Source organism: Brasilonema bromeliae SPC951 (genome assembly GCF_012912135.1).
In the GTDB taxonomy this organism is placed as follows: Bacteria; Cyanobacteriota; Cyanobacteriia; order Cyanobacteriales; family Nostocaceae; genus Brasilonema; species Brasilonema bromeliae.
This window is the reverse complement of the sequence record NZ_QMEB01000019.1, coordinates 1-42,012: the sequence shown is the minus strand read 5'-3', so window position 1 is coordinate 42,012 and position 42,012 is coordinate 1. Positions and strand designations below refer to the sequence as shown.

At 42.0% G+C, this 42,012-nt stretch carries 39 protein-coding genes; 19 read left to right on the top strand and 20 right to left on the bottom strand.

The features are described 5' to 3' along the window. Positions 1–171: 171 nt before the first annotated feature. Complete coding sequence (locus tag DP116_RS04420) at positions 172–1,086, bottom strand: metallophosphoesterase family protein (RefSeq protein WP_169154015.1); 915 nt, start codon at positions 1,084–1,086, stop codon at positions 172–174. Positions 1,087–1,213: 127 nt separating this feature from the next. Here DP116_RS04420 and DP116_RS04415 point away from each other — a divergent pair, with 127 nt between their 5' ends. The 4 genes from DP116_RS04415 to DP116_RS04400 all read left to right on the top strand — a co-directional run bounded on the left by DP116_RS04415 (position 1,214) and on the right by DP116_RS04400 (position 7,501). After that, positions 1,214–2,161, top strand: coding sequence for a hypothetical protein (locus tag DP116_RS04415; protein ID WP_169154014.1), 948 nt, complete (start codon positions 1,214–1,216; stop codon positions 2,159–2,161). A 1,798-nt stretch (positions 2,162–3,959) separates the two neighbouring features. Beyond that, positions 3,960–5,408 carry a glycoside hydrolase 100 family protein gene (locus DP116_RS04410; RefSeq protein WP_169154013.1) on the top strand — a complete coding sequence of 483 codons (1,449 nt, stop codon included), beginning with the start codon at positions 3,960–3,962 and terminating at the stop codon, positions 5,406–5,408. 179 nt (positions 5,409–5,587) lie between these two features. Beyond that, on the top strand, positions 5,588–6,988 hold the full coding sequence (locus DP116_RS04405; protein ID WP_246275478.1) for a 16S rRNA (cytosine(967)-C(5))-methyltransferase: 1,401 nt from the start codon (positions 5,588–5,590) through the stop codon (positions 6,986–6,988). 90 nt (positions 6,989–7,078) lie between these two features. Further along, complete coding sequence (locus DP116_RS04400; RefSeq protein ID WP_169154012.1) at positions 7,079–7,501, top strand: tellurite resistance TerB family protein; 423 nt, start codon at positions 7,079–7,081, stop codon at positions 7,499–7,501. 178 nt (positions 7,502–7,679) lie between these two features. On the opposite strand, the gene psb35 is transcribed toward DP116_RS04400, so the two are convergent. From psb35 to DP116_RS04380, 4 genes are all read right to left on the bottom strand, one after another. Then, positions 7,680–7,907: a photosystem II assembly protein Psb35 gene (psb35, locus tag DP116_RS04395; protein ID WP_169154020.1), complete on the bottom strand. Its 228-nt coding sequence runs from the start codon at positions 7,905–7,907 to the stop codon at positions 7,680–7,682. A gap of 241 nt (positions 7,908–8,148) precedes the next feature. Then, complete coding sequence (locus DP116_RS04390; protein ID WP_169154011.1) at positions 8,149–9,861, bottom strand: diflavin flavoprotein; 1,713 nt, start codon at positions 9,859–9,861, stop codon at positions 8,149–8,151. A gap of 40 nt (positions 9,862–9,901) precedes the next feature. Continuing rightward, positions 9,902–10,657: an alpha/beta fold hydrolase gene (locus tag DP116_RS04385; protein WP_169154010.1), complete on the bottom strand. Its 756-nt coding sequence runs from the start codon at positions 10,655–10,657 to the stop codon at positions 9,902–9,904. A 96-nt stretch (positions 10,658–10,753) separates the two neighbouring features. Beyond that, positions 10,754–12,478, bottom strand: a complete 1,725-nt coding sequence (locus DP116_RS04380; RefSeq protein ID WP_169154009.1) for a diflavin flavoprotein — start codon at positions 12,476–12,478, stop codon at positions 10,754–10,756. Positions 12,479–12,625: 147 nt separating this feature from the next. Between DP116_RS04380 and DP116_RS04375 the strand changes: the two genes are divergently transcribed. Beyond that, positions 12,626–13,474 carry a pantothenate kinase gene (locus tag DP116_RS04375; RefSeq protein WP_211173070.1) on the top strand — a complete coding sequence of 283 codons (849 nt, stop codon included), beginning with the start codon at positions 12,626–12,628 and terminating at the stop codon, positions 13,472–13,474. A 149-nt stretch (positions 13,475–13,623) separates the two neighbouring features. Here the strand turns inward: DP116_RS04375 and DP116_RS04370 are convergent, their stop codons facing one another. The 3 genes from DP116_RS04370 to DP116_RS04360 form a co-directional block, all read right to left on the bottom strand. Further along, positions 13,624–14,286 (bottom strand): hypothetical protein, encoded by a 663-nt coding sequence (locus DP116_RS04370; RefSeq protein ID WP_211173069.1) that lies wholly within the window; start codon positions 14,284–14,286, stop codon positions 13,624–13,626. An 802-nt stretch (positions 14,287–15,088) separates the two neighbouring features. After that, complete coding sequence (locus tag DP116_RS04365; RefSeq protein ID WP_169154007.1) at positions 15,089–15,913, bottom strand: alpha/beta fold hydrolase; 825 nt, start codon at positions 15,911–15,913, stop codon at positions 15,089–15,091. 430 nt (positions 15,914–16,343) lie between these two features. Continuing rightward, entirely contained in the window at positions 16,344–16,838 is a 495-nt protein-coding gene (locus tag DP116_RS04360; protein ID WP_169154006.1) for an NUDIX domain-containing protein, read from the bottom strand. A 517-nt stretch (positions 16,839–17,355) separates the two neighbouring features. On the opposite strand from DP116_RS04360, the gene DP116_RS04355 reads away from it, so the two are divergent. Continuing rightward, positions 17,356–17,520 carry an Asl3888 family RNA-binding protein gene (locus tag DP116_RS04355; protein ID WP_169154005.1) on the top strand — a complete coding sequence of 55 codons (165 nt, stop codon included), beginning with the start codon at positions 17,356–17,358 and terminating at the stop codon, positions 17,518–17,520. Positions 17,521–17,594: 74 nt separating this feature from the next. On the opposite strand, the gene argH is transcribed toward DP116_RS04355, so the two are convergent. The 4 genes from argH to larB all read right to left on the bottom strand — a co-directional run bounded on the left by argH (position 17,595) and on the right by larB (position 20,650). After that, positions 17,595–18,983, bottom strand: coding sequence for an argininosuccinate lyase (gene argH / locus DP116_RS04350; RefSeq protein WP_169154004.1), 1,389 nt, complete (start codon positions 18,981–18,983; stop codon positions 17,595–17,597). A 21-nt stretch (positions 18,984–19,004) separates the two neighbouring features. After that, a complete protein-coding gene (locus DP116_RS04345) occupies positions 19,005–19,526 on the bottom strand; it encodes a GNAT family N-acetyltransferase (RefSeq protein WP_169154003.1) in 522 nt (173 codons plus the stop codon). Then, entirely contained in the window at positions 19,513–19,800 is a 288-nt protein-coding gene (locus DP116_RS04340) for a type II toxin-antitoxin system TacA family antitoxin (protein WP_169154002.1), read from the bottom strand. The genes DP116_RS04345 and DP116_RS04340 overlap by 14 nt, the downstream gene beginning before the upstream one ends. Before the next feature lie 76 nt (positions 19,801–19,876). After that, positions 19,877–20,650 (bottom strand): nickel pincer cofactor biosynthesis protein LarB, encoded by a 774-nt coding sequence (larB, locus tag DP116_RS04335; protein WP_169154001.1) that lies wholly within the window; start codon positions 20,648–20,650, stop codon positions 19,877–19,879. Between the two features lie 226 nt (positions 20,651–20,876). Between larB and DP116_RS04330 the strand changes: the two genes are divergently transcribed. The 3 genes from DP116_RS04330 to DP116_RS04315 all read left to right on the top strand — a co-directional run bounded on the left by DP116_RS04330 (position 20,877) and on the right by DP116_RS04315 (position 21,828). Then, positions 20,877–21,122 (top strand): UPF0175 family protein, encoded by a 246-nt coding sequence (locus tag DP116_RS04330; protein ID WP_169154000.1) that lies wholly within the window; start codon positions 20,877–20,879, stop codon positions 21,120–21,122. After that, positions 21,123–21,320 carry a PIN domain-containing protein gene (locus DP116_RS04325; protein ID WP_169153999.1) on the top strand — a complete coding sequence of 66 codons (198 nt, stop codon included), beginning with the start codon at positions 21,123–21,125 and terminating at the stop codon, positions 21,318–21,320. It abuts the gene before it with no gap. 364 nt (positions 21,321–21,684) lie between these two features. Next, positions 21,685–21,828, top strand: coding sequence for a hypothetical protein (locus tag DP116_RS04315; RefSeq protein ID WP_246275477.1), 144 nt, complete (start codon positions 21,685–21,687; stop codon positions 21,826–21,828). A gap of 37 nt (positions 21,829–21,865) precedes the next feature. On the opposite strand, the gene DP116_RS04310 is transcribed toward DP116_RS04315, so the two are convergent. Next, positions 21,866–23,659 (bottom strand): ABC transporter substrate-binding protein, encoded by a 1,794-nt coding sequence (locus DP116_RS04310; protein ID WP_169153997.1) that lies wholly within the window; start codon positions 23,657–23,659, stop codon positions 21,866–21,868. A gap of 394 nt (positions 23,660–24,053) precedes the next feature. Beyond that, positions 24,054–25,406 (bottom strand): 3-phosphoshikimate 1-carboxyvinyltransferase, encoded by a 1,353-nt coding sequence (gene aroA, locus DP116_RS04305; protein WP_169153996.1) that lies wholly within the window; start codon positions 25,404–25,406, stop codon positions 24,054–24,056. Positions 25,407–25,532: 126 nt separating this feature from the next. Here aroA and DP116_RS04300 point away from each other — a divergent pair, with 126 nt between their 5' ends. Further along, a complete protein-coding gene (locus DP116_RS04300) occupies positions 25,533–26,048 on the top strand; it encodes a hypothetical protein (RefSeq protein WP_169154018.1) in 516 nt (171 codons plus the stop codon). Between the two features lie 303 nt (positions 26,049–26,351). Here DP116_RS04300 and DP116_RS04295 read toward each other — a convergent pair whose 3' ends face one another. From DP116_RS04295 to DP116_RS04285, 3 genes are all read right to left on the bottom strand, one after another. Next, entirely contained in the window at positions 26,352–26,933 is a 582-nt protein-coding gene (locus DP116_RS04295; protein WP_169153995.1) for a thioredoxin family protein, read from the bottom strand. Between the two features lie 138 nt (positions 26,934–27,071). Further along, on the bottom strand, positions 27,072–27,518 hold the full coding sequence (locus tag DP116_RS04290; RefSeq protein ID WP_169153994.1) for a YidH family protein: 447 nt from the start codon (positions 27,516–27,518) through the stop codon (positions 27,072–27,074). Positions 27,519–27,681: 163 nt separating this feature from the next. Then, positions 27,682–27,897: a CAB/ELIP/HLIP family chlorophyll-binding protein gene (locus DP116_RS04285; protein WP_169153993.1), complete on the bottom strand. Its 216-nt coding sequence runs from the start codon at positions 27,895–27,897 to the stop codon at positions 27,682–27,684. A 298-nt stretch (positions 27,898–28,195) separates the two neighbouring features. Between DP116_RS04285 and DP116_RS04280 the strand changes: the two genes are divergently transcribed. Next, positions 28,196–29,704, top strand: coding sequence for a thymidylate synthase (locus DP116_RS04280; RefSeq protein WP_169153992.1), 1,509 nt, complete (start codon positions 28,196–28,198; stop codon positions 29,702–29,704). Positions 29,705–30,000: 296 nt separating this feature from the next. Here DP116_RS04280 and DP116_RS04275 read toward each other — a convergent pair whose 3' ends face one another. After that, on the bottom strand, positions 30,001–30,450 hold the full coding sequence (locus DP116_RS04275) for a hypothetical protein (protein WP_169153991.1): 450 nt from the start codon (positions 30,448–30,450) through the stop codon (positions 30,001–30,003). Positions 30,451–30,892: 442 nt separating this feature from the next. Here DP116_RS04275 and DP116_RS04265 point away from each other — a divergent pair, with 442 nt between their 5' ends. The 4 genes from DP116_RS04265 to DP116_RS04250 all read left to right on the top strand — a co-directional run bounded on the left by DP116_RS04265 (position 30,893) and on the right by DP116_RS04250 (position 36,017). Further along, positions 30,893–31,450: a TaqI-like C-terminal specificity domain-containing protein gene (locus DP116_RS04265; protein ID WP_169154017.1), complete on the top strand. Its 558-nt coding sequence runs from the start codon at positions 30,893–30,895 to the stop codon at positions 31,448–31,450. A gap of 59 nt (positions 31,451–31,509) precedes the next feature. Beyond that, positions 31,510–32,109, top strand: coding sequence for a Uma2 family endonuclease (locus tag DP116_RS04260; RefSeq protein WP_169153989.1), 600 nt, complete (start codon positions 31,510–31,512; stop codon positions 32,107–32,109). A 13-nt stretch (positions 32,110–32,122) separates the two neighbouring features. Next, positions 32,123–32,362, top strand: a complete 240-nt coding sequence (locus DP116_RS04255; RefSeq protein WP_169153988.1) for a hypothetical protein — start codon at positions 32,123–32,125, stop codon at positions 32,360–32,362. Positions 32,363–32,648: 286 nt separating this feature from the next. Then, positions 32,649–36,017 (top strand): helicase-related protein, encoded by a 3,369-nt coding sequence (locus DP116_RS04250; RefSeq protein ID WP_169153987.1) that lies wholly within the window; start codon positions 32,649–32,651, stop codon positions 36,015–36,017. A 229-nt stretch (positions 36,018–36,246) separates the two neighbouring features. Here DP116_RS04250 and dcd read toward each other — a convergent pair whose 3' ends face one another. Together dcd and DP116_RS04235 are read right to left on the bottom strand one after the other, a co-directional pair. Continuing rightward, entirely contained in the window at positions 36,247–36,846 is a 600-nt protein-coding gene (gene dcd, locus DP116_RS04245) for a dCTP deaminase (protein ID WP_169153986.1), read from the bottom strand. A 982-nt stretch (positions 36,847–37,828) separates the two neighbouring features. Then, positions 37,829–38,365, bottom strand: coding sequence for a P-loop NTPase family protein (locus DP116_RS04235; RefSeq protein ID WP_169153985.1), 537 nt, complete (start codon positions 38,363–38,365; stop codon positions 37,829–37,831). Between the two features lie 264 nt (positions 38,366–38,629). Here DP116_RS04235 and DP116_RS30105 point away from each other — a divergent pair, with 264 nt between their 5' ends. The 4 genes from DP116_RS30105 to DP116_RS04210 form a co-directional block, all read left to right on the top strand. Next, positions 38,630–39,322, top strand: a complete 693-nt coding sequence (locus DP116_RS30105; RefSeq protein ID WP_339381611.1) for an adenylate kinase family protein — start codon at positions 38,630–38,632, stop codon at positions 39,320–39,322. A gap of 143 nt (positions 39,323–39,465) precedes the next feature. Next, complete coding sequence (gene rph, locus DP116_RS04220; RefSeq protein WP_169153984.1) at positions 39,466–40,206, top strand: ribonuclease PH; 741 nt, start codon at positions 39,466–39,468, stop codon at positions 40,204–40,206. A 445-nt stretch (positions 40,207–40,651) separates the two neighbouring features. Continuing rightward, positions 40,652–41,383 (top strand): 6-phosphogluconolactonase, encoded by a 732-nt coding sequence (gene pgl, locus DP116_RS04215; RefSeq protein ID WP_169153983.1) that lies wholly within the window; start codon positions 40,652–40,654, stop codon positions 41,381–41,383. 160 nt (positions 41,384–41,543) lie between these two features. Next, positions 41,544–42,012 (top strand): zinc ribbon domain-containing protein (locus DP116_RS04210; RefSeq protein WP_169153982.1); only part of this gene is annotated, 469 nt, incomplete at its 3' end.

The window sequence follows — 42,012 nt, the reverse complement described above, 5'->3', positions numbered from 1 at the left end:
TGATGCCTTTGGTTGGTTCAATCACTGTGGTCTATTTATCTGAAAATTGCTGTAAATTAAGGTAAGAGCTATTTTGAACCGCAGATACAAACAGATATACGCAGATAAGTGATTTGTGTATATCTGTGGTTTGATTTCCCCAAAAGATGAGTTTTATCAGAGGTTCAAAACTTAAACTGATTTAAGTTGAACAATCCCTTTATCAAAAACGCTATTATCAGTACCAATACCACTAATTTCTATTCTATCTGCATAAACTTCGTAGGCAGCAAAACTTAACTTTTCTGCCGAATATTCTGTCCATTCGGAACGACCGACAGGACGAGTTCCCGCACCACCGCCACATATTAAATAAGTAGTTCCATTAATTGAACGAGTGCGTTCATAATGATGTTCATGACCATTTATATATAGTTGAACATCGTATTTTTGAAATAACGGAGTAAAGCTTTTAATAAAAGTTGGATTGCTACCATACACACCGGATGCATAAACCGGATGATGACCATACACAATTTTCCAAGGTGTTTTAGAAGCGCTTAATTCTTGCTCCAACCATTTTAGCTGCTTTTGCCAATCAGCATTGGTGTTCGTATCTAAAACAAAAAATTGCACATGATCGCGTTGAAATGTGTAATATCGCCCCTTCATATTAAAATTGAGATATTTTAGTTGAAGGTCGCCGTTTGCGGTACGAATATCGTGATTTCCGAGAGCAGCCTGAAATTTCACACCTTGTTTTAGTAATGGTGCATAAGGACGCTCAAATACCGCACCAATTTTTTCCATTTCACCATTGGTGTAAATGTTATCACCAGCTAGAACGACTAAATCATAGGGATTTTTACTGTGATAGTTAGTCATTGCTTTAGCTACAGCGTATTGTCCTTGATCTCCAGTACCTGTATCTGCAACAGAAACAAAACGTAGTAACGAGTTGTTTTTGTCTGGATTAGGGGGTGTAGCCGCTTTTGATACAGCAATTCCAGGATTTTTGCCAGCTTGACGAGTGACACAACCTATAAATCCTAAGCCAATGGCGCTGAGGCTACTGAAAAATAAAAATTGACGACGTTTCAACTTCATAAAATTACCAAATTCAATAAATAGTAAAGTATAGCTGATGCAATGAAGTGATAAATTAAGGCTGAGGAGGCTGCACTACAAGAAGAAAGTCTCTTGTCTTTGATTCGCAGCTGTCGGTTAAAGTTCCATGTCTCAAGACAATCAGAATTCACAACCACCATTTTCCCCTGAACCGGAAGCGAACCCACCGCAACCGACGGTTGAGTCAGCATCTCAACCTCCCCAAGAACAATACCAGACAGTCCAGCCAATTTGGAAGGCAATAACTATCCGAATTCTCAGAGGGACAATTGGGGTTCTAGAAACAACGGTAGACAAATTAGAGACACAACCCTCTGCTGGGGATAAAGAAACCCCTGGTTTTTTCCAGAAACTCCAGTTTGTATGGAGTGCTGTTTTAGGTAAAATTCGCTCAAGATTACCACGAAATTTATCTAGAAAGTTGTCGGATACAGCAATAACCGGTATAGTTGCTGGAATTACAGTGATTCTTGTTTGGACAAGTTCTACGGTGTTTGCTAGTAAGCCTACTGAAGTCGCAATTCCACCAGAAGTAGAAACACCTCCATCCGCAACGATAACGACTGCGCCAGAGGTAGAAACACCTCTCACGCCACCAATAGCTGAGGAAACCCCGCCGCCAACTGAAGAAACTCCACCGCCACCAGTAGCTGAGGAAACTCCGCCGCCAGTGGAGGAAACTCCACCACCAGAACCAGAACCGGAACCAACTCCGACGCCAACCATTATTTTGACACCAGAACAAACTTTGATTGCAGCTATCGAAAATCAAGTAGCAGAGGTTAGCGATCGCTTCGCCCCCGGTTTAATACAGTCAATTCAAGCTAACTTTCGTAGCAGTAGTCTTGCTATCACAATTCAGGATGAATGGTATAATCTCAAACAATCAGAGCAAGACAAACTCTTGGCTCAAATGCTGGAACGTTCCAAAGAATTGGATTTCATCCATTTAGATATTATTGACTCACGAGGTAAGCTGGTCGCACGGAATCCTGTTGTTGGTACTGAGATGATTGTTTTTCAACGACGGATTTCACTCATTCCTCAGCAATGAAATGGCACAAATCATGCAAATCGATTAACTAAATCGCTACCTATTTAAAGTAGTTTACAACTATTTACAACTATTTTTTGAAACAGCCTTGTGAGAACTGATTTATTAAGTAAACCTTAAATTGTAGGATGTGTTAACTCCAGTAAGTAAGTTGGCGAGAAAAATTCAAGCTTTGTAAAAAATGTTAAATCACTCTCCGGGTGCGTTTTCACGCAGCGCACCTTGCACAGTCGTTGGTGCGTTAGCTAAAAGCATTTTTAAAATTGATAACAAACCAATCAGAAGGCTTTTAATCGCTTCATGTTTGGTTACAAAGTTATCCTTATTTTCACGGTTATACTTATTTATCAACGGAGAAAAAAACAAAACATACGACAGCAAATATATGTATAAATATTACAAAAAACCAGTTTGACTCTTTACATAAAATTCACAAGAAAATTCAAATAGTTTACGGATTTTTGCTGAACAAAAATCGCTTTTTCAATGTAATATGTATATACAGACACAGAATTCTTCTTCAAAATCGTTCTAGTAAAAAAAGAATGCCAAAGATTATAAAATTTTGTTAGATTGCAGTTTTGAGAGTATTAGTACATGTAACATTTTTGTCTGTCTAATATATGACACAAATACAAATGTATTGATATGTATACAATCTCATTGTATATCAAATGAGTCTTGCCCACAGTTAGAGGATTAGTTGGAATGACACACTAGGAGATTTAGAAGTGGACTTTTAAATCACAGTTTCTATTGAGTCAGCATAATAGAATAGAATTTTCGTGTAGAGGGAGTAGCTGGATTTGTACTGCCATCCTACTAACTATGGAGTATACATATGTTACTAAGACATGGCGTACTTTGACGGGCATCCATAGTTGATCGATATGTTCACTCACTGCAACCTGTTATAGTTTTGCGGACACCTAACTGCTATTTTTTTTGTCTAGTCACGAAGCAGTTACCCAAATCGTGGAGAGAAATTTCTTTCTTAGTAAATAGTAAATCATGGGGTATTCACGGATAAGTATCGAATGGCATAACACAAAAAGTGGATTTGTCTGTCGCAAAAGTGTTCCGTCATTAAACAGATTCGTAACTCGTCTAAAAAAATACAACACTTTTGTTGTTTCAAAAATTACTTTGTTTTGACTTCTGTCGCTTATGAATTTTTCGCCACTACATCGGGAAGACTTGTATTGTGTTTTTACTTTTGTGGAGATTTTCAATTGATTCTACGTTTGAGAAGCTTGTTATTCAAAGGGAATTGAGGTAATCTGGATAGTTTTGCTAATCAGTAAAAGAAAAAAATTAAAATCAGATTGCAAATTGTGAAAAATTGTTATAATTTTTGATCATATAGGCATGGTTCAATCATTTCGTTGATCGTCCAATTAATATCTAGGTCTTTTCAGTAAAATGACTTAAGTTGCTACTTTGAATTGAGCCAAATGTTACAAAGTCACTCAAGTATGTCATTGTTTGGGAAAACAAATATTTCTGGGTTGCAAACAAACAAATATTATGCTCATAAATCCTCAGAGAATAAATTTTCATTGACTGTTTGAAGTGACAAGAAATTTTTTAAAAAGAGAGAGTTAACACAAAGATAAGAACTCTCAAGAAAGCCGCAAAAGCATAAAATGCAAGATTTTTGCTGTTAGTATCGTCGAACAGTGTATATTCTCTATTTCAAAAAATATGACTGTTATGATGAAAACAACAGCTAAAACTTAAATCTTGGTGCATTTACAACCAAATCACAGTTTACGAAATAAATGGAGTTGCTCAGAAAATGCAATTAAATGACTTGGTATCCACCGACAGTGTAGAAAAAGAGGCGTGGGCAGCAATAGAGAACTCAATTCTTTACTATCGAGGTCGTCCTGTAGGGACGGTAGCAGCTTATGATGTGACAATAGAAGCGCTGAATTATGACCAATGTTTTGTTCGGGATTTTGTCTCTTCTGCTTTAATATTTCTGATCAAAGGTAGAACAGATATTGTCCGTAACTTTTTAGAAGAAACTTTAAGGTTACAGCCGAAAGAAAGACAGCTGAATGCTTATATGCCAGGTCGGGGTTTAATGCCAGCTAGCTTCAAAGTTGTATGCGAAGGTGAAGAAGAATATTTAGAACCCGATTTTGGTGAACATGCTATTGCACGAGTCACACCTGTTGATTCTTGCTTGTGGTGGGTGATTTTATTGCGTGCTTATGTGGTTGCTACGAGAGATTTTTCTCTAGCATATCAACCGGATTTTCAACACGGTCTAAGATTAATTATGGAACTGTGTTTAGCAACTCGGTTTGATATGTACCCGACGCTATTGGTTCCAGATGGTGCTTGTATGATTGATCGTCGTATGGGTATCTTTGGGCATCCATTGGAAATTCAAGCTCTATTTTTTGCTGCATTGCGTGCAGCTAGAGAATTACTGGTTTGTCAGGGTAATGAAGATATTGTTACGGCTATAGATAATCGCTTACCGCTTTTACAGGCTCATATTCGCCAGCATTATTGGATGGATCTTCATCGTTTAAATAAGATTTATCGCTTTAAAAGTGAAGAGTATGGCAAAGCCGCAGCGAACCCCTTCAACGTATATGCCGATTCACTACCTTATTATGAATTAGACAAGTGGCTGCCGAAAAAAGGCGGTTATCTAGTTGGTAATGTTGGACCTTCGCAACTAGATACTCGCTTCTTTTGTTTAGCAAACATGATCTCTATTGTCTCAGACCTTGCCAGTGAAGAGCAATCACAAGCAATTATGAATCTCATCGAAGAGCGATGGGAGGATTTGGTGGGAGATATGCCCATGAAAATTTGTTTCCCAGCTTTGGAACACGAAGAATATAAGATTGTCACTGGATGTGACCCGAAAAACATACCCTGGTCATATCATAATGGTGGAAGTTGGCCTGTTTTACTGTGGTTGTTATCAGCAGCTGCTGTGAAAACAAATAGAATGGATCTTGCACACAAGGCTATTGAAATTGCAGAAGCGCGCTTACATCTAGATGAATGGCCAGAGTATTACGATGGTAAGAAAGGACGACTCACTGGCAAACAAGCCAGAAAATATCAAACTTGGACAATTGCTGGATTCTTATTAGCAAAAGAACTATTGCGCAACCCTAGATTTTTACCTTTGGTCAGTTTTGGATCATTTAGTGTAGAACCTGCTTCTCGGGCTTGTGAGTTTGAAATGGTTGAGGCGAATACTCTATATTTTGGTTAAGCCTTGTAATATAACTTAAAGTTCATTTTCACACCAGGGTGCGTTATGCTCATGCAAGCGCACCTTATTGCTTCAACGCAGTTCACTAATATCGCCAAAATTGCCAAGATACTTGCTACCATTAGCTTGTCCAATCTTGAATTTTGTAAAGTGCGTGCCCGAAGGGCATATTTTGAATTTTGAATTTTGAATTGCTCACATCCCCCCGTCAACTAGCTTTTATTGCCTTGCGAGACGTTCACAAAGGGGCTTATGTTGATATTGCCCTAGACAAAGTGCTACAAAAAGCAAGTTTACCAGATACTGACCGACGCCTCGTCACAGAATTAGTTTATGGCTGTACCAGAAGACAGCGTACTCTTGACGCTTTTATCGACCAATTAGGGAAAAAGAAATCCCACCAACAGCCAAAAGACCTCCGCACTATTCTACATTTGGGCTTATACCAATTACAGTATCAACAACGAATTCCTGAAAGTGCTGCTGTGAATACGACTGTCCAACTCGCCAGAGAGAATGGCTTTTCTGGACTAACGGGTTTTGTGAACGGTCTATTGCGACAGTATATCCGTTTAGAAAACAAAGAAGATGCAACAACTAAGGATAAAGTCTCTGTTCAATCTTCTAACCCCATAGAACGCTTAGGTATTTTACACAGCTTTCCTGACTGGATGATTCAAGTCTGGGTGGAACAATTCGGTTTAGCGCAAACAGAACAACTTTGCTTGTGGATGAATAAAACTCCAGCTATTGATTTGCGAGTCAACGTCCTTCGTACTTCAACAGAAGAAGTGGAAGCGGCGTTGACATCTGCTGGTGTTGCGTCTCAACCGGTTCCCCACCTACCCCAAGCTTTACGATTGATGAGTCATGCGGGTCCGATTCAAAATTTACCTGGTTATAACGAGGGTTGGTGGACTGTACAAGATAGTAGCGCCCAATTGGTTAGTCATTTACTCGACCCTCAACCAGGTGAGGTGGTGATTGATGCTTGTGCTGCACCAGGGGGTAAAACAACTCACATTGCAGAGTTGATGAGGGATGAAGGTAAGATTTTTGGTTGCGATCGCCTCAAAGAGGCGGGCGCGAAGCGCCATCGCACTCCCTCTCGTCTAAAAAAACTCCAAGAAAATGCTCAACGGCTAAAGTTAAAATCTATTGAAGTTTGTACTGGTGACAGTCGTAATATGCCCCAGTTTCAAAACACTGCTCACCGTGTCCTACTAGATGCACCATGTTCTGGGTTAGGAACCTTGCACCGCCATGCTGATGCTCGTTGGCGACAGACACCAGAAACAGTGGAAGAACTCTCGCTGCTTCAAAAACAACTAATTTCACATACATCGACTTTTGTCAAGCAAGGTGGTGTCCTCGTTTATTCCACCTGTACACTGCATCCCAAAGAAAATGAAGAAGTCGTTTCGTCTTTTCTAGCTGAGAATCCAAATTGGGAAATAGAGACTCCTAGTGCTGATTCTCCCGCGAGTACATACTCCACTCCACAAGGCTGGATCAAAGTATTACCCCACCAGCAAGACATGGATGGGTTTTTTATGGTGCGCTTAAGAAAAAACAGTTAAAGTTTTGAGATTTTTCAGTTAAGAGGTATAGAGAATGGGGAAAATAAGTAAGAAGACATATTCCCAAATCTTAATACCTTAAGAAAAATCATGGTTAATAATTCCAGTATGAAAAACTTGGTAAAAATCCTGATAGGAGCTGCTTGGATTGATGGCAGAATTCAGCCAGAAGAGAGAGAATATCTTCGCAAAATCGCTCAAGAAAAGGGTATGGCTAACGAGCCAGAAATTCAGCCTTTGCTACATGAACTCGTTGCTGTACAGCCAGAAGAGTTTTACGAGTGGGTGAAGGAATATTTAGGCGATCGCCCCACTCCAGAACAATGCCAAAATCTGATTGAAGCTATCAGTGGCTTAATTTACAGTGATGGTGAAGTGGCGATAGAAGAAGCAAGACTCCTCACCAAACTACAACAATTATCAGACACAGGTGATTCAACCCAACCTCGGCATAACGCTGTTCTGAAACAAATTCAAAAGCTTTACCGTCGTTGGGTTGAAGTTCAGAATTGAAAGAGTCCACCAGTTCTGAGTAATAAGTCCTGAGTAAAACCAAACTCCGAGTCAACAACTGTCCTTGGACAATAGTCCGCACGCTTATGGACAAGTTTTGTGTAGCCCCACCTGTGCTACGGTTCAAAGGAGACACAAGAAGCGGATTTGGTATCAGCACTCACAACTTACGAACTATCTAGGACTTCGGCTCACCCAGTCCTGGAGTTGGGTCTTTGTCAACTTTAGGTACAATATCAGGACGCTCTTTGGCTTCCCAACCCACGGGACGTTTAGAATTGTACCAAGCAATTGAGCCAATGGTGACAGCAGCGATAAAGCCAATCACATACACAGCGGTGAAAGCAAAAGGAAATTGGTATGGTTCTTTGACTGCTTGCGCTGCTGCTTCCATCAAAAAATACATAAACATAACCCCCTACACTAGGCAACATTACATTAGACCGTATAGAAAGAGCGTATCATCAACATCCACCTCAGGAAAGAAGAGTAGTAGGGAAGTCAGGCAGATCGGCGTTTTTGTCGTCAGCGAAGAATTTTTGTCACGAGTGCGTAAGTCCTAATATTTAGTTTTAATTCCCTGTTCCCTGTTCCCTATTCCCTGCGATGCACTGAGCTTGTCGAAGTGTTCCCTCCTACCGAGGTCCTTAATAATGATTACCAGATTTACGATGATGCACAGCGGTAACCCCCTCACCATCTAAAACTTTGCCATTATCCACAGTTGCATAAACAAGCCAATGATCGCCTACTTCCATCCGGGTTTTTACGGAGCATTCCAAGTAAGCTAAAGCATCATTAAGAACAGGACAACCGTTCTCAACTTCTTGAGTTGCGACACTCTCAAATCGGTCTTGTCCTGGACCAAAGGGTTTGAGGAAGTGCTTCATTAAGCCGATGTGATTTCCTTCCTTTAACACATTTATGACAAATTTATTACCAGAGTGTGTCAGGGATTCCACGGCACGATCTTTAGCCACAGCAACTGTCAAACCAGGTGGATTAAAGCTTGCTTGAGATACCCAAGAGGCTAACATTGCACTGGAAATATCGCCTTGCTTTGCTGTGAGGATACACAATGAACCAACAACGCGCCCGACTGCTTGTTCAACAGTTGTCGCGGGTTGACTTGGAGTGCGTACTTTTTTGGCTTTCTTCAGTGCTTGGGCAAAGTCGGTTCCTGCTTCTTCACACATTTGCAGGGTAGCATCATTGGGTTTAAACTTCACCCTGATAGTTTCAAAACCAAATCGATAGCCAGCGTCTTTCAGTTTACCCTCGATAATATCGACTGCTTCCCCACTCCAGCCGAAAGAACCAAAGACACCAGCAAGCTTGTTGTTAGTCGCGGTGGAAAGTACAATACCCAAAGCGACTTGCACGGGAGTCGGTGCATGACCACCAAGGGTAGGAGAACCAATGATAAAGCCAGATGCTTTCTCCACAGCAGCGCGGATTTCTTCTGGGTCGGCAAATTCGCAGTTAATTGATTCTACAGCAACGCCTGCTTTTGTCATACCACGAGCGATCGCCTGAGCAAGAGTCGCGGTGTTTCCATACGCCGAAGCATAAATCAACGCGACAGATGTATCTTGCGATGCTTGCTCCTGACACCATTGGCGGTAAAATTCCGTTAGTTCAATTAAGCTGTAGCGTACCAGAGGTCCATGCCCAGTCGCATACATTCTCACGGGTAAGTCGCCAAGTTTATCCAGTGCTGTTTCGACTTGACGAGCATGGGGAGCCATCAGACAATCAAAGTAATAGCGTTTATCTTCGTTAATGATTTCCCAGCCTTCATCAAAAACTTGGTCGCCACAGATATGCGCGCCAAAAAGCTTATCTGTGTAGAGAATTTCTGTTTGCGGATCGTAGGTGCAAAGTAAGTCTGGATAGCGAGGATTGGGAGTGGGGATAAACTGTAGATGATGTCCTTTGCCCAAATCTAAAGTTTCTTCCCCACGCATCACCATCACTGGTAAATCTGGATTTTCCAATGCCCCACGCAAATTTTTTGCTCCTGGGTTAGAACACACAAATGTGATTTGCGGTGCGAGTTCTAGCAAAGCTTTGAGAGTTGCGGCGCGGTTGGGATTGATGTGACCGAGAATGACGTAATCAATTTTTTTTAAATCGAACCTTTGCTGCAACGCTTTCAGGAAAATTTCTGTAAATGTTTCTCCTGGAGGGTCAACCAGAGCAATTTTATCTCCTTTGATGATATAAGAATTTGCTGTTGTCCCTTTTGCGAGAGCGTATTCTATTTCAAATCTCAGGCGTGTCCAACTGCGGGAACGAAACACAGTTGTGTCTGTAGCTATGGGGTAAACCTGAACGTCACGGGGTTTATTTTCTGGCATAAGTCTTATTTTAATAAGATTTTATATTGAACTGTGTACCTCATGTAGAGGCCACTTTCGCTAGTATATCGGCGAGCTGAGCAGGGTGAGATAACATTGGGCAATGGCTGCTTTGAGGTAACTCAATTGCATCAACTCCAAGACGTTTGCGTGCAGCATATCGACACCATGCAGGAGAAAGCGAACGATCCTCACCACAGACGATATACGTACACTTTACATCTGGCCAAGCTTGTAGAGGACTGACCTCACTTATGTATAAAAACTGCTGATTGCGCAACTTCGGAAAAGCCCAACTCGCCACATCTGAGGCGCAGTCGTGAAAGAGAAATTCTCTCGCTACAGCCTCGTCTTGTAAAAGATTTTTCCCCAGCGCCGCCGGATTGAACATATTTGGCTCATCGCTGAACTGCTCGAATTTATCAGCTTCTGGGAGTTCGTAGCCTATTGCTTTGAGTAAGTTGGGATCTGGCTCGTCATGAGACTGGTCGAGAAGACTTACACCGATGTGCGGGATAACTCCCGCAATGAAAACAAGCTGACGCACTGGACGCTGGCTGGCAACAAGGGGGATAATTAAGCCTGCCATCGAATGACCTACCAGCACCACATCGTCTTCAAATCCTTGCAGCGCCTTGCTCACGACTTCGGCATATTGAGCAACACCAGCAGTGGGGTCTTCAATTGGGAGATCCACTGCTACCGTCTGATGACCACGTGCTTCTATCTCTGGGGTGAGTAGATCCCAACACCACGCGCCCAGATAAGCACCGTGAACTAAACACAAAAGACTCATAAGCAGTTATTAGTTATCAGTAGAGTGGACTGGTGTTGTTAAATCAGTACACAGTTAACAATTAACTGATAACTGTTAACTGTTAACTGATAACTGTTAATAATGATTACCCACTTTACGATGGTGGACTGCGGTGAGGGTTTCTGGTTTGGAAACTCGTCCGGCGTATACGGTGCTGTATACTAGCCAGTGGTCGCCACCATCCATCCTACTGATGACTTCGCACTCCATATATGCTAAAGCGTCTGTAAGAATGGGTGCACCATTTTCGGCTGGCTGGGTTCTGACTCCTTCAAAACGGTCAGCACCTGGGGCAAAACGTTTGAGGAAGTGCTTCATCAATTTTTGATAGTTACCTTCTTCCAAGACGTTTAGCACGAATTTATCGCCCACCTGCATAAGTGATTCGATCGCCCTATCTTTAGCAACAGCGATAGATATTCCTATGGGTTTGAAGCTGGCTTGAGAAACCCAAGAAGCTAACATGGCGCTGGATACATCGCCTTTTTTGGCGGTGATGATGTACAGTCCACCACTGATTCTACCTAATGCTTTATCAACGTCAGCACCTAGGGATTTCATCTGCTTGATGCTGCGATCGCGTGTCACCCACTGTCCGATATCTGTCCCCGCTTCTTCACACTGCTTGTAGGTGTTTTCTGTAGGTGTTTGTTTAATCCGAATTCCTGGAAATGCTGTTATTAAACCCAAATTCCGGAATTTACTCAGCAATGGATCAATTGGTTCGTCATCTCCACCGCCTGATTCAAAAATGCCCACCGCTTGCTTTTCATGAACTGAGCCTAAAATGGTACTCAAGGCTGCTTGGATATTGGCTGCACCAGAAGCTGGAGGCATTCCAACAACAATACCAGCACAACGGCTGACAAGTTCCCGCAATTCTTGTAAGTCAACGCCTGGACGCAAGTCTACCATTTCTGTGGCGACGCCAGTTTTGGTGATACCACTGGCAATTGCTTGAGCGAGGCGATCGCTATAACCGTAATCTGAAACATAAAAGACTGCTACACTGGTTTCTGCCTTCGCTTGTGTTTTGCTCCAATTGCGATAACGCCCAGTGAGTTCGTCAACGTTATGGGATAATAGAGGTCCATGACCTGTAGCAATCATGCTGATTTTTTCCAGTTCATCCATCCGCTTGAGGGCAGACAGAACTGAACGGGCGTTTGGAGCCATCAGGCATTCGTAGTAATATTGAAAATCTGCTTCTATTGTTTTTAAGTCTTCGTCAAAGGTGCTATCTGAGCAATAGTGCATCCCAAACGCATCACAGGTAAACAGAGTTTGGGTTTTATGGTCAAAGCTGAAGATGGTGTCGGGCCAGTGTAGATTTGGTGCGATGACAAATTCTAGTTCGTGTCCGTTGCCTAAATCGAGGCGATCGCCATTTTTAACAATTTGCCGTTTGAATGGACGATGCACTAAATTCTCCAAAAACTGGATAGCAACTTTAGAACCGACAACTGTTACATCCGGCGCAAGTTGCAAAACATCTTTCACTAAACCGCTGTGGTCTGGCTCAGTGTGGCTGATAATAAGATATTGAATATCTGCTGGATTAACGAGATCTTTAAGGGTATCTAAGTACAGCTGGCGAAACTTTTCGTGGGAAGTGTCAACCAGCGCTATTTTCTCACCGCGTATCAGGAATGAATTGTAGGTCGTACCGTTTTGTAGACCGAACTCGATATCAAAGCGATCGCGATCCCAATCCAAAGAGCGAATTGCTGTCGTCTCGGGAGCAATCTCGCCAATCTCAATGGTTAGCCTTTTTTTGGTTTTTTCGGTGAGCGCTACCATAACTAGTCTCCTTAGCAATTGAGTATTTATTACTCTGTCCCTATTGTGACATGTTTTTTTTGTAAATTTTTATTAAATTTTCTATATATTTGATAAGAGAAATGAAAAGGTTCACTATTGATAAAGAGTGTAAAGCTTAAACAGCAGATGAGAGACACTCACCAGACAATTTGGCTAGCTTTGATGATTGGAAATTCCCGACTCCATTGGGCGCACTTTACAGGCGAAACGCTTATTCATGCTTGGGATACAGATTATCTACCAGCAGATGTTATCCAGCAACTGTCTCAATCTCAAACACTGAAGGATTTATTACTAAAGATTTTCCCAAGCAATGAAGCAACTGGGAAAGCGAGACACGGGAACATGGAAGATTTTTTAAAAACACTCTCCTCATCTCCCCCCTCCCCTCCTCCACTCCTGGTAGCCTCCGTTGTTCCCAGTCAAACAGCACTGTGGCAAACTTATCCTAATGTTCGCATCCTTACATTAGACCAAGTTCCCATAAAGGGAATTTATCCCACACTGGGAATTGACCGTGCATTAGCTTTATGGGGTGCTGGGAACAATTGGGGTTTTCCTGTGCTGGTGATTGATGCGGGGACAGCACTTACCTTCACTGCTGCGGATGCTAACCAACATTTGGTTGGAGGCGCAATTCTTCCAGGACTGGGGTTGCAGCTTGCGACTCTTGCTGAAAGAACAGGACAATTACCAACAGTTGAGTTACCCCAGCAATTACCCCAGCGGTATGCTTTGAATACTCAAGAAGCAATGCAAAGTGGGGTTATTTACACTCTAGTTGCTGGAATAAAAGATTTTATTGAGGCGTGGTGGCGGGATTTTCCGCAAGGGAATGTTGTGATGACTGGGGGCGATCGCACTTTGTTAGTAAACTATCTGCAATCCCAGTTTCCTGAGATTGTAGATAGTTTGAATGTTGAAGCGAATTTGATATTTTGGGGAATGCGATCTGCTGCTTTGCTGCAGCGCTGAGTCCCAAAGGGACACGCTACGCGAACGCTATCGCTATTTTTTTAGACAGGACTTACGCAAAGAAACCCGGTTTCTACCAAAAATCGTCTGTTTCGCAACCAAATACGAACGAAGAAACCGGGTTTCTGGCAGATGGTGCGTAAGTCCTATTAGATCGTTAGCGGCTTGTTGCTGTTCTTCTTACGTTTCAGTAGTAAACCTACGCCCCCAATACCAAAAGCTAATAAACTTAAGCTAGAGTTCGACTCAGGGACAGCTTGCCTACGCACAACTTGAAAGTTGGTATACAGATCCGGGGTAAGGTTAATCTGTTCTGCGGTCTCGGGATCGAAAAATTCAATTCCAAGACTTAAGTAAGAAGCTGGGTCATCGGAAAGTTCTGAGGGGCTACCCGAGTAGAGTACACCAATAGTCACTGCACATGTGAAGTTAGTTCCTGTTGAACATCCGGCTGGATAAACAGGACCGCTAAGAACTCCCAGACCTGGAGGAAGACCAAGACCTGCAGAAGTCAAACCTGGGACAACCTCATAGTCAGCGGTGACGCCGCTCAAATTTAGTTGTGTGGATGACAAAAATAAGTTAGAAACAGCATTAGGGTATAAAATTCCTGGAGTCCCTGGAAACGCAGCTCCACCTCCAAGGGATGACTCACCAGAGGCGGGAGTGTCCGTGTCTAAGGTAAACGAACCTGTTGCACCGCTTACAGTAGTAAAGCTGAAGTCTAAGAGTTCAGCGTGAGCTGGGGATATGGCTCCACTTCCTAAAGCCATGATCACCGCTCCCGCAATAGCCATAAATAACCTTCGCATATCCTTGATATCTCCTAAAAAAAGTTCAGAGCCTAATTCTCTGGTTAGATAAGGTTTCACGAAGATGCACCGGGTTAAATGACTTTAAAAGCTGCTCCAAGCTGGCTTGGGTTTGCATGACTCTCGTTTATACACGTCTGTATCTTTCTCAACACAGATATAATGTGCTGATTACGTGTAATAAATAGAATTGTCAAAATTGTTAAGAAAAAACGACAAGTTTTACTAGGGATATTATTTAGGTGTGTAATGTCCTTGGCAGCTAAAAATCACTTTATGCGTGTATAGTATAATACTCTATAAAAGAAATATATATTTTTGAGGTGTCTTTATAAAAAAAAGTCAATTATGCAACCAAGTATTAAAAAATACTTTATGTATCCCAAAAAGAAAACTATAGCTCAGTAATTTTTCTGGAAATACATGAACAACTTATGGAATATAGCGGCTACTCTGCTGGTTCAATGTAATCATTGGGAGCCAGCAGCCTCGTTTTAGACATTCCCATGCTGAGCATAGGAACGAGAGATAGCCGTTTTCAACCGTCGTGCAATACAAGTCAATTGTAGGAGCACAGCATTGCTGTACCCTTATGGCGTCGTGGTGTATGCAACAGATAAACACTACAGTTGAGAGCAGCAATGTTTACCAGTGTACTTTTGTGGTGCGATACGCCCTTGGCGTCACGCTCCGCGTATCGCGTAACGATTGCAGTCGTAGTAAGAGACTTCTGGCGGCGTATCACCAATCGCCACCTACTGGTAAACTATCTGCAATCTCAAAAAGCTAGGATAGCAGTACATTACTTACCCTTAATAAAGTTGCGAATATCCCCAGCCACAACCGAGGCACAAGATTCTGGTAAGTTATCCTCTGCGTGAGCGATTATTTTCAACTGTGCATGAGGGATATATTGAGCGTAAGCCCGACTCATGGCTATAGCTTCTTGGTTGTCTTTTTCACCTTGTAAAATTAAGACCGGGACTGTTATAAAGGACAATTCGTCGTGTAACAATTCTGCTTGAATTTCTGGATGCTGGCGTTCAAAGAGAAGCTCACAAGCTGTGGGGTATTGCAGCATTCGCTGATGAAACTCCCAATCCTGTTCAATTTTTTGATCTAAACCAAAAATTTTCGTTATGGGACGAAATAGTCGCAACAATTGAAACAGTAGTGTTGAACGGTTTAATATCCGCTGCATCGTCTCCCAACGTTTTTTTTGCCCTTCTATTTCTACACCCTCTGGCGCTAGTAATACCAAACCATTAATTTGTTCTGGATACTTCAAAGCGTAACTAGCCGCAATCCAACCTCCAAGGGAATCTCCAATTAAATATACCCTTTTTTGCTTTAAAGCACGCTTTAAAGTATGTAGCAATTGTGCTAAACACTCCACTTGCAAATCAATTGAATAGTGAACATTAGGAAAGTCTGACTCGCCGAATCCTAATACATCTGGTGCAAAGCAATGGAAATCTTGTGCTAGCATCTCCATAACCGATATCCACTGGCTGCCATCTTTCCAAGCACTATGTAAGAAAATTATGGGAATTCCTTCTCCAATTTCACGCCAGAAAAGCATCCCTTGAGAGGTCTTTATCCGGGAGTTACGGAATATCGAATGCATACTTAAGGTTTTAATATAAGCGTTCTATTAAATATGTTTTGGATTGGGAGTTGAGATTTACTGCTAATACAAAACTCCGGAAATCAAGCAAAAATTCAAACTTAGCTAAAAGCTTGCGAGATCAGCCATATTTTTGAATTTTGAATTTTGAATTGCGAAGGCTGTACTAGATTGTTACTAGTAGTTCATTGAATTTTCTTCTAACTACTAATTATTAAATATATCTCAATACGGTTCAGTTAAAGCAAAAAACATCGAACCAATGTAGATTGAGTTTCGCTTACGTTCTACCTAGCTACTCTTAGTCTCAAAAAACACTCTTGAGGGAGCGAGAAAGTGAGAGAGATGTTTGTGTTATTGATCACGGGTTGCAATTGCTGCCCGTGGGGCTGCGTTAACTGAACCGTATGAATTCATGATGGAAGTATCATTACGCTAATGTTGTCAAGCCATTTAAATAGTCTTGCAACTGGCGATTATGATCATGAGACATCTGTCCCGGAGGTAAGGAATCGAGTGGGAAAGCCTGGATTTCCATCACTTCCAAAGTATCTTGAATTTCCATTTTTCCCTGCACTATTGCTTCAGCTACAATACAAATTGAATGAATTCTGGGATCGCGATCTGGTGCGGAGTACACACCAACTAAACGTCGAATAGATACCAGTTCTAGTCCGGTTTCTTCGATCAACTCTCGTCGGATAGCAGTATTGACATCCTCTCCCCAGTCCACCATACCTCCAGGTAATGCCCACAGACCGTTGTCGCGCCGTCGGATCAGCACAATTCGACCATCTGGTAAAATTGGAATAATGCTCGTGCCTGGAATCGGGTGACGAAAGATAATGCCCAGTACGGTTTGTCCAATGCGCCATAAGTTACGTGTGGACTGAACAGCCACTGCAAAAAAAGCAAGAATGTTCAAGTTTCAAATCTTTGGCTTGTAGTGTAGAGTTTCCCCGCCATTCACATTTTTTCAACTGATATGTTGAGTTGCTTAGTATACAACAATGTTTGTGGTTTGGGGTTTGATTCTAACGATTAACGTAGAATCAGTGTAGATTCTAGCATTTGCTCAAACTCAAAGTCGTGTCTGTGTAGAAACATAGACTTATCAATCAAGCAAATTTTCAGCTTATAGCAAAAACATTATACTTGCTCTAAGTAGAAGCCAATTCTTATTATTTTGATTTCTTCTATTCCCGTACTCGAACACATAGACTTTTGCAATACAAGGATTTTACAGTATACTCTACAACTTGTAGGCATTCTGAATTCTACAAATTGCTTGAAATTTAAACTTAGAATATGCTATACTAGCGTACCGTCTGAAATGATTTCGTGGCAAAACTAGGCTAAAGTTATATAAGTAATACCAATACTTGTTATTGCCTACAATCAGCCTAGAAGTAGCTTTTTTGTTGTTTATTAATGAGGTGAACATGGCTAAGCGCCGCAATCCGAAGAAAGAAAAGGCGCTACGGAACCAGGCGTATGCCCGAAAGTTTCGTAAACGGACTACAACGGGACGTTTCCAAAGAAGGTTCCAACAAAGACCGCCGAAGAGTGAAGAGGATGAGGGCGCAGCAACAATTGATGCTGAATAAGTTCTCTGTTCAAATTTCTTTTGCCCTATCGCTCTTTGAAGTGTCAGGGCGTACACTATGTACGCCTTTGTTGGTTATTTAGCAGTAATTTGGGCGCGGGCGGTAAGGAGTGCGCCTTTGACTTGGGCAAAGCCTGTGCCACCGTAGCTATTACGAGCCGCAACCACTTGCTGGGGCAATATTGCCTGGTAAATATCTTCTGCAAATGCTGGATGAAGTTGTTGCCACTCCTCCAAGCTCAAATCTTTGAGGAGTTTTCCGGCGGCAATACTAGTTTTTACCACTTTTCCCACAAGATTGTATGCTTCTCGGAAAGGAACACCCCGTGCAGCAAGATAGTCTGCTACATCGGTAGCATTAGAAAAGTCTTCTGCGACTGCTTCTGCCAAGCGCTGAGTACGGAATTCTAAACCTTCTCGAAGTAAAATTGTCATTGCTTCTAAACAAGCTTTGACTGTGACGACACTGTCAAATAAACCTTCTTTGTCCTCTTGCAGGTCTTTGTTGTAAGCCAAGGGTAGCCCCTTCATCATGACCAACATTGCCTGAAGATGACCAAATACGCGTCCAGTTTTCCCGCGCACCAATTCTGGTACGTCGGGGTTCTTTTTTTGGGGCATAATGCTGGAACCAGTCGCGCAGCTATCGGTGAGAGTCACAAAGCTAAATTCTTCTGATGCCCAAAGGATGACTTCTTCTGACAGACGACTGAGGTGAACCATAATCAGACTCGCAGCACAGAGAAACTCGATGGCAAAATCGCGATCGCTCACTCCATCAAGGCTATTAGCATAAACTCCCTCAAAATCCAAGAGTTTTGCAGTGTAGTGGCGATCTATAGGGAAAGTCGTTCCTGCTAAAGCACCGCAACCCAATGGTGAGATATTGACTCGGTGAGAAACATCTCCTAAACGTTCCCAGTCGCGTTGTGCCATATGAAAGTATGCCAGCAAGTGGTGAGCCAAACTCAGAGGTTGGGCGCGTTGTAGGTGGGTATATCCAGGAATCAGCGTTTCAACGTGTTTTTCGGCGATATCTAGTAAGACTTGTTGAAATTCTCGTAATTGCTCACGAATTTGTTGAATTTGATCCCGGAGGTAAAGTCTAGTATCAGTACCTACTTGGTCATTGCGGGAGCGAGCAGTGTGTAACTTTTTACCCAAATCACCAACAATTTCCACAAGACGGCGCTCAACGGCAAAGTGTACGTCTTCCGCTTCGATACCTGGGTGAAATTTGTCTTGGCGATATTCCTGGCGGATTTGCTCTAAAGCTGCGACGAGTTGTTCTCCTTCTTCTTGGGAAATGATACCAGTGTGAGCCAGCATTTTGGCATGAGCTTGAGAGCCTGTGAGGTCATACTCGATTAATTCAATGTCAAAATTAATACTTGCATTAAAGCGAGCGATCGCAGGGTGTAGTGCCGATTCAAACCGTTGACTCCAAGTTTGTTGTTTTGTCATGAGTGTGGGAAAATTGTGAAGTTAACTAAACTCTCCAATTATGGTTGCCATCGGTAGAAATAGTGAGAGTTCTTGATCTTGAAAAGGAATAAACTCATACTTGAGATAAAATTCCCTTGCCTGAAAATCAATAGCATCGACTCTGACAGCATATACCCCAATTTCTTGAGAAGCACGAACAGCACGGTAGAGAGCATCGGCTAACAATTCCCCTCCCAAACCTTGTCCTTTCACTGGATGATCTACAGCTAATCTCCCAATTAGTATCGCTGGAATTGGATAGGCAGGCATTCCACGTTGATAAGATTCCGGTAAAGATTCGTACTCAATGACACTGGCGCTGACAGTATAATATCCATCAATTTTCAAACTTCCCGATGCCGGAATTGCCACAAATGTTTTGGCAACTCCCTTATTATGATTTTGCCGCGCATATTTTTTGAGATAATCATTCAAAATCGGATAACCGCAATCAAAAGAATCTCTCTGATGTTTTTTATCAATTGGTACAAAAGTCCATCTCGCCTCCCTATGACTTGTCATACTTCTTTCTATATTTGTGGATAGCAGATTTGAGTTTTCCTTTGAGTTCTGGCGGATTTTCCATTACTGACATAAACAAATCTCTGTCACGATTAGACAGCACTAGCCTTTCATGAGTATCTATATCTTGTTTAGCGGCGGGCAAAACATGAAACAGTGTATAAGCACTCAAAGAAATTCCTTTAAGACTTGCAGCACGTTCTAATAGTTCTTTTTGTTCTTGGGTGACTCGTAAATCGATGCGACAATCTTTTGCAGATGATAGTTCTGACATGACTAATTCCTAGCTTCAGCTTAGTCTTTATTTACAGTATAGGTAATAGTGGCGGACAATGTACACACAAAACGTCCTACTTCCTTAATTTATAAGCTGTACGCACAATTTGCCCCGCCAAGACTGCTGCACCAAAACCATTATCAATATTCACTACACCCACACCAGCTGCACAAGAGTTGAGCATTGTCAAGAGTGGCGCTAAACCTCCAAAACTTGCGCCGTAACCAATGCTAGTGGGAACAGCGACAACAGGACAATCTGCTAAACCTGCAACTACACTAGGTAAAGCGCCTTCCATCCCCGCTACAACAATCAAGACTGATGCTGATTCAATAACATGGCGGTTATTTAGTAAACGATGAATTCCTGCAACTCCCACATCCCAAAGACGCTGCACATGGAAACCAGAAAGTTCTGCGGTGACAGCAGCTTCCTCAGCTACAGCTAAATCAGCAGTGCCAGCAGAAAGAATCCCAATTGTGCCAGGATACTGTGGTTCAATGGTAGGAGGAGTAATTGCACAAATTCGCGCCAAGTTGTAGTAGCGCAAACCTTGAACTTTTGTTTCCAGTGTGGCGAAAACATCTGGTTCTATGCGCGTCGCCATCACCACTGAGTTACGCTGGCGCATAGCTTCCATAATTTGAGCAATTTGATCAGGAGTTTTGCCTGGTCCCCAAATTACTTCTGGAAATCCTGTTCTCAAGGCGCGATGATGGTCAACTTTGGCAAAATCGCCTACAGGTTCATAAGCCAAGTGTTTCAGTTTTTCTAATGCTCCATCAGGTGTCACGTTACCATTGGCAACGCTTTCTAAGAGCGATCGCAAAGATTTGTCATCGGTCATTTGTCTTTTACCGTTTGTCATTTGTTAGTTGTTATTTGCTTGTTGATGGTTGTGGAACTTTGTAAAATCCAAATCTTGGTATTCAATATATACAGTAGTTTCAAGTCAACAAGAATTTCTGTTCTATCAAGAAACAGCTTAACGGTTGCGTTAAACCGCAACTGTTCTGTTTCGCTGTTTTACATACCCTAAAATTATAGAAAATACAACCCCAAACCAAATTCCTATGAGCGTCTTAATACCTGATGACATTCTCCGGGCAACAAAAATGACCGAGGATGAATTAAAGTTGGAGATTGCTATCATGCTCTACAAGCAGGAAAAAATCAGTAGTGGCAAAGCCCGTGCTTGGACTGGACTGACAGTGATTGAATTTCAACATGAACTTGCCAAGCGCGGACTGTGCATCAACTATGATGTGCAAGATTTCCAGTCAGATGTCAGAACGCTGCAATCGATGGGGTTGCTGTGATTGTTGGAGCGCGATACATCGCCTATTACGAATCTGGCAGCAATCAGCCAACTAGATCTACTCCGGCAACTTTACACTCATGTGATTATCCCAACAGCCGTTTACGACGAGATGGTAGCGGTCGATAAACCCGTTCCCGGTGCGGTGGAAGTACAAACTTTACCCTGGATTCAAACTCAGGTAATTACGGATTTTTAACAAGTGAAAGTGAAGCAGGAAAGCCAGGAAAATATTGATTTGGGTGAGGCTGAGGCAATCGTTAGTAAATAAAAAACGTGAGGATACTCTTGATTGAAGGCGTAGTTAAAAGTTTTTGGATCACCCAAAGTTGTGGTGACCCATTGGGAGACTTGCGCCGCCTGAGTTTTAAAATTGGCTGGGTTGCAGCTGGTGAAAATAAGCTGACAACTTAGCCATAGAGTTAAGATCAGGGCAATCGAAAGCCAGCGACGACGAAATGGGAAGTGGGCAAACATCATGGAACAGATTCTTGGCATATTTTCGCACTCATACACCTGATTAAACAACGCTATAAGGACGCGCTAGCTAGAGAGGAACAAGCATGACAGAAGAAGAACCTGTTTTTGAAGAAAGCAGCCCAAACGTATTCGCTGACGTCGGTTTAGAGGATGCAGACGAACTTTTTACCCCTGGTAAGATAGGGTTGTCTAGTCCTTCAGCGGTAAACAAAAATTGGTTGCTTTGATATTTTGCAGGCTGAATTTAGCTCAACTCATATACAACTAGTTTTGTGTAACTTTGATTTCATACAAGTTCCAGAATGGACCACCGAGAGCACTATATTTGATACCTTGGAAGCGATCGCGCACTGCCTGCAAATTTAACCGTTCCACCAAGTGAATAAACGGCAACTGTTCCGAGGCAATTCGCTGATATTCGTAATAAATTTCCTTGCGCTTGTTCTCATCCAATTCTTGTGCACCCTTAACATAAAGTCGGTCAATTTCCTTTTCCCAATCGGAAGCTTCCCAGCCAATGATTGGAGGTTTACCAGGTTGTGAACCTTGATTAAATGCGTGAGATGCTCCTTTAATTCTCCAGATATTGCTAGCACCGTGAGGTTCAACACCACCGCCAGCAAACCCACCAAGGTAACAATCCCAATTCTGGGACACTTTAAGTTTATCTATATAGGCGTTAAAAGTAAGGACTTGCAAATCAAGATGAATTCCAATGTTAGCCAGATCCTGTCTCATTTGCGCTGCCATATCTGCCCTCGTTTTCCTTTCCACATTGGTTAACAGCGTAAATCTGACTCGGGTACCATCAGCATCCAATAGTTGATTCTGAGAATTATATTTGAAACCTGCTTGTAATAGTAATTTCTTTGCTTTCTCTGGATCGTAATTGTAAACTTTTAATCCTTTTTCTGGTGGAAGGTAGAAGGGACTTTTGACATAAACAAAGGAATTTTGCGGTTCTCCTAGTCCGCGAAAAACATTTATTTTCATCGCTTCACGGTTAATTGCATAGGCTATAGCTTGCCTGAATTCCTTTTTATTAAACCAGCCAGACTTGATTGGATCTACAAAAGGCTGTCCTTTAGAATTTTTGCCTTTACTGAGATTGAAAGCAATAAAAGTTGTGCTTGTATCAGGTCCTCCGTTATAAATGTTGAAACGTGCCCGCTTTTCCTCTCGTTTAAGCAAACTAAACCCTTCCGGGGTCACTTCCAAATCATCTAGCTGCCCAGAGCGAAAACTGATTAACTGATTGTCAGTAGATTCAATAATTTGGTAAACAATCCGCTCAATGTAAGGTTGAGATTTGCCTTGAGTATCTTTGCGCCAGTAGTATGGGTTACGCTTGAATATCACTCGCTGACTGGGAACATAACTTTCCATCACATAAGGACCGTTCCCCACAATTTTTTTTGGATCGGTGTCTGTTCCCCAGATTGAAATAAACTTGGGATTACCATCAGAACCAGTTGTACGAATAGATTCCTGTAGAACATGAGCAGGCAGAATTGTGATACCGCCTACCCATCTTAAAAAAGGAGCAAAAGGTTCGGGTATAGTGAATTCTACCCGTCGTTCATCAAGTTTTTTTACCTTTGGTGTTGCCCCACTTTCGCCAATTTTCAGAGAGTCCTTAACAGGAGTGGGAATTTTTGGATTTAAGTAAATTTCGTTGTAAGAAAACACAACATCATCAGCAGTCATTGGCTGACCATCTGACCACTTTAGTCCTTCTCTGAGGGTAATAATAATCCGCTTACCATTGTCAAAAACTTCCCACGACTCGGCTAAAGCAGGCTCTTGCTTGTTGGTAAGAGGGTTTTCATTTATCAATGAGTCGTAGATAAAGCCAAAAACGCCATATGCCGTCTCATTCAATGCTGAGTTAAAAGTTGAAGGTGCACCCAGAGTAGCAGTGATCATTCGCGGCACTTGAGCGGCTTGGCTTTTAAACTGACTGGGATTACAACCATTGAGGGTTACTGCTACCAATAGACCCAGTAAAGCGACAATCCAACTACGTTGGAAAAGTTGTTTAAAAATACGAAACTTCATAATTCTTAATGAGTACTGTAACTTAACTTAGTTGTACTTTTTACGACTTTCAATTCGTGAAGATTCCACAGCGAGCCGTCTAAGATCGATATTCAGATACTGCTGCTTGAGTTCTAAAGTTTGCTGGATAGCAAAATACGGAGCGCGGAACGTGCGCAAAGTGCCATAGCGCTAAACAATGCAGGCAATAGTACCACCAACCATTTACGCCAGATCAAAAAAAACATAAAATTATATTTCAAATTGAGGCATAAAACTGATATTGTATCTAATTGAGGAATATTTTAATGCGGCTGTTGCATTTATTTACGCCAATAAAGCCTGCCGGAGTTTACCCTCAAGTAAAACGAAGAGCAGGCTTTTACGTAGAATTCTAGGCTATAACAGACTTTGTTTAGCGATCGCCACAAACTTGTTGTAGGGTTGTAAAAAACTCTGGGTAAGATACCGCTGCAGCTTCTGCACGCTGGATAATCGTTTGACCAGAAGCTTTGAGAGATGCGATCGCCAAACTCATCGCAATCCGATGGTCAGTATGGCTATCAACCTCAGCACCCGATAGAAAGGTACCGCCAGTAATTTCCATACCATCAGGTAATTCTGTCACCTTTGCCCCCATTTTGTTGAGTTGCTGCGCGGTGACAGCAATGCGATCGCTCTCTTTCACCCTTAACTCAGCAGCATCCCGAATAATTGTTGTCCCTTCAGCAAAAACCGCCGCCACTGCCAAAATTGGAATTTCATCAATCAATCTGGGGATAATATCACCAGAGATTGTGCAGCTTTGCAAACGACTGGAACGCACTCGTAAATCAGCGACTGGTTCTCCAGCAACCTCCCGCTGATTTTCTTGTTGAATGTTCGCTCCCATCATCGCCAGAGCTTCTAAAATGCCCGTGCGGGTGGGATTTACCCCAACATTTTCAATCACGAGTTCAGAATCTGGTACAATTGCCCCAGCGACTAACCAAAAAGCGGCTGAACTTATATCCCCTGGAACAATCACTGTTTGCCCGTAAAGTTGAGTAGGTCCAGTGATTATGACGCTGTTAGTTTCAGGGTCCGTAACTAAATCTGCCCCAAATGCCCGTAGCATCCGTTCACTGTGATCGCGTGAAAGTGATGGTTCTGTGACAGTCGTTTTTCCCTCTGTCGTCAAACCTGCAAGGAGAATGCAAGATTTCACTTGAGCAGAGGCGATGGGAGAATTGTAATGAATGGGTTTGAGGGACTTTCCTTGAACTGCTAAAGGTGCGAGTGTATTGCCTTTTCGTCCCCAAATGTCTGCCCCCATCTGTTGTAATGGTTTGATAACACGGGACATGGGACGCGATCGCAAAGAACTATCACCCGTCACAGTAAAAAAGCGCCCTGCATGAGATGCTAAAAGTCCCAGCATCAGGCGTATCGTTGTTCCAGAGTTACCAGCGTTTAAGACATCAACTGGTTCTTGTAAATTTCCTAAACCGATGCCTTTAACCCGCACTAATTCCGTATTCAGTTCCGAAATTTCTGCCCCCATCGCTTGGAAACAGCTTGCTGTGCTACAGGGGTCTTCTCCCAAAAGTAAACCTGAAATCTGGGTTTCACCTTCAGCAATAGCACCCAGCATCAAAGCTCTGTGTGAGATAGATTTATCACCAGGAACACGGATGCGACCTTGTAGAGATAGAGAACCAGGTGGCTCAATGATTAAGTTTTGAGAAGCGTTCTCCCTCTTTTCTACGGTTATAACAGAAGCTGACATTAGGATAAACTGGCGTTGACTGCGCTAGTATCGTATCGCTTTCCTTGCTCCTCCAGCTCTACTAATCTTTATCAATTTCTTCTTGTAACTCATCTCATTGATTGGCTTTTTGCCCTTACCGCTCTCATGCTTACTCACCATCGCAAGCCCGTGTGCCTATCACTTATTTCCACAGATCTGCCAGTTTGGTCTGTTGTCGAAACTGCTGCAACACTCTACCAAAAAGATCGCGACAGATTCCACCTACTTTTGTCTGCACCGCCTGTAAAACAGTCTGAAAAAGTAGACGACTCTCTGCTGACAGAGAACACCCTTTGCCAAGTCCAAGGTAGCACTCCAGTTCCCAGTGGTCCGCGAGTATTATGGCTAGAGATTTCCCCTTACAGAGTGACTATGACCATGCAAGGAAATGGTCAATTGAGTTATCGTCACTTTTGGGAACAAGGAGTTTACGGCATTACTCGCTATTGGTTACCTGTTGAGTCATTACAACCTAGCGAACCGATTCGCTTACGAAATTTCACCCGCAGCCTCAAACTCGACGGACACCCCTTACCAAAGCATCTACGAGTAGAGTACGAATTGTGGGCGGGAGAAATCCAACTAGGATGTTACATCCTTAGTTTAGAAATCAAACATTGAACCTAGCCCCTTAGAATCCTCCTTTGCGACTATTTCTCCTTTGCAAAGGAGGATTTGTGTTTTGTTATGCGGTAGATGGTGTCGATTAACATCTGAGCCAATATACACATTGTGGATGACAAAGAAGACAAAGACTCCACTATACTGGACACATTAACATCTGCCACAAATGATCCGCTTCACCATACCAAGAAAGATTAAAGCACTTTCTCTGACCATCCCAAGGTTGGAAGATTCTTTACAATACTCTGGTGCTGGTACTGAGTTTTGAGTTTCAATGTACGACTCAAAACTCGGAATCTCTTAACCAAAATAACTCGGTTCGTTGCCCGGTTTCCACTTGATATTGCAACCAATACTGGGCTTTTGGTCGGCTGTAACTGGTTGATTCGACAATACTGCATCAATAGCTGCGCGTAAATCTGTACCTGTTACAGGTTTGCCATTACCGGGGCGACTATCATCCAATTGTCCTCGATAAACGAGTTGGCGCTTGGCATTAAAGAGAAAGAAATCTGGTGTGCAAGCTGCTGTGTAAGCTTTTGCAGTTTCTTGGCTTTCGTCGTAACAAAAAGGAAACTTAAAATCAAGTTCTATCGCCATTGCCTTGAGAAATTCAGGATCATCATCTGGATAATTATGGACATCATTGGTGCTAATAGCAACAATTCCTAAACCATCATGAATATAATCTTTTCCCAACTGCGCCAATTCTGCCTTCACAAGCTTTACATACGGGCAATGCTGACAAATAAACATCACAAGTAAAGCTTTTTTATCAGCAAAAGTGGCAAGCGAAATCGTTTCTTCATGTACCACATCTGATAGATGAAAATCTGGCGCTTTAGTACCTAGCGGTAACATTGTTGAAGCAGTTAAAGCCATAATCCTGATATATTTTCTCTGAAGACTGAATCATATCGTTTTCAATATACCAATAGTTTGTGATTAATAAAACCTTTTTACAGATGACACTTGCTCTGTCTTGTTAGTATATTTTTATTCAATCAAGATTTTTTCAATTTAACGAAAATTACGTGACTGGGGCTGATTTGGGAGCGGATACGTGGAACGGGGCACATGACTTCGTAAAAGCAGCAAAGGAATACTGAGAATTCCAAAAATAATCACTACTCCAGTCATTACCCAAACAGTAAACTTACTGGGTTGATAGTTACCTTCTTCAATTTGGGAAAAAACTTGGTTATATCGCCAGACTGCTAAAAGTAAAGTCAGAATACCAAAGATTACCAAACTGATACCCAAATTTTCTGAGGTGAAAAAGGGATATGGTGATGGTTCATGTTGCTGTTGAGTCAGAGTAAAATTCAGCTGGCGTATAAATAGACCAAATCTAGCAATAGCAAAACCAAAGCCAATTAATGCTATTGAAGTGCGTAGCCAAGCGAGAAATGTCCGCTCGTTTGCTTGATGCTCCCTTTGACGGTCGATTTTGGGCACGTTGCTCATAATTACCAGCTTTAGTTCTCTTTTAGCCACAAGAGAACACTACCGCATTATGTCCCTATAGATACTCTCTCTGACGGGTAGCTTTTACAAACAAAAGACGCAAAATCTTGCGTCTTGTGTATCTACGAGCATGATAAAAATTTGTTTTTAACAGGATGTGTTTTTACAAACTTCTGAACAAACCAAAAACGCCATGTCCTGTAAACACTTCCAACGCTATCAAAGATACAAAACCAATCATTGCCAAACGACCGTTGAGAAGTTCAGCGTAGGGAGTTAAACCGGTGCGATCGCCTTGCTCATCCACATACACCTTTGGTTCTAGCGCAAAATTGTTCATTTTGCCGGCCTCGTCAATAATGGCACCTTTGTACTGCATGGAAATGTCCTAACGAAATAATTGCTGTTATGTAAAGAAGTGTAACGTTAATATTAAAAAATGTAAAGTAGATGAGCAATCAGGCGCGCCGTGTTGGTGTCAGCTGAGTTGGCAGGACTTACGCAAAGAAACCCGGTTTCTACCAAAAATCGTCTGTTTAGCAACCAAATACGAACGAAGAAACCGGGTTTCTGGCAGATGGTGCGTAAGTCCTAGTTGGTATTGTGAACAATTTGCCAGAGCAAGCGGTGGTGATATGTTAAGATAAAAGATTGTTTTGACTTTCTGGCAATCAACCATGACAGCAACGGGCAAGGCAATCAAATATAACTACAACGCACTGCACAAGCCTAAGCAGTTGATTTATGGTCAAGGTCAGACAGCAGTGATTACGGGGTGGAGTGTAAAGGGGGCGATCGCCAAACATCTACACCCCCAAGAATATGCTGTCATTGGACAGCTCTACTCGCCCACAAGGGGGATAAACTTACTGATTCGCAATTTGCTTTATAATCCCCATGTCCGCTACTTGGTTGTTCTCAACGCCACCAGAGAAGACAAAAACGCCGGTGCTGGGATTTGCTTATTAGACTTTTTCCGCAATGGCTTTGAAGAAGGATTGAGCGATACTGGACGACGTTGCTGGGTAATTCGCTCAGCTTATGCAGGATATATTGATATTGAAGTTGAAGCCAGTGCGTTAGAAAAACTGCGTCAGTCTATAGAGTTTCAAGAAGCGAAATCAATCACTGAAGCTTGTACTCTGGTGAAATCTTTTGCTCAAACAGAAGCGGTGGAACCTTGGGGTTTTCCATTAGAATTTCCCATGTCTACTTTAGTACCAACTGTTTTACCAGGACAACGCTATGGGCACAGAGTCGAGGGTAAGACGATAGCTGAAACTTGGGTAAAAATCATCCATTTAATTAAAACAACCGGAACAATTCGACCGACTGTATATGAGGGACAATGGCAAGAATTGATTGATTTAATAGCAGTTGTTACTTCAGAACCAGAAAAATTTTATTTTCCAGAACCCAATTATTTGCCAATTGACCGTAGTTTTTTGCAAGAATATATTTCGCAGATTTTAGACGATGCACCCAACCAAGAAGGAGTGAAGTATACATACGGTCAACGTTTACGTTCTTGGTTTGGACGCGACCAAATTCAGCAAGTCATTGATAAACTAGTCATTGATATTGATTCAGCTAGGGCGGTCATGTCTTTGTGGGATGTTACCAATGATGCTAATGATAGTCCGCCTTGCCTGAATCATATTTGGGTCAGAATAGTTGATAATGAACTTTCAATAACCGCGACTTTGCGCAGTAATGATATGTTTTCAGCATGGCCCGCAAATGCAATGGGATTGCGTGCTTTGCAACAACATATTCGAGATGAAATATGCAAGTTCTCAACTCATTTCTTAAAAATGGGACCATTAATTACTGTCAGTCAAAGCGCCCATATTTATGATGACTGCTGGGAAAATGCAGAAAAAGTTATTCAGTCTCAGTATACCAAAATTTGTCAGCAGCGAGATTATGCAGACCCCGTAGGCAGTTTTGTGATTGCTGTACAAGACGGCAAAATTCTTGTCGAACAGATGACTCCTGGTTCTGGAGAAGTTGTGAACTGCTTTTTAGGTAAGTCTGCAAAACAACTGTATCAACAAATAGCAGCTAGTTGTCCGGGCTTGCAAGTTGAGCATGCTATGTACTTAGGGACAGAGTTACAAAAAGCAGAATTCGTCTTGTCAATGGAACAAGAGTTGAGTTATGAGCAAGATAAATCAATCAAGTGAAGGATAAAGGATAGTAAACCAATGTTTTGCTTTCAGTGAAAACACTGGGATCTATACCGTAACAAGTAAATTAAATTGTACTTTGAAGTTTGTAGAAGAATATACATATTGTTCATATAGCTTTGAATATCAATTTCATCAGAGGTAGAGCGTTATACTACATATCATAAAGATTGCTTTTTTGGAATTGATCGCTTTACTAGACGATCTAAACCATCGAGTGCGCTTATCACTTCTTGTTAGCAGTTCGTTACATTTAGTAGTCATTGTAGTCACTGTCGCTATAGTTATTTTGACTAACGATCGTGGTCATAGTCATCATCGGTATCGTAATCGTCATACTCATTGCAAACACTATTAGTATGGGTGTTTTGGCTACGTTTTTTCTTATCCTCCACGTATAACTTGAAAACAACAATAAAAATAAAATATATCAAAAAATACATTAACAGTACGTAAATTGGATCCTTACGTGTTGCTCTTACAATGGTATCGCCGGAACACGAGAAAAATGGGAAGAGTTGTAAAATTTTGCAATACAATAAGTCAAAAACTCTATCCACTAAGCTAAAAAATACTCCGCCTAGGATCAAGAGTAGAACCAATAGCCCATGTATTAGCCAATCCCTAAACTCTGATAATTTTTCTAAGCGTTCGAGCTTGGACTGCTCTCTCAAACGCTGTTCAAGTTCGGCACTATATTTCCGAATAGTTGAACGACTCACGCGCTGACGACGGTTTTTCATAAGAGATTCCTAGATTTCGTTCAACTACAAAATAATCCCCAATGTAGAGTTTTAGCAAGCACGTTCGGCATCAAAAATCGAGGCGATTAGCAGTTGAGCTATTTCCGCCTGAGTTTTGTCCCCGTGGGTTTCCACAAAGGCTCGAAACAACTCCGTGTCGGTAATTTTGTGACCACTACCCCCATGCGCTCTGACTTTGGCATTAAAGTCACCCGTTTGCTTCCGACGTTGGAACCATGTATTGATGGTATTGCGACTGATATTGAAGAATTCACTCGCTCAAGAGCGCTTCATTCCATTGAGTTCAATCGCCTCGATCACTTTTCGTCGTAGGTCATAACTGTAAGGGTTTGCCATAGGAATCCGGAAACTAATCACTTCTTCATCTATCCTACGTCCTGACTGAGGTGGCGACTGCTATAACTATCAGGACAAATGGCTCATTTTCACAAGAAGAGGAATTGATATAAATGCTTATCCAGCTATTAAAGCACTTCTAGCACAGTGGCAAATACAGTTAGAACCAAAACCTCGTAATTGGTCTGCATCTAAAGAATGGTTAGGTCGAAAATCCGGCTCTTATAAATGGTATGAGATTCAAGATGAAGTAGCTTACTACACTGCATTTGATAAGCCTAAAATTGTCTATCCGGTTATTGCAAAAGAGTCGCGTTTTGCCTTTGATACAACAGGTGCATTCACTAACGATAAAGGTTTTATTATTCCTGTTCCTGATCTTTACCTTCTTGGAGTGCTTAACTCTTCATCTATATGGGAATACCTAAAAAATTTTTGTTCTGTACTTGGCGATGCTGATAAAGGTGGACGGTTAGAGTTAAGAGCAATCTATATTAGTAAAATTCCTATCCCCAATGCTTCAACTACAGAACGAGAAGCCATATCTAAACTAGTCCAAAAATGCCTAGACGCAAAAGGCGTTGACTGTCAAGCATGGGAGAAAGAAATAGATGAGCGAGTCGCCGCCCTTTATGGCTTGTAGGACAATAGAGAAGAGAACAAATCTCGCTCGTAGTATTAAGAATTGCTGAGGGAAAAATTATGCAATCCCCTGTAAACTTTTTCACCGTTGAAGAATACCTCAAAGCCGAAGATAAGAGCGAAATCCGCCATGAATATCTTGGCGGTCAAGTATTCGCCATGTCTGGTGGTAGCAAGGAACACAATATAATTACCCTCAATATCGCCAGCAGACTACGTTCCCATTTACGGGGTGGTTCCTGTAGTGTTTTTATGGCTGACATGAAAGTCAGGATAGAATTAGCCAGCCAAAATAAAAGTATATTTTACTATCCTGATGTCGTAGTCACCTGCGATCGCCCTTTGGGCGGCTCCCTGCTGGAGCATCGCCAAGACCAAGACCGCTTTTGCTTAAATTATCCTTGTTTAATCATAGAAGTTCTCTCACCTAGCACAGAAGTAACAGACAGACGAGAAAAACTTGTTAATTACCGAACTTTAGAAAGCTTACGGGAATATGTATTAGTTTCCCAAGATGAAATCAAAGTAGAAGTTTATCGTAAAGATAACCAAGGAAATTGGTCAGTGCAAACTTTGTTCAAGGGTGATGACCTAAAATTAGACTCGGTAGGGTTAACCCTAACAATGACAGATGTTTACGAAGATGTCTTTACTCTTTAAGGTTTTATAAATTATGCAAGCAGCTTTACGCATTACAACCAAAGTTTTACCAGGAAACAAGATAGAAATAGAACTTCCAGAAGCTGAGATTGGTGACACCGTTGATGTATTTGTTATTTTGCCGGAAAAGCCTAAAGTAAAACAGCGTTCTGTAATAGAAATTCTGGAAGAAGTTCATGCTAAACGTCCATCAAAAACTGCTGAAGAAATAGATAGACAGCTACAAGAGGAACGGGATTCATGGGACAGCTAAGACTTCCCTCTTGTGGCGTTATTTATATAGCAATACAGTTCAGTTAAGGGTTGATCCTCCCTAGCCCTCCTTAAAAAGGAGGGAACTAAGCCCCCTTTTTAAGGGGAGCCAGTGCGTTGCGGGGGTTCCCCCCGTTGTAGCACCTGGCGTGGTTGGGGGATCTTAAATACCACTAACTGAACCGTATTGATTTATATAGATACATCAGTAGTGATTTATCCACAAAGCCAACAATTTCAAGCTTGACGATCGCCTTTCTCTGCGCCTCTGGGTTAAATAAAAAACCATGCCTACCCACGATATAATAGATAATCGCAATCAAAAATTAGTAGACCAAATCAAGCGCATTCTCGACTCCTCAGAAGCGGCTCATTTTGCGGTAGGTTACTTCTTTATTTCTGGCTTCACCGCCATTGCAGAACGCCTCCCCAACATAAAAGAATTACGTCTGCTAATTGGCAATACTAGCAATCGCGAAACCATTGAACAAATAGCCCAAGGATACCGAAGACTAGAATTAATTGAAGATAAAATCGAAGCGCAAAAATATCCCAAGCGCAGTGAAGAAAAACGGATGGCGAACGTTACAGCAGCCAATATCCGTTCTAGTATCGAACTCATGGATCAGACAGATGAAGCTGAGATACTGGTAAAAAATCTCGTGCAGATGATTGAAGAAAAACGGCTTCATGTCCGGCTTTACACCAAAGGAACTTTACACGCCAAGGCTTATATTTTTGACTACGGTACTGTTTACGATCATAAAGGTAGAGCCTTAGAACGTGCTGAGAAAGGCATTGCTATAGTTGGTTCATCCAATCTTACCCTTTCTGGTATCACCCATAATACCGAACTCAATGTAGTTATTCACGGAAACGATAACCATACAGAATTAACTCACTGGTTTAATGAACTGTGGAACGAAGCGGAAGATTTTAACGAAGCCTTGATGAGAGAAATGAAACAATCTTGGGCGGGTTCTACAGTCCGTCCTTATGATGTTTATATGAAAACTCTCTATAGTTTAGTAAAAGAAAGATTAGAAGATACCGCACCAAAAGACCTAATTTTAGAAGACGCAATTACTAAACAATTAGCAGATTTTCAAAAAGTCGCTGTTAATAATGCTGTGCAAAATATCAGAGACTATGGCGGCGCTTTCGTCTCCGATGTCGTCGGACTGGGAAAAAGCTTTATTGGCGCTGCAATTGTTAAAAGATTTGAACAAACAGAACGCGCACGTCCTTTAATTATTTGTCCTGCACCACTCATAGAAATGTGGGAACGCTACAACGAAGTCTACCAGCTAAATGCTCGTGTTCTTTCAATGGGAATGCTCAAAGAAGACGAGGAAAGCGGCTTCAAAGTTTTATTAGATGATTTCAGATTTCAAGATAGAGATTTTGTACTTATAGACGAAAGCCATAACCTGCGAAATCACACGACTCAAAGATATAAAGTAGTCGAAGCTTTTTTAGGTGCTGGGAAACGTTGTTGCTTATTAACAGCAACTCCGCGAAATAAGAGTGCTTGGGATATCTACCACCAGCTAAAACTATTTCATCAAGACGACAAAACTGACCTCCCAATAGACCCTCCTGATTTAAAAGAATACTTCCAGTTAGTTGAAAAAGGCGAGAAAAAGTTACAAGAATTACTCTCTCATATCCTGATTCGTCGAACCCGCAACCATATTCTACGTTTTTACGGTTTCGACTCACAAACTCAACAAGCAGTAGATCCAGCTAACTTTCGTGAGTACCTAGACGGAACCCGACGCGCTTATGTCATCGTTGGTGGAAAGCATCGCTTTTTCCCCAAGCGAGAACTAGAAACTATTGAGTACAGCATTGAGGACACATACCAAGGACTATACGAAGAGTTACGTCAATACTTGGGTAAATCTCGCAAGCGCCAATTAGCCAAACCACCAACTAACGAACTCAGTTATGCGCGTTATGGACTGTGGAATTATGTTTTAAAACCGAAACAAAAGCAAGAACCTTATAACACATTGCAACGCGCAGGCGCTAACTTGCGAGGACTCATGCGAGTGCTGTTGTTTAAGCGCTTTGAATCCAGTGTTTACGCTTTTCAAGAATCTATCAGAAAACTCTTGATAGTGCATGAAAGGTTTTTAAAAGCACTGTCCCAAGGATTTGTCGCAGCAGGAGAAGAAGCCCAAACTCTGCTATCGGAAGATTATAACCAAGCAGAAGAACAAGATTTGATGGATGGATTGCAAAAAGTCTCTGATAAATACGACATAGCAGATTTTTATACCGAAAAATTACAACAGCATATCGAGCATGATATTAAACTGCTAAAAAATATTTTGGCATTAGTTGAACCTATCACCGCTGATAAAGATACAAAATTACAAACTCTTATAAAGTGGTTATCTAAACCTAGTCTGAAAAATAAAAAACGGTTAATATTCACTCAGTATGCAGATACTGCAAAGTATCTATATGAGAACTTAAACCCAGGCGGACAACGAGATGATTTTGATGTCATTTATAGTGGTAGCAACAAAAATAAAGCGCGTTTAGTGGGAAGATTTGCGCCTAACGCTAACAAGGAATATAAATTTAAACCAGGTGAATCAGAAATCAATACACTGATTGCTACCGATGTCTTGGCAGAAGGTTTAAATCTCCAAGACGGTGACCTGATAATAAATTATGATTTGCACTGGAATCCAGTAAAATTGATTCAGCGTTTTGGTCGTATAGACAGAATTGGTAGCGAAAAAGATGTTATTTATGGATACAACTTTTTACCTGAATTAGGCATTGAACGCAATTTAGGTTTGAAGCAAAAGCTTAAAAATAGAATTCAGGAAATTCATGATACTATCGGTGAAGATGCTGCCATTCTTGACCGAACTGAGCAACTCAACGAAGAAGCTATGTATGCCATTTACGAACAACAAGGCAAACAGTTGAGTCTTTTTGATTTTGAAGCAGAAGAGGATTTCTTGGATTTAAATGAGGCTGAAGAAATCCTGAGAAAATTACAAAAAGATAACCCCTCAGAATATGAACGAATTGCTCATTTACCGCATGGTATTCGTACAGCTAAATTCTCTATGCAGCAAAAGGGAACATATGTTTTCTGTGAAGCTTCAGACCCCAGTAAACCTGATCTAAAAGGCTACCAGCAGTTATTTTTATTGGACGACAGAGGGGAAATAATTTCTAGGGATATCCCCCGCATCTTGGGTGCAATTAAAGCTGATACCACCACTCCTACTTCAACACTTCCCCAAGAACATAATTCTACAGTTATGCGTCTCAAACGTCAATTTGCAGAAGAAGTGAAGCATCGCCAAGCGGAAAGAGAGTTTAAGGGGCGTTTGACTCAAGGTCAAAGATATATTCTGCGGGAATTGAGGATCTTTTTTAAAGCGATCGCAGATGAAGAACTCAAAAGTCAGATCAATATTTTGGAACAAAAGTTTCGCGCTTGTGTGAATCAAGCAGTTAACCGAGAGTTAAATAAATTGCGGCGTGATAGTTTCACAGGTCAAGAATTGTTCACTCAACTGGCGCAAATTTACCTTCAACATAATATGCATCAATGGCAAGATAACAGTTTACCTACATTCTCTCAACCAATACCCATGATTGTTTGTAGTGAAGCTTTGGTATGATTTCATCGAATCATATCTCGTTTCGAGAGTACCATTTTCTTTAATCTTTCAGTATTCGGCTGTTTGACTGGTATGGTATAACTCCTACTTTCAATCATATAGCAGTCCTATTTCATTTCTGAAAAAACAAAGTACATTTGCACATTCTTCTTCCCTGTTCCCTGTTCCCTGTTCCCTGTTCCCCACCTCAACGAATAATTTCACAACTCATTTAGGATTGCTATATCTATTAAACTTTAGCTAGCGTCACTTTATGAGGCTGATCTTGATATTTTCCAGCACGATCTGCATAAGTGGTTCCACATGGTTCGCCTTCCATGAACAAAGCTTGAACTACACCTTCATTGGCGAATACTCGACAATCAGCACTAGAGGAATTCGACACCTCCAGTGTCAGCCAGCCTGTCCAACCACTTTCTCCGGGAGTCAGGTTCCAGATTAACCCACAACGAGCATATGTAGATTTGCCAATAAATAAACAGGTAATATTAGCTGGGATGACAAGCCGTTCTAGTGCAACCCCTAAACCATAAGAGTGTGCAGGAATAATAAAATAATCACCATCTTCATCAGAGTGTAATGGTACAGATTCAAGATTATCAGGGTTGAATCTTTTAGGATTAACGACTGTGCCAGGAATATGACGGAATACCTTAAATTCTACAGGTGACAACCTTATATCATATCCATAAGAAGAAAGTCCATAACTCAGAACTGGACGAAGTAAACCTGTGCTATCTATCGAAACTGCACGAACCAAACTAGGTTCAAAAGGTTCAATCATACCCAATTGAGCTTGCTCAATTATCCACCTGTCATTTTTTAACATTTACTTCTCCATATTAGGGTGTTTTAGACTTCATCATTTACCTCCAATTCTGAATCTCTGATGAACGAATTGAAGCTTCTGCTTTAGTTATTTTGCTCTCAATTCATAACCTTCAAGGTAAAAATTTTTTTTGTTGTTCTTTAAATACATTCAATACGCAGAGGCTTTGCCCCTCTTTCAAGCTTCAGCAATAGTTAAGTTTTTGATTATACCGCATCTTGTAGAAGTGCTTTTACTCATGCAAATCACTGTAATATTATCATGTCGTTTCTAATCACTACTTTCCTATTTATTTAACTTTGTCGCCGTAAGTCCCCCACTATATCGGTACTCCGATTAGTGGTGCGATATAAGGCGGACAATGACGATTGCATCTGAAGGCGCTCATCTTCCCGCAGGGAAGAAAAGACAAAGATGCATGTTAGCGGAGCGGCGCGTTAGCGCGGAATTGTCAATTTAACCGTAAATTTCCGATTATGTCTGGTATAATAATATTGGTTGCGACCCACTCACTCGGCTCATAACAAACGGTCACAGTAGCGGTTCGACGCTTACCAAGTCTAAGAGCGAGAGAAAGGAGAAAAGATTCCGGTCACTGGTTCGTATGATTACGCTCTGCGGTAAAAGATAAACCACACAGGAATGTACGGAAAAACAATTACTGCCTTGGGAAGCAGGGCGGCTGCGCGGGTTCTCCCTTTGAGGAGATAAACGGTGCAAACCGAGAGACGCTGTGTAAGACTTGGATCGTCTTGAGTGACGAACATTCAGCAATGGATGTACCTAACAGAGCAACGGCGAGTGAGACGCGAAGCCCCCACCATAAACGGTACTCCGTTTTGGTGGTGGGTACTTCACACCGAATAACTAGAATAGCGCGAACTCACGCTTGTTAGAGAAGAGTCACTGAATCCGAGTGATAAGTCAGATCAACAATGAAACTCATCACTTAGGACTTAGCACTCGGTATCGATACACTGAATTACGGTTGATGACTACGACGGATTTCGGTGATTTGATCTGCTATTTCTAAAATAGATTTGGGCATTTGTGATCCTGTGAAGATGATATCGACATGGTTCGGGCGTTTGTCCAGAAATGCTAGAACTTCTGTTTCAGCAATTAAGCCAAAGTGAATGGCTAAGCTGAGCTCGTCTAATACTACCAGAGAATACTGACCTTCTAAGACTACCTTTTGTGTATGTTGCCACAACTTTTGTAGAGATTTCGTTTCGCTTTCGTCCAAGTGTGGTGTATCAATGCAACGAGGCAAATCACAGCGAATCCAATCTAACTTTTGTCCCAGTCGGATGGGGTTTTCTTGTCCTTGACGTATCCCACCCTTGAGAAACTGTACTACTAACACTGCTGTGCCTTGACCTGCGATTCTCAGTGCTTGAGACATGACGCTCGTAAAAAAGCTACGATGAGAGCTAGTGAAAACTTGTACTATACCTTCAACGGAGTATGGAAAATCGAGGGTTGAATTTAAGCTCGGGGTTTCTAACTGAGCAACCATAATAATATCTAAAATAATACAACAAAATAAAGTGCTTTTGCTGAGATTTTTTCTGGCGAACGTAGACTGTATAACCTAGTTGCTTTTGACGATACGTAATGTATTTGCGTGCGTTGCATTCTTAGTCAAACACTACATTTATCCTGAAGTCAAGAGTTATCGAAACCGAGATGATTGCCTTTTTTCGGAAAGTAGTTGTAAAAATGAAAACATATAACTGAGCAGCATAGTGAGTTCTGATCAAAAAATGAGGAGTAAATTGTTGTGAAATTAGTGATCATAGGAGGTTCAGGAGCAGGGAAAAGCACTCAAGCACAAGGGCTTTGCACATACTTTAATATTCCTCTTATTTCCAGTGATGAAATATTACGAGATGCGATCGCCCAAAGAGCGGCTTCCTGCAGGAGCATCGCCGTTTTTTGCCCAGAAGGTTTTTCTCCAGAAAATTCTCTCCCTGAAGGAAGCGCAGAACAAGATGCAGCAAACCTGTTGGGTCACCAGCGCCGCTTTGCAATCCCATCTTTTCCGTATCTCAGTCATCTTCCACAGTCATACATGGAGACAGGGGAACTCGTCACGAACGAAATGATCATTGAATCCATTCAGATTGAGCTAAAAAAGCCTGATTTTAAGGATGGTTGGGTATTGGAGGGTTATCCCCGTACAGCAGAGCAAGCTGAAGAACTTGACTTTTTGTTAGACCATCTAGGGCACAATTTGGACTGGGCAATTTATTTACAAGTCCCACAGGCGGTTATGGTGAATCGTTCAATGGGGCGTTTTCTTCCAGATGATCTACCGGAAATTGTGCAGCGTCGTGTCGAAACTTTTTATGATCGTACTGTTCCCATTTTAGAGTACTACGACCGTCGCCGCCGCTTATTAACTATCAACGGAGACCAGTCACCAGAAGCGGTGCAGCAAGATATAATTACTTTGCTGATAACTTCCCAATAGGTTTTGAGACAAAAGTTTTGAGCTTATCTTTTTTAGAGTACCAAACTCTTGGCTAAAAAATGAGTGAAGCTTTATAATACTTAAGCCCTAATACTCAAAGCATAACCGACTGTATTGTGGATACAAATTTTGAGGCAAACCCAATGGCTTGGCAGCGTCCAGACGGTCGGCAATCCTACCAACTACGTCCTATTAGCTTTCAGCAAAATTTTACGCGCTTTGCGCCTGCTGCTGTTCTCACAAAATGTGGCGACACTCAAGTACTTTGTAGCGTCAGCGTGACACAGGGAGTCCCTAAGTTTCTAGAAGGAACTGGTAAAGGTTGGCTAACTGCGGAATATCGAATGTTACCATCAGCCACACCGCAACGGCAAGAACGAGAATTTCTGAAGTTGTCTGGACGAACTCAAGAAATCCAACGTTTGATTGGACGTAGTTTGAGAGCAGCATTAGATTTAGAGGCGATAGGAGAACGCACGCTGACTGTCGATGCGGATGTGTTGCAAGCAGATGCAGGAACGAGGACGACTGCGATTACAGGCGGGTTTGTGGCGTTAGCTCATGCAATTTCTACATTGTTGCAGCAGGGAGTGTTAGAGCGATCGCCCATCATTGGACAGGTAGCAGCGATTTCTGTAGGATTGTTGCAAGGTGAGCCATTTTTGGATCTCAACTACATTGAAGATGTCAGGGCTGAGGTAGATTTTAATGTGGTGATGAATCAGCAGTTGGGGATAATAGAAGTTCAGGGAACTGCTGAGTCCGGTAGTTTTAGCCGTACCCAACTCAATTCTCTACTGGATTTTGCCCAAAAAGGCATTCAACAATTGTTAATTGCTCAACGTGAAGCGATCGCAAACTGGAATGATCTCTACCAAGGCTAAAACAGCTCTGTGCTCTTAATAGTCGCAAATTCAAACAATATTCCGCTTCTTATATCCAAAACAAGTAGTCGAGTTAAGCGGTTCACCCCCTTAGCCCAGAAGAACCGAGTGATATTTCCGGAAAATTTCCTTGATTCGAGGTAAAGCGCTCAGCTTTCCCTGGGAAGGGGGTAGGTTTTCAAGTTTTGTGCTGACTGATATGATTGTAGTACAGGGATTTAAATCGCTTCCGTCGCTACATCCGCCCTTGAAAAAGAGGCGGTTTAGTTCCTGTCGTTGTTTATAAAAATTTTTGTTACGATTTGGCAAGAATTTTGTACAACGGCTCACCTAGGGTATAGATCCATTCAGAGAGAATGATGTTAAAAGTTTCAAAAAGTAAAAACGGAAGTTGTCATTATTTCGCTATTGTATTGCTGGAAGTCGCTAGTGTGATAATGACGCGATGAGCAAAAAAGTTGAAGTTCTTTGTGATCAAAAAGCGCTAATTGCGCGAGCGCTTGAATTGATCTTGTCTAAAATAGAAATAGCTATCAAACAGCGTGGGCAGTTTACCATTGCCTTGTCTGGTGGTAGTACACCTAAACCGTTGTATGAAGCAATCTCTACCCAGAAACTGCCTTGGGACAAAATTCATGTGTTTTGGGGAGATGAGCGTTACGTTTCACCTGACCATCCAGATAGCAATCAGCTGATGACGCGTCGTGCGTGGTTAGATCGCGTTGAAATCCCACCAGGTAACATCCACCCCATACCTACAGATGAAGCTGACCCCGCAGTAGCAGCGGCTAAGTACGAAAGACATCTGCAAGAATTTTTTCACGCTTCACCGGGAGAATTTCCTGCTTTAGATGTCAATTTATTAGGAATGGGAGATGATGCTCACACCGCATCTTTGTTTCCCCACACGGAAGCTTTAAAGGTTACAGATAAGCTGATCACCGTAGGGAACAAAGATGGAAACCCTCGCATCACCTTCACATATCCATTCATTAACTCTGCCCACTGCGTTATCTTTGTTGTAGCTGGTGCGAATAAAAGACCAGCTCTTGCTCAAGTCTTTGCACCAGTGGCGGATGAATTCACTTACCCATCCCGCTTAATTCAACCTCAAGGAGAACTTTGGTGGTTGCTAGATGCAGCAGCTGGAAGTGACCTGAAAAAGGACGCAGGATAAAACAAGAGGGATGAAGTATGAGGCATGGAATTCTATTACACTTCATAAGACTTCATACTTCTGCCTTCAAACAGACTTGTTAGAATCGAAAGCTAGAGTTGCCCCTCTGCTTCAAGGCACTATTATACCATTGAACAACAACAAAGGCTAACTTAACCTCATGATCGTCTGCCCTAATTGCAATCACCCAAACCCAGACGGCGCTGTCCAGTGTGAAGCTTGCTATACCCCATTACCAGCTACTAGTAACTGTCCCAGTTGTGGGGCAACCGTGCAAGCAGATGCAGCTTTTTGCGGTCAGTGTGGTTATAACCTGCGTGCAGCTACTCCCACTGCAGTTGCCGCCGCAACTGTCGCACCTGATATTGCACCAGATGTACCGCCTCTGGTTAACCCTGAGCCACTTGTACAACCACAACCTATGTCGGTTAATGGTGCTGATTACACATTCCCTCATTCAGCAGCCATACCACCAACAGCAGTTGCGTTTGGTGATCCATTCGTAGAGACAACACAAAGCAGCCCCCCGCCACCAACTATAACTACGCCACCTCCAGCACCTGCGGTCAGCGAACAGCCATCAATACCAACTCCACCCCCAATACCAACACCACCACCACCCCCAGTAC

Bases quoted from the DNA above. Each gene is read 5' to 3' on its own strand.
- argH (WP_169154004.1), bottom strand. From the start codon at position 18,983: ATGACAAAACAACAAACTTGGAGTCAACGGTTTGAATCGGCACTACAC.
- DP116_RS04355 (WP_169154005.1), top strand. From the start codon at position 17,356: ATGGCTAAGCGCCGCAATCCGAAGAAAGAAAAGGCGCTACGGAACCAG.
- rph (WP_169153984.1), top strand. From the start codon at position 39,466: ATGGCTTGGCAGCGTCCAGACGGTCGGCAATCCTACCAACTACGTCCT.
- DP116_RS04275 (WP_169153991.1), bottom strand. From the start codon at position 30,450: ATGAAAAACCGTCGTCAGCGCGTGAGTCGTTCAACTATTCGGAAATAT.
- DP116_RS04280 (WP_169153992.1), top strand. From the start codon at position 28,196: ATGACAGCAACGGGCAAGGCAATCAAATATAACTACAACGCACTGCAC.
- DP116_RS04345 (WP_169154003.1), bottom strand. From the start codon at position 19,526: ATGACAAGTCATAGGGAGGCGAGATGGACTTTTGTACCAATTGATAAA.
- DP116_RS04295 (WP_169153995.1), bottom strand. From the start codon at position 26,933: ATGGCTTTAACTGCTTCAACAATGTTACCGCTAGGTACTAAAGCGCCA.
- DP116_RS04315 (WP_246275477.1), top strand. From the start codon at position 21,685: ATGACAGAAGAAGAACCTGTTTTTGAAGAAAGCAGCCCAAACGTATTC.
- DP116_RS04290 (WP_169153994.1), bottom strand. From the start codon at position 27,518: ATGAGCAACGTGCCCAAAATCGACCGTCAAAGGGAGCATCAAGCAAAC.
- DP116_RS04330 (WP_169154000.1), top strand. From the start codon at position 20,877: ATGAGCGTCTTAATACCTGATGACATTCTCCGGGCAACAAAAATGACC.
- DP116_RS04300 (WP_169154018.1), top strand. From the start codon at position 25,533: ATGCTTACTCACCATCGCAAGCCCGTGTGCCTATCACTTATTTCCACA.
- DP116_RS04420 (WP_169154015.1), bottom strand. From the start codon at position 1,086: ATGAAGTTGAAACGTCGTCAATTTTTATTTTTCAGTAGCCTCAGCGCC.
- DP116_RS04235 (WP_169153985.1), bottom strand. From the start codon at position 38,365: ATGGTTGCTCAGTTAGAAACCCCGAGCTTAAATTCAACCCTCGATTTT.
- psb35 (WP_169154020.1), bottom strand. From the start codon at position 7,907: ATGTATTTTTTGATGGAAGCAGCAGCGCAAGCAGTCAAAGAACCATAC.
- dcd (WP_169153986.1), bottom strand. From the start codon at position 36,846: ATGTTAAAAAATGACAGGTGGATAATTGAGCAAGCTCAATTGGGTATG.
- DP116_RS04385 (WP_169154010.1), bottom strand. From the start codon at position 10,657: ATGAGTCTTTTGTGTTTAGTTCACGGTGCTTATCTGGGCGCGTGGTGT.
- DP116_RS04375 (WP_211173070.1), top strand. From the start codon at position 12,626: ATGAGAGACACTCACCAGACAATTTGGCTAGCTTTGATGATTGGAAAT.
- DP116_RS04340 (WP_169154002.1), bottom strand. From the start codon at position 19,800: ATGTCAGAACTATCATCTGCAAAAGATTGTCGCATCGATTTACGAGTC.
- DP116_RS04400 (WP_169154012.1), top strand. From the start codon at position 7,079: ATGGTTAATAATTCCAGTATGAAAAACTTGGTAAAAATCCTGATAGGA.
- DP116_RS04390 (WP_169154011.1), bottom strand. From the start codon at position 9,861: ATGCCAGAAAATAAACCCCGTGACGTTCAGGTTTACCCCATAGCTACA.
- aroA (WP_169153996.1), bottom strand. From the start codon at position 25,406: ATGTCAGCTTCTGTTATAACCGTAGAAAAGAGGGAGAACGCTTCTCAA.
- DP116_RS04415 (WP_169154014.1), top strand. From the start codon at position 1,214: ATGTCTCAAGACAATCAGAATTCACAACCACCATTTTCCCCTGAACCG.
- DP116_RS04380 (WP_169154009.1), bottom strand. From the start codon at position 12,478: ATGGTAGCGCTCACCGAAAAAACCAAAAAAAGGCTAACCATTGAGATT.
- DP116_RS04310 (WP_169153997.1), bottom strand. From the start codon at position 23,659: ATGAAGTTTCGTATTTTTAAACAACTTTTCCAACGTAGTTGGATTGTC.
- DP116_RS04255 (WP_169153988.1), top strand. From the start codon at position 32,123: ATGCAAGCAGCTTTACGCATTACAACCAAAGTTTTACCAGGAAACAAG.
- DP116_RS04260 (WP_169153989.1), top strand. From the start codon at position 31,510: ATGCAATCCCCTGTAAACTTTTTCACCGTTGAAGAATACCTCAAAGCC.
- pgl (WP_169153983.1), top strand. From the start codon at position 40,652: ATGAGCAAAAAAGTTGAAGTTCTTTGTGATCAAAAAGCGCTAATTGCG.
- DP116_RS04285 (WP_169153993.1), bottom strand. From the start codon at position 27,897: ATGCAGTACAAAGGTGCCATTATTGACGAGGCCGGCAAAATGAACAAT.
- DP116_RS04410 (WP_169154013.1), top strand. From the start codon at position 3,960: ATGCAATTAAATGACTTGGTATCCACCGACAGTGTAGAAAAAGAGGCG.
- DP116_RS04250 (WP_169153987.1), top strand. From the start codon at position 32,649: ATGCCTACCCACGATATAATAGATAATCGCAATCAAAAATTAGTAGAC.
- DP116_RS04370 (WP_211173069.1), bottom strand. From the start codon at position 14,286: ATGCGAAGGTTATTTATGGCTATTGCGGGAGCGGTGATCATGGCTTTA.
- DP116_RS04365 (WP_169154007.1), bottom strand. From the start codon at position 15,913: ATGCATTCGATATTCCGTAACTCCCGGATAAAGACCTCTCAAGGGATG.
- larB (WP_169154001.1), bottom strand. From the start codon at position 20,650: ATGACCGATGACAAATCTTTGCGATCGCTCTTAGAAAGCGTTGCCAAT.